The organism is Streptomyces sp. NPDC033136, from assembly GCF_055578235.1.
Genome location: NZ_JBVIPD010000006.1, coordinates 1 through 43748 on the forward strand (window position 1 = coordinate 1; position 43748 = coordinate 43748).

36 protein-coding genes, 1 rRNA gene and 4 pseudogenes are annotated in these 43748 nt (G+C 72.3%); 32 read left to right on the top strand and 9 right to left on the bottom strand.

Annotated features, from left to right (window positions below):
• The first annotated feature begins 178 nt into the window (after positions 1–178).
• The 3 genes and pseudogenes from rrf (at position 179) to ACZ5TL_RS12845 (ending at position 2438) form a co-directional block, all read left to right on the top strand.
• A 5S ribosomal RNA gene (gene rrf / locus ACZ5TL_RS12835) occupies positions 179–295 on the top strand.
• A gap of 124 nt (positions 296–419) precedes the next feature.
• Positions 420–1373, top strand: a pseudogene (locus ACZ5TL_RS12840) (hypothetical protein); the annotation flags it as partial.
• 294 nt (positions 1374–1667) lie between these two features.
• Positions 1668–2438, top strand: a complete 771-nt coding sequence (locus tag ACZ5TL_RS12845) for a tetratricopeptide repeat protein (protein WP_468590019.1) — start codon at positions 1668–1670, stop codon at positions 2436–2438.
• A 125-nt stretch (positions 2439–2563) separates the two neighbouring features.
• Here ACZ5TL_RS12845 and ACZ5TL_RS12850 read toward each other — a convergent pair whose 3' ends face one another.
• Positions 2564–3856, bottom strand: a complete 1293-nt coding sequence (locus ACZ5TL_RS12850) for a DUF1015 domain-containing protein (RefSeq protein WP_468589561.1) — start codon at positions 3854–3856, stop codon at positions 2564–2566.
• A gap of 73 nt (positions 3857–3929) precedes the next feature.
• Between ACZ5TL_RS12850 and ACZ5TL_RS12855 the strand changes: the two genes are divergently transcribed.
• The 4 genes from ACZ5TL_RS12855 (at position 3930) to ACZ5TL_RS12870 (ending at position 8084) form a co-directional block, all read left to right on the top strand.
• Positions 3930–4958 carry an HAD hydrolase-like protein gene (locus ACZ5TL_RS12855; protein ID WP_468589563.1) on the top strand — a complete coding sequence of 343 codons (1029 nt, stop codon included), beginning with the start codon at positions 3930–3932 and terminating at the stop codon, positions 4956–4958.
• Between the two features lie 122 nt (positions 4959–5080).
• Positions 5081–6124, top strand: coding sequence for a FecCD family ABC transporter permease (locus ACZ5TL_RS12860; protein ID WP_468589565.1), 1044 nt, complete (start codon positions 5081–5083; stop codon positions 6122–6124).
• Complete coding sequence (locus ACZ5TL_RS12865) at positions 6121–7161, top strand: FecCD family ABC transporter permease (protein WP_468589566.1); 1041 nt, start codon at positions 6121–6123, stop codon at positions 7159–7161. Before ACZ5TL_RS12860 ends, ACZ5TL_RS12865 begins: the two co-directional genes overlap by 4 nt.
• A complete protein-coding gene (locus tag ACZ5TL_RS12870) occupies positions 7158–8084 on the top strand; it encodes an ABC transporter ATP-binding protein (protein ID WP_468589568.1) in 927 nt (308 codons plus the stop codon). Before ACZ5TL_RS12865 ends, ACZ5TL_RS12870 begins: the two co-directional genes overlap by 4 nt.
• Here ACZ5TL_RS12870 and ACZ5TL_RS12875 read toward each other — a convergent pair.
• Positions 8068–8415 (bottom strand): sterol-binding protein, encoded by a 348-nt coding sequence (locus tag ACZ5TL_RS12875; protein ID WP_468589569.1) that lies wholly within the window; start codon positions 8413–8415, stop codon positions 8068–8070. The genes ACZ5TL_RS12870 and ACZ5TL_RS12875 overlap by 17 nt on opposite strands.
• 42 nt (positions 8416–8457) lie before the next feature.
• Here ACZ5TL_RS12875 and ACZ5TL_RS12880 point away from each other — a divergent pair, with 42 nt between their 5' ends.
• The 5 genes from ACZ5TL_RS12880 (at position 8458) to ACZ5TL_RS12900 (ending at position 13870) form a co-directional block, all read left to right on the top strand.
• Entirely contained in the window at positions 8458–8733 is a 276-nt protein-coding gene (locus ACZ5TL_RS12880; RefSeq protein WP_468589571.1) for a hypothetical protein, read from the top strand.
• A 7-nt stretch (positions 8734–8740) separates the two neighbouring features.
• Positions 8741–9556: a TlyA family RNA methyltransferase gene (locus tag ACZ5TL_RS12885; RefSeq protein WP_468589572.1), complete on the top strand. Its 816-nt coding sequence runs from the start codon at positions 8741–8743 to the stop codon at positions 9554–9556.
• The gene (locus ACZ5TL_RS12890; protein ID WP_468589573.1) at positions 9553–10458 is read left to right on the top strand and encodes an NAD kinase; all 906 of its coding nucleotides are present in this window, start codon (positions 9553–9555) and stop codon (positions 10456–10458) included. Before ACZ5TL_RS12885 ends, ACZ5TL_RS12890 begins: the two co-directional genes overlap by 4 nt.
• A gap of 332 nt (positions 10459–10790) precedes the next feature.
• A complete protein-coding gene (gene recN / locus ACZ5TL_RS12895; RefSeq protein ID WP_468590020.1) occupies positions 10791–12509 on the top strand; it encodes a DNA repair protein RecN in 1719 nt (572 codons plus the stop codon).
• A gap of 218 nt (positions 12510–12727) precedes the next feature.
• A complete protein-coding gene (locus ACZ5TL_RS12900; protein WP_468589574.1) occupies positions 12728–13870 on the top strand; it encodes a glycosyltransferase family 4 protein in 1143 nt (380 codons plus the stop codon).
• A 6-nt stretch (positions 13871–13876) separates the two neighbouring features.
• On the opposite strand, the gene ACZ5TL_RS12905 is transcribed toward ACZ5TL_RS12900, so the two are convergent.
• Positions 13877–15550 carry a PucR family transcriptional regulator gene (locus ACZ5TL_RS12905; protein WP_468589575.1) on the bottom strand — a complete coding sequence of 558 codons (1674 nt, stop codon included), beginning with the start codon at positions 15548–15550 and terminating at the stop codon, positions 13877–13879.
• A 125-nt stretch (positions 15551–15675) separates the two neighbouring features.
• Here ACZ5TL_RS12905 and ACZ5TL_RS12910 point away from each other — a divergent pair, with 125 nt between their 5' ends.
• Positions 15676–16632 carry an LLM class F420-dependent oxidoreductase gene (locus ACZ5TL_RS12910; RefSeq protein WP_468589576.1) on the top strand — a complete coding sequence of 319 codons (957 nt, stop codon included), beginning with the start codon at positions 15676–15678 and terminating at the stop codon, positions 16630–16632.
• 37 nt (positions 16633–16669) lie between these two features.
• Here ACZ5TL_RS12910 and ACZ5TL_RS12915 read toward each other — a convergent pair whose 3' ends face one another.
• Complete coding sequence (locus ACZ5TL_RS12915; RefSeq protein ID WP_468590022.1) at positions 16670–18472, bottom strand: glycoside hydrolase family 15 protein; 1803 nt, start codon at positions 18470–18472, stop codon at positions 16670–16672.
• 542 nt (positions 18473–19014) lie between these two features.
• Between ACZ5TL_RS12915 and ACZ5TL_RS12920 the strand changes: the two genes are divergently transcribed.
• From ACZ5TL_RS12920 to ACZ5TL_RS12970, 11 genes are all read left to right on the top strand, one after another.
• The gene (locus ACZ5TL_RS12920; RefSeq protein WP_468590023.1) at positions 19015–20673 is read left to right on the top strand and encodes a CTP synthase; all 1659 of its coding nucleotides are present in this window, start codon (positions 19015–19017) and stop codon (positions 20671–20673) included.
• A 94-nt stretch (positions 20674–20767) separates the two neighbouring features.
• Positions 20768–21394: an NUDIX domain-containing protein gene (locus ACZ5TL_RS12925; RefSeq protein WP_468589577.1), complete on the top strand. Its 627-nt coding sequence runs from the start codon at positions 20768–20770 to the stop codon at positions 21392–21394.
• 604 nt (positions 21395–21998) lie between these two features.
• Positions 21999–24038 (top strand): tetratricopeptide repeat protein, encoded by a 2040-nt coding sequence (locus ACZ5TL_RS12930; RefSeq protein ID WP_468589578.1) that lies wholly within the window; start codon positions 21999–22001, stop codon positions 24036–24038.
• Positions 24039–24186: 148 nt separating this feature from the next.
• Positions 24187–25311, top strand: a complete 1125-nt coding sequence (gene ald / locus ACZ5TL_RS12935; protein ID WP_468589579.1) for an alanine dehydrogenase — start codon at positions 24187–24189, stop codon at positions 25309–25311.
• 425 nt (positions 25312–25736) lie between these two features.
• The gene (locus ACZ5TL_RS12940; RefSeq protein WP_468589581.1) at positions 25737–26864 is read left to right on the top strand and encodes a ParA family protein; all 1128 of its coding nucleotides are present in this window, start codon (positions 25737–25739) and stop codon (positions 26862–26864) included.
• Positions 26849–27439 carry a hypothetical protein gene (locus ACZ5TL_RS12945; RefSeq protein ID WP_468589582.1) on the top strand — a complete coding sequence of 197 codons (591 nt, stop codon included), beginning with the start codon at positions 26849–26851 and terminating at the stop codon, positions 27437–27439. The genes ACZ5TL_RS12940 and ACZ5TL_RS12945 overlap by 16 nt, the downstream gene beginning before the upstream one ends.
• 18 nt (positions 27440–27457) lie before the next feature.
• Positions 27458–28615: a segregation and condensation protein A gene (locus ACZ5TL_RS12950; RefSeq protein WP_468589583.1), complete on the top strand. Its 1158-nt coding sequence runs from the start codon at positions 27458–27460 to the stop codon at positions 28613–28615.
• A complete protein-coding gene (gene scpB / locus ACZ5TL_RS12955; protein WP_468589584.1) occupies positions 28612–29301 on the top strand; it encodes an SMC-Scp complex subunit ScpB in 690 nt (229 codons plus the stop codon). The genes ACZ5TL_RS12950 and scpB overlap by 4 nt, the downstream gene beginning before the upstream one ends.
• Positions 29301–30362, top strand: coding sequence for a pseudouridine synthase (locus ACZ5TL_RS12960; protein WP_468589586.1), 1062 nt, complete (start codon positions 29301–29303; stop codon positions 30360–30362). The genes scpB and ACZ5TL_RS12960 overlap by 1 nt, the downstream gene beginning before the upstream one ends.
• Positions 30363–30441: 79 nt before the next feature.
• The gene (locus tag ACZ5TL_RS12965; protein WP_468589588.1) at positions 30442–31161 is read left to right on the top strand and encodes an NUDIX hydrolase; all 720 of its coding nucleotides are present in this window, start codon (positions 30442–30444) and stop codon (positions 31159–31161) included.
• Positions 31158–32177 (top strand): ADP-ribosylglycohydrolase family protein, encoded by a 1020-nt coding sequence (locus ACZ5TL_RS12970; RefSeq protein WP_468589589.1) that lies wholly within the window; start codon positions 31158–31160, stop codon positions 32175–32177. Before ACZ5TL_RS12965 ends, ACZ5TL_RS12970 begins: the two co-directional genes overlap by 4 nt.
• A gap of 24 nt (positions 32178–32201) precedes the next feature.
• On the opposite strand, the gene ACZ5TL_RS12975 is transcribed toward ACZ5TL_RS12970, so the two are convergent.
• Positions 32202–32615, bottom strand: a complete 414-nt coding sequence (locus ACZ5TL_RS12975) for a Rieske (2Fe-2S) protein (protein ID WP_468589591.1) — start codon at positions 32613–32615, stop codon at positions 32202–32204.
• A gap of 179 nt (positions 32616–32794) precedes the next feature.
• Here ACZ5TL_RS12975 and aroH point away from each other — a divergent pair, with 179 nt between their 5' ends.
• The 5 genes from aroH (at position 32795) to der (ending at position 37413) form a co-directional block, all read left to right on the top strand.
• Positions 32795–33163 carry a chorismate mutase gene (aroH, locus tag ACZ5TL_RS12980; RefSeq protein ID WP_468589592.1) on the top strand — a complete coding sequence of 123 codons (369 nt, stop codon included), beginning with the start codon at positions 32795–32797 and terminating at the stop codon, positions 33161–33163.
• Positions 33160–34245 (top strand): prephenate dehydrogenase, encoded by a 1086-nt coding sequence (locus ACZ5TL_RS12985; RefSeq protein ID WP_468589593.1) that lies wholly within the window; start codon positions 33160–33162, stop codon positions 34243–34245. The genes aroH and ACZ5TL_RS12985 overlap by 4 nt, the downstream gene beginning before the upstream one ends.
• Positions 34246–34532: 287 nt before the next feature.
• A complete protein-coding gene (cmk, locus tag ACZ5TL_RS12990; protein WP_468589595.1) occupies positions 34533–35195 on the top strand; it encodes a (d)CMP kinase in 663 nt (220 codons plus the stop codon).
• Positions 35192–35839, top strand: coding sequence for a lysophospholipid acyltransferase family protein (locus ACZ5TL_RS12995; RefSeq protein ID WP_468589596.1), 648 nt, complete (start codon positions 35192–35194; stop codon positions 35837–35839). The genes cmk and ACZ5TL_RS12995 overlap by 4 nt, the downstream gene beginning before the upstream one ends.
• Before the next feature lie 80 nt (positions 35840–35919).
• Positions 35920–37413 (top strand): ribosome biogenesis GTPase Der, encoded by a 1494-nt coding sequence (gene der / locus ACZ5TL_RS13000; RefSeq protein ID WP_468589597.1) that lies wholly within the window; start codon positions 35920–35922, stop codon positions 37411–37413.
• A 62-nt stretch (positions 37414–37475) separates the two neighbouring features.
• On the opposite strand, the gene ACZ5TL_RS13005 is transcribed toward der, so the two are convergent.
• Both ACZ5TL_RS13005 and ACZ5TL_RS13010 read right to left on the bottom strand, forming a co-directional pair.
• Complete coding sequence (locus ACZ5TL_RS13005) at positions 37476–37865, bottom strand: hypothetical protein (RefSeq protein ID WP_468589598.1); 390 nt, start codon at positions 37863–37865, stop codon at positions 37476–37478.
• A gap of 86 nt (positions 37866–37951) precedes the next feature.
• Positions 37952–38761, bottom strand: a complete 810-nt coding sequence (locus ACZ5TL_RS13010) for a hypothetical protein (protein WP_468589600.1) — start codon at positions 38759–38761, stop codon at positions 37952–37954.
• Between the two features lie 544 nt (positions 38762–39305).
• Between ACZ5TL_RS13010 and ACZ5TL_RS13015 the strand changes: the two genes are divergently transcribed.
• Complete coding sequence (locus tag ACZ5TL_RS13015; protein ID WP_468589601.1) at positions 39306–39974, top strand: LysM peptidoglycan-binding domain-containing protein; 669 nt, start codon at positions 39306–39308, stop codon at positions 39972–39974.
• Positions 39975–40046: 72 nt separating this feature from the next.
• On the opposite strand, the pseudogene ACZ5TL_RS13020 reads toward ACZ5TL_RS13015, so the two are convergent.
• Positions 40047–40519 (bottom strand): annotated as a pseudogene (locus ACZ5TL_RS13020) (ATP-binding cassette domain-containing protein); the annotation flags it as partial.
• Here ACZ5TL_RS13020 and ACZ5TL_RS13025 point away from each other — a divergent pair.
• Positions 40510–40914, top strand: a pseudogene (locus ACZ5TL_RS13025) (ABC transporter substrate-binding protein); the annotation flags it as partial. The pseudogenes ACZ5TL_RS13020 and ACZ5TL_RS13025 overlap by 10 nt on opposite strands.
• A 38-nt stretch (positions 40915–40952) precedes the next feature.
• A complete protein-coding gene (locus tag ACZ5TL_RS13030) occupies positions 40953–41993 on the top strand; it encodes a helix-turn-helix transcriptional regulator (protein ID WP_468589602.1) in 1041 nt (346 codons plus the stop codon).
• On the opposite strand, the pseudogene ctaD reads toward ACZ5TL_RS13030, so the two are convergent.
• Positions 41992–43563 (bottom strand): annotated as a pseudogene (gene ctaD / locus ACZ5TL_RS13035) (aa3-type cytochrome oxidase subunit I); the annotation flags it as partial. The gene ACZ5TL_RS13030 and the pseudogene ctaD overlap by 2 nt on opposite strands.
• Positions 43564–43748 lie beyond the last annotated feature (185 nt).

Below are 43748 nucleotides of genomic sequence, written 5' to 3' on the forward strand. Positions count from 1 at the left end.
GTTGATAGGCCGGATATGGAAGCACGGTAACGTGTGGAGTTGACCGGTACTAATAGGCCGAGGGCTTGTCCTCAGTTGCTCGCGTCCACTGTGTTAGTTCTGAGACAACGAACAGTTGTCGGCTTTGAGCAGAACAGACAATTAAAGAGTGTGCTTGTTCGCTCGAAACCATTAGGGTTTCGGTGGTTATAGCGTAGGGGAAACGCCCGGTTACATTTCGAACCCGGAAGCTAAGCCTTACAGCGCCGATGGTACTGCAGGGGGGACCCTGTGGGAGAGTAGGACGCCGCCGAACAATCTTTGGAAGGACCCTTGGTCCCAGCGTTCAGCTGGGGCCAAGGGTCCTTTTTGTTTTTGCAGTGCGCGCTGGGCACCCGGCTGCGCGAGAATGACTTGCGGTACCGAAGACAGGAGTCACCATGTCCACCAACTCTCCCGACGACCGACCGGAGCGCGACCAGCGGCGACGGGAGGGGGACCGGAGCGACCGCGGCGGCCGCGGCGACCGTGGTGGCCAGCGCGGGGACCGTGGAGACCGTGGGGGCTTCCGCCGCGACAACGACCGTGGTGGCTTTGGGCGTCGTGAAGGCGACCGTGGCGAGCGAAGCGACCGAGGGGACCGCACTGACCGCGGGGAGCGGGGCGGCTTCCGTAGGGACGACAACCGTGGTGGCTCTTACGGCCGGCGCGACGACCGCGACCGTGGACCGCGCCGTGACGACCGTGGTGGTGACCGCCCCTCTTTCCGCCGTGATGACCGCGGGGAACGGCGCGACGACCGTGGTGGTGACCGCCCCTCTTTCCGCCGTGACGACCGTGGGGAGCGGCGCGACGACCGTGGTGGTGACCGCCCCTCTTTCCGCCGTGACGACCGTGGTGGTGACCGTCCCCCCTTCCGCCGCGACGACCGCGGGGAACGTCGCGACGACCGTGGCGGTTTCCGTCGTGATGACAACCGTCGTGATGACCCGCGCGACACCCGTCGTGATGACAACCGCGGTGGTGGCTACGGCCGACGCGACGATCGACGGGGCGATGCCCGCCGAGGAGACGACCGCGGACCGCGCGGTGGTTTCCGACGGGAAGACCGTCGGGACGACAGGCCCCATGACCGGCGCGATGACCGGCGCGACGGGGACCGCGGGGGGTACCCCCGCCGCGACGACCGTGGGGACCGCCGCGACAACCGGGACCGTGGCTTCAGCAGCGACGACCGTGGTCGGGGCTACCGCGGCGACGACCGCGACCGAGGCCCTCGTAACGACGACCGCGACCGAGGTTTCCGGCGTGACGACCGGCGTGATGACCGCGGTGGTTTCCGGGGCCGTGACGACCGGCGCGGGGACGACCGCGGCGACCGCGGCGGTTTCCGGCGTGATGACGCCGGCCGTGGCGGGCGTCCCGGCTTCCGTCGCGAGGACGGCCCGCGCAGCGACCGTGGTGAGTTCCGGCGTGACGACAGCCGCGACAACCGTGACAGCCGCGACAACCGCGGCGAGCGTGGCGGCTTCCGTGGCCGTGACGACCGTGGCGGGCGTGGTCCGCGGCGCGATGATCGCGGTGGACGTCCCGGAGGCTTCCGGGGGCGTGACGACCGCCGTGACGACCGGCGTGGTGCCGGCCGCTTCCGTGAGGAGCGGGAGCGCGACAGGGAGCCGATCAAGCGGCTGCCGATCCCCGAGGACGTCACGGGTGACGAGATCGACAAGGACGTTCGGCAGGAGCTGCAGAGCCTGCCGAAGACGCTCGCGGAGGACGTCGCCAGGAACCTGGTGATGGTCGCGCGGCTTCTCGACGAGGACCCCGAGGGCGCGTACGCCTACTCCAGGGTGGCGCTGCGGCTGGCGTCCCGGGTCGCCGCCGTCCGTGAGGCCGCCGGGTTCGCCGCGTACGCGACCCAGAAGTACGGCGAGGCGCTGGCCGAGTTCCGGGCCGCCAAGCGGATGACCGGGAACATCGATCTGTGGCCCGTCATGGCCGACTGCGAGCGTGGGCTCGGCCGGCCGGAGAAGGCGCTGGACATGGCCGGGGCACCCGAGGTGCACAAGCTCGACAAGGCCGGGCAGGTCGAGATGCGGCTGGTCGCGGCCGGTGCGCGGCGGGACATGGGGCAGCTGGACGCGGCCATCGTGACGCTGCAGAGCCCGGAGCTGGCCGCCAACTCGGTGCAGCCGTGGACCGCGCGACTGCGGTACGCGTACGCCGACGCGCTGCTCGCCGCCGGGCGGGAGAACGAGGCGCGGGAGTGGTTCGCGAAGGCCGTCGAGGCCGACCGGGACGGCAGCACCGACGCCTCGGACCGACTCGCCGAGCTGGACGGCGTGGAGTTCGTGGACGCTTTCGTCGAGGACGGGAGTAACGAGAGTTCCGAGGGTGCGGAGCCCTCGCCGGAGGCGGGCGAGGACGACAACGACGGACCGTCGCACGACAAGGACTGACGTCCGCAGAGAAGCAGAGAAAGAGAACAAGGACTGACGTCCACGGAGGAAGCGAAGGGGCGGGATCCCGGCTGTGAGGCCCGGGACCCCGCCCCTTCGCTGTTTCCGGGCGGACGGCGGTCCTGTCAGAGGTCGAGTGCGCGCAGGACCAGGCCGGAGGCCGGCTTCGGGCCGAACGATGTCGACTTGCGGGGCATCGTCACTCCCTGGCGGGCCAGGTCGCGGACGACCTCCTCGCGGACGGGGTGCATCAGGACGGCCGTACCACCATCGCGTTCCGCCTTCTCGACCGTGGTGGCCGTGTCGTGGATGTAGGCGATGTGCGCGGGGGAGTCCTCGGGGATGCGCCAGACGTGGTCGAGGAGCGTGGCGTGCAGGACCGTCGCGTCGAGGGTGCGCCAGGCCGTGGGACGGTCGGCCGGGACCGTCCGGGCCAGGAGGTCCGGGTCCGGACGGTCGGCGAGATGGAAGGAACCGTCGCCGGCCAGCAGGAACGCGTTGCCCGTGCGGGCCGCGTCCGCCAGCGCGTCCAGGGCCCCGGGCAGCGGGACGTCGAGGCGGCGGACGCGGAAGTGGCCGTCCAGGGCGGCCAGGGCGTCGCCGACCGGGAGGTCGTGCAGGAGGCGGTGGATGGCGCGGACCCTCAGGGGGTAGCGGGCCGTGTCGACCAGGAGGACCAGGCCGTGGTCCCAGGGGCTGGGAGACGGGTGCTCCGTGCGGAGACGGCAATAGGTCGCCCAGCGGTGGTGGCCGTCGGCGATGAGAGCCTGGTGGCGGGCCAGGTCGGTCTGGATCGCGGCCAGGTCGGCAGGGGCGGTGACGGACCACAGGCGGTGGCTGAAGCCGTCCTCCGTGGTGGTCGCGAGCAGGGGCGGCCGGTCGGCGGTGCGCTCGATCAGGTCCGCGGTGGCGGCCGTGGTGCCGTTGCCGCGGTAGGTGAGCAGGAGTGGTTCGAGGTTGGCCGCGGTGGCGCGCATCAGGGCCGCGCGGTCGGCGACGACGTGCGGCATGACGTCCTCGTGCGGCAGCACCACCTGCTCGTCCGGTTCCGACACGCGCAGGGCACCGATGATGCCGCGTTGCAGCATGCCGTCGCCGTCCCGCTGCTCGTAGACGTACAGGCCGGGTTCCGGGTCGGTGGTCAGGACACCCTCGGACAGCCAGCGCCGCAGGGTCTCGGCGGCCTGTTCGTTGCGTGTGCTGGGTGTGGCGGCCTGAGGGAGGATCAGGCGGACGATGTTGTACGGGTCGGAGGACTCGAGGTGGTGCAGGCCGTCGGGGCGCACCACGACGTCGTACGGCGGAGATGTCACGGCGGCAAGGCTGCCGACCCGGTCGGGGTCGTAACGAAGGCCTCGGAACGGGGTGAGTTCCAGGCCTCGGTGCGCCGTTGCCTCCGAGTGACCTGCTGTGTTCATCCCGGCATCGTACGGGTGTCGGTGGCATGGGGGATGATCGGGGGAAAGGCCGTCGAACGAGGAGCGATGCGGGATGAGCCGGAGCGTCAGGACGAGGCCCGAGGGCAGTGGGCAGGCCCTGAGCGAGGCGTACGACACGGCGCTGCTCGACCTGGACGGTGTCGTGTACGCGGGTGGCAGCGCGATCGTGTACGCGGTCGAGTCGCTGGCGGCGGCCCGGGAGGGCGGGATGCGTCTGGCGTACGTGACCAACAACGCGCTGCGGACTCCCGAGACGGTGGCCGGGCATCTGACGGAGCTGGGGATACCGACGGGTGCGGAGGACGTCATCACGTCGGCGCAGGCGGTCGCGCGGCTGATCAGCGAGCAGGTGCCGCAGGGCGCCCGGGTGCTGGTCATCGGCGGCGAGGGACTGCGGGTCGCGCTGCGTGAGCGGGGACTGGAGCCCGTCGAGTCGGCGGACGACGAGCCGGTGGCGGTGGCGCAGGGGTACGGCGGACCCGATCTGCCGTGGGGCCGGTTCGCCGAGGCCTCCTACGCGGTGGCCCGGGGCGTGCCGTGGTTCGCGTCCAACACCGACCTGACGATTCCGAGCGGGCGCGGGATCGCGCCGGGCAACGGAGCCGCGGTGGAGGTCGTGCGGATCGCCACGGGAGCCGAGCCGCAGGTCGCGGGCAAGCCGCTGCCGCCGATGCACCGGGAGACGATCCTGCGGACCGGGGCGAAGCGGCCGCTGGTCGTGGGGGACCGGCTGGACACCGACATCGAGGGGGCGTTCAACGGGGACGTCGACTCGCTGCTGGTCCTGACCGGGGTCACCGACGGCCGGCAACTGCTGGCCGCGCCGCCGCAGCACCGGCCGACGTACGTGGACGCCGACCTGCGGGGGATGCTCGGCGGTCAGCCGGAGGTCGCCGAGGCCGGCGACGGGTTCCGGTGCGGCGGCTGGGCGGCGGCGGCCGGTGCGGAGCGGCTGGAGCTGGAGGGGGAGGGCGAGGCTCTGGACGGGCTGCGCGCGTTGTGCGCCGCGGCCTGGACGGCCGCCGCAGATGGTGTGTGCGAGCTGGACGCCGGGAAGGCGCTGGCGCGGCTGGGTATCTGAGCGCCTGTCAGTGTCCGTGGCGTCGTGGTGCAGTGGGGCACGGTGGGGCACGGTTGGGCACCCGAGCGCGGCGGCGGGCATCCGCATCCCGCCTCAATGCGAGGGTAGGCTAACCTAACTGCGTGTTGGTCGACAGTCCCCCCGAACAGCGCGCGGAGACCGCCCCCGCGCCCCCGGCCCGACGGACCGTACGCGCCTTCGGGCTGCTGCTGTCCGTCGCGATCCTGGTGCTCGTGGCCCTGGCGAGTATCGCGATCGGAGCGAAAGAGCTGTCCCTCGGGCAGGTCTGGCACGGCTTGTTCGAGGAGTCGGGGACCTACGGCGACGTCGTGGTCGCGGAGCGGGTGTCGCGGACGCTGCTCGGGGTGCTCGCCGGTGCCGCCCTGGGGCTCGCCGGGGCGGTCCTGCAGGCCCTCACGCGCAACCCGCTGGCCGATCCCGGCCTGCTCGGCATCAACGCGGGCGCCTCCGCCGCGGTCGTCACGGCCATCACGTACTTCGGGGTCACGTCGCTCACCGGCTACGTCTGGTTCGCGTTCTTCGGCGCGGCCGTGGTCGGGGCGCTGGTCTGGTTCCTCGGCGGCGGCCGGGGCGCGACACCGGTACGGCTCGCGCTCGCCGGTACGGCGATCAGCGCCGCGCTCTACGGCTACCTACAGGCCGTGATGATCATGGACGAGGCGGCCCTCGGCAAGATGCGGTTCTGGACGGTCGGTTCGCTGGCTTCGGCGACCGACTCGACCATCGAGCAGGTTCTGCCGTTCCTCCTGACCGGCACGGTCCTGGCACTCGCCCTGGCCCGGCCGCTCAACGCCATGGCCATGGGCGACGACACCGCCAGGGCGCTCGGTGCCGACCTGAACCGGACGCGGGCGCTGTCCATGCTGGCCGCGACGGTGCTGTGCGGGGCCGCGACCGCCGCCTGCGGGCCGATCGTCTTCGTCGGGCTGATGGTGCCGCACGTGGTGCGCTCCTTCACCGGGCCCGACCTGCGCTGGATCCTGCCGTACGCGGCGATCCTGTCGCCCGTGCTGCTGCTGGGCGCCGACGTCATCGGCCGGATCGTGGCCAGGCCCTCGGAGCTGCAGGTGGGCATCGTCACCGCGATCCTCGGCGGTCCGGTGTTCATCTTTCTCGTACGACGGCGGAGGACGACGCAGCTGTGAAGACCACCAACCGTGCGGTGCGGACCGCGGGCGGGCTCTCGATACGCCTGGACGTGCGGGCCTTCACCGTCGTGCTCCTGCTGCTGGCCGCGGCGCTCGCGGCGAGTGTCGTGCTCATCGGCACCGGCGACTTCCCGATCCCGGCCTCCGACGTGCTGCGGACGCTGCTCGGCGAGGGCAGCCCAGGCCAGGAGTTCATCGTCAACGAGCTCCGGCTGCCGCGGGTCCTGGTCGGACTGCTGGTCGGTGCCTCGCTCGGGCTCGGCGGCGCGCTGTTCCAGACCATCTCCCGAAACCCGCTGGGCAGTCCGGATGTGCTCGGTCTCGGCCAAGGGGCGACGGCCGGAGCGCTCGTGGTCATCGTGCTGACCTCCGGAAGCCCCAACCAGGTCGCCGCGGGGGCGCTCGTGGGCGGCCTGGTGACAGGGCTCGCCATCTACGTGCTCGCCTGGAAGCGGGGCGTGCACGGCTACCGGCTGGTCCTGGTCGGTATCGGTGTCTCCGCGATCGTCACGGCGGTCAACGGCTATCTGCTCACCAAGTCGGACATCGTGGACGCGGCCCGCGCGGTCGTGTGGATGACGGGCTCGCTCGACGGCCGTGACTGGGACCAGGTGTGGCCGCTGCTCGCGCTGGCCGCCGTACTCGTGCCGCTCGTCCTGGCCAACGCGCGCGGGCTGCGGATGATGGAGATGGGCGACGACGTCTCCTACGCCCTCGGGGTCCGGGTGGAGCGCGTACGGCTGCTGCTGATGGTGGCGGCCGTGCTGCTCACCGCCTCCGCCACCGCCGCGGCCGGTCCCGTCAGCTTCGTCGCGCTCACCGCGCCGCAGCTGGCCCGGCGCCTGACCCGGTCGCCCGGGCCGAACCTGCTGCCCTCCCTGTGCATGGGCGCCACCCTGCTGGTCGTCGCCGACTGGGTCTCGCAGCGGGCGTTCGGCGCCGAGCAGCTGCCCGTGGGCGTGGTCACCGGTGTACTCGGCGGTGTCTATCTGCTGTGGCTGCTGGTCAGTGAGCGCAGGGCGGGCCGGATATGAGTACCGGCCGCGGCGCGGGGACGCGCGCCGACAGCACCGCCAGCAGCGGACTGAACTACCAAAGGAACCCCGTGAACCGCCTGTCCGCCGAGAACGTCACCCTCGCCTACGACCAGCGGGTCATCGCCGAGCAGTTGTCGGTCGAGATACCCGACCACTCGTTCACGGTGATCGTCGGCCCCAACGCGTGCGGCAAGTCGACGCTCCTGCGGGCGCTGTCGCGGATGCTCAAGCCGAGCGAGGGCCGGGTGCTGCTGGACGGGCAGGTCATCCAGTCGATGCCCGCCAAGAAGGTCGCGCGGACCCTCGGTCTGCTGCCCCAGTCGTCCATCGCACCCGACGGCATCACCGTCGCCGACCTGGTCGGCCGCGGCCGCTACCCGCACCAGGGCATCCTGCGCCAGTGGTCCGCCGAGGACGAGCGGGTCGTCCAGGAGTCCATGCGGCAGACCGGCGTCGCCGAACTCGGCGACCGCTACGTCGACGAACTCTCGGGAGGCCAGCGCCAGCGCGTGTGGATCGCCATGGCGCTCGCCCAGCAGACACCGCTGCTGCTGCTCGACGAGCCGACGACGTTCCTGGACATCCAGCATCAGATCGACGTCCTGGACCTGTGCGCGGAGCTGCACGAGGAGCAGGGCCGCACGCTCGTCGCCGTGCTGCACGACCTGAACCACGCCGCCCGCTACGCCACTCACCTCATCGCCCTGCGCGAGGGCCGGGCCGTCGCCGAGGGCGCGCCGAAGGACATCGTCACGGCCGGGCTGGTCGAGGAGGTCTTCGGGCTGCGCTGCCAGGTCATCGACGACCCGGAGACGGGCACACCACTGGTCGTGCCGGCGGCGCGGAAGGCACGCGCCGGGGCGGGCGGGGCAGGGAGCGGGGCAGAGACCGGGAAGGTGTCCGCTACAAAAGCTTCCTGAGCTGGAGCAGGTCGCGCACGCCCGCGGACAGCCTCACCCGGCCCGAGCCCCAGGCCTTGGCGAAGTTCAGCTCGCCGCCGACCAGCGCCACCAGGTCGTCACCGGTCATGGCGAGTCTGATCTCGGCCTTGACGGGCGGCGGTCCGGGCACGGTGTCCCGCACCTCGATCCGCCCGCCGCGCATCCGGCCGGCGAAGGTGACGTCCAGGTCCGTGATGTGGCAGCTCACCGAACGGTCCAGGGCCGCGGCGTCGCGGACGTCCCCTTCGGCGCGCTGCATGTTGTCCGAGAGTTTGTCGAGTGCGCTGCGGCACTCCTCGATCGTGGCCATCGCGGTCGACGGTACCGCAGCGGTTCGCGGTAGCGTCGGGGCATGGACGACGCAGTTCCCGAGACTCCGGTGGTGGCGCAGGAGGAACCCGGGCACGACCCCGCCGCCCCCGCCCCTATGCACGTGCCCCGCACCCCCACCGGCGACGCCGGTGTGGACGCGGTCCTGGACCGGCTCGGCGACGCGGACCACCTCGCCACGGACGGACACATCGAGGTGTACGAGGATGTACACCGGGGGCTGCGCGACGCGCTCACCGCGCTCGACGCCCGCCCGGGACCTCCGGCGCCCCCGTCGCCGCACGGACCTAGGAGCTGAACCGAACGTGGCAGGAGTCGCACGCCGCCGTCTCGACGCGGAGCTGGTCCGCCGGAAGCTCGCGCGCTCGCGTGAGCATGCCGGCCAGCTGATCGCCGCCGGGCGGGTGTCCGTCGGCAAGACCGTCGCGACCAAGCCCGCCACGCAGGTGGAGACCGCGGCCGCGATCGTGGTGGCCCCGGACGGTGACGACCCCGACTACGTGTCCCGCGGCGGCCACAAGCTCGCGGGCGCGCTCGAGGTGTTCGTGCCGCGGGGGCTGCCCGTCGAGGGGCGCAGGGCGCTGGACGCCGGCGCCTCCACCGGCGGTTTCACCGACGTCCTGCTGCGCGCGGGCGCCGCTCACGTCGTCGCCGTGGACGTCGGATACGGCCAACTCGCGTGGTCGCTCCGAAACGATGAACGCGTCACCGTCAAGGACCGTACGAACGTACGCGAGTTGACGCTTGAAGCGATCGGTGGGGAGCCTGTGGATCTTGTCGTGGGGGATCTGTCCTTCATCCCGCTCGGGCTGGTCCTGCCCGCCTTGGCGCGGTGCGTGAAACCGGACGCCGATCTGGTGATGATGGTCAAGCCGCAGTTCGAGGTGGGGAAGGAGCGGCTGGGCAGCGGGGGCGTCGTACGCAGCGCCCAACTGCGGGCCGAAGCGGTCCGGGGGGTGGCCGGGAAGGCCTGGGGGCTGGGGCTCGGGGTGAAGGGCGTGACGGCCAGTCCGCTGCCCGGGCCGTCGGGGAATGTCGAATACTTCTTGTGGCTGCGGGCCGGAGCAGCGGAACTGGACCCGGCCGACGTCGACCGAGCAGTGGCGGAGGGGCCCCGTTGACCGAGAACCGAGCTCGTACTGTTTTCCTGCTCGCCCACACGGGGCGCCCCGCCGCCGTGCGCAGTGCCGAGCTCGTGGTGAAGGGGCTGCTGCGCTCCGGGCTGGGCGTGCGCGTCCTGGAGGCCGAGGCGCGCGACCTGCCGCTGCCGTCGGAGGTGGAGCTGGTCAAGGAGGCCACCCCGCAGTGCCTCGACGGGTGTGAGCTGCTCATCGTGCTGGGCGGCGACGGCACGCTGCTGCGCGGCGCCGAGTTCGCGCGGGCGTCGGGCGTGCCGATGCTCGGCGTCAACCTCGGGCGCGTCGGGTTCCTCGCGGAGGCCGAGCGGGACGACCTCGACAAGGTGGTCGACCGGGTGGTGACCAAGGCGTACGAGGTCGAGGAGCGGATGACCGTCGACGTTGTGGTGCACCGCAACGGGGACATCGTGCACACGGACTGGGCGCTGAACGAGGCGGCCGTGCAGAAGGTGTCCGCGGAGCGGATGCTGGAGGTCGTCCTGGAGATCGACGGGCGGCCGGTGACGGGCTTCGGCTGCGACGGGATCGTGTGTGCGACGCCGACCGGGTCGACCGCGTACGCGTTCTCGGCAGGCGGACCGGTGGTGTGGCCGGAGGTGGAGGCGCTGCTGATGGTGCCGATCTCCGCGCACGCGTTGTTCGCCAAGCCGTTGGTGACATCGCCGGATTCCGTGTTGGCTGTGGAGGTTCTGCCCCACATTCCGCCGGGTGTGCTGTGGTGTGACGGGCGGCGGACCGTGGAGTTGCCGCCCGGCGCCCGGGTGGAGGTGCGGCGGGGGGCTGTGCCGGTGCGGCTGGCCCGGCTGCACCATGCGTCCTTCACGGACCGGTTGGTGGCCAAGTTCGCGCTGCCCGTCTCCGGGTGGCGGGGGGCTCCGCACTAGTGCCGCGACAGGCAACGTTCGCCACGTCGCGACGCCCGGCACGCTCCCCCACTGCCCGAAAGGCGTGGGAGGTGCCCCCACTCGCCGCACCGGCCGAAAGCCCAAGTACATCCAGTACGAGGACTTCCGGCCGGCACGCCGAGAGCACGCTCCCCCACCCTCGAACCGCGCTTCGCACGGCTCGGGCGGGAGGCACCCCCACGACGCCGCTCCTTGACGGGCAAACGTTGCCTGCCGCGGCACTAGCCGCGGTCCACTCGCGTGGGTGACAAGGGCAGGCCAGTCGCCATCCCCGGCCCGGACCTCGTAAGGTCGTGTCCGTGTTGGAGGAGATGCGGATACGGTCGCTCGGCGTGATCGACGACGCCGTGGTCGAGCTGTCGCCCGGGTTCACCGCGGTCACCGGTGAGACGGGCGCGGGCAAGACCATGGTGGTCACCAGCCTGGGGTTGCTGCTCGGCGGGCGGGCCGACCCTGCGCTCGTGCGGATCGGGGCCGGGAAGGCGGTCGTGGAGGGGCGGATCGCCGTTCCCGGCGACGGCACGGCCGCCGTACGCGCCGAGGAGGCCGGCGCCGAGCTCGACGACGGGGCCCTGCTGATCAGCCGTACCGTTTCGGCCGAGGGGCGCTCGCGGGCACACCTGGGCGGGCGCAGCGTGCCCGTGGGCGTGCTGGCCGAGCTCGCCGACGAACTGGTGGCCGTGCACGGGCAGACCGACCAGCAGGGGCTGCTCAAGCTGTCCCGGCAGAGGCAGGCGCTCGACCGGTACGCGGGCGACGCGGTCGCCGTGCCGCTGGCCAAGTACGGCGAGGCGTACCAGCGGCTGCGGGCCGTCTCCGCCGAGCTGGACGAGATCACCACCCTCGCGCGTGAACGGGCCCAGGAGGCCGACATGCTGCGGTACGGGCTCGACGAGATCGCCGCCGTCGAGCCCCGGGCCGGCGAGGACGTGGAGCTGGCCGAGGAAGCCGAGCGGCTCGGGCACGCCGAGGCCCTGGCGTCCGCCGCCGCGGCCGGGCACGCCGCGCTCGCGGGCAATCCGGAGGACCCCGAGGGCGTCGACGCCGGGACGCTCGTCGCGGGCGCCCAGCGGGCTCTGGACGCCGTACGGTCCCACGATCCGGCGCTGGCCGCGCTCGCCGACCGCATCGGGGAGATCGGGATCCTGCTGCGCGACGCGGCCGGGGACCTCGCGGGGTACGCCGACGACCTGGACGCCGATCCGCTGCGGCTGGCGGCCGTCGAGGAGCGGCGGGCCGCGCTCACGGGGCTGACCCGGAAGTACGGCGAGGACATCGCCGCGGTGCTGGTCTGGGCCGAGCGGGGTGCCGCCCGGCTGACCGAACTCGACGGCGACGACGAGCGGCTCGGGGAACTGACCGCCGAGCGGGACGGGCTGCGGGCCGAACTGGGCGGGCTGGCGCAGGCCCTGACGGACGCCCGGACGGAGGCCGCCGAGCGGTTCGCCGCCGCCGTGACCGCCGAGCTGGCCTCGCTCGCCATGCCGCACGCGCGCGTGTCCTTCGACATCCGGCAGACCGAGGACCCGGAGGGCGTCGAGGTCGACGGACGTCCCGTCGCCTACGGGCCCGCGGGGGCCGACGAGGTCGAGCTGTTGCTGGCCCCGCACCCGGGCGCGCCGCCCCGGCCGATCGCCAAGGGCGCGTCGGGCGGTGAGCTGTCCCGCGTGATGCTGGCCGTGGAGGTCGTGTTCGCGGGGACGGACCCGGTGCCGACGTACCTCTTCGACGAGGTCGACGCCGGTGTCGGCGGCAAGGCGGCCGTCGAGATCGGCCGGCGGCTGGCACGGCTGGCGAAGAGCGCGCAGGTCGTGGTGGTGACGCACCTGCCCCAGGTCGCCGCCTTCGCCGACCGGCAGTTGCTGGTCGAGAAGACCGACGACGGTTCCGTGACCCGCTCCGGCGTCAAGGTCCTGGACGGCGAGGACCGGGTGCGGGAGCTGTCCCGCATGCTCGCCGGCCAGGAGGACTCGGAGACGGCCCGGGCGCACGCGGAGGAACTGCTGGCGACGGCTCGGGCGGACGGATAGCCGGAGCGGCGGGCCGGCGGTCGAGCAGGGCTGGGCGGGTCACCCAACTTCACTCGTGTGGGTGACCCGGTCCGGCGCGTTCCCTCGTGGCCGCGCCCCTCGGTCGCGCCGACGGGGTTCCGGCGTTCCCGGAACCCCCGTATGTCCTGGCATGCTTGGCGGAGTATGCGCGGGAAACCGCGCCGTGACCGCCCGACCCGAACCAGGAGCCTGGCCACGTGACCCCCGTGAGCAGTCACTCACCGCCTGGCCAGTCGCCGCTGCGCACCGTGCAGGTGCTGGGCGGAGGCAACGCCGCCAGCAGTGCGCATGTGCGCTCGCTGGCCGCCGGGCTCGTGGCGAGGGGCGTGAGAGTCACGGTGTGCGCCCCCTTCGAGGCGGATCGCTCCTATGACTTCCGTGGTGTCGGCGCCGACCACGTGCACGTGCCGCGCAGCAGCGACCCGGTGTCGGTGGCGGCCCTGCGGGCGGCCTGCGCCAACGCCGATCTGGTGCACGCGCACGGGCTGCACGCCTCCTTCCGTACCGTGCTCGCCCTCAGCGGGCGGCGCGTGCGCACTCCGCTGGTCGTGACGTGGCACGACCGGGCGCATGCCGAGGGCGCGCGTGCCCACATGCTGCGGATGCTGGAGCGCAGGGTCGCTAAGGCGGCCACGGTGGTGCTCGGGACGACTTCGGCGCTCGTGGACCGGGCGCGGCGCACGGGCGCGCGCGACGCGCGGCTCGCGGCCGTCGCGCTGCCCGGCCCCCGCAGGCGCATCGAGCCCGACGACCCCGACCGGCTGCGGTCCAAGGTGCGCGCCGAACTCGGGGCCATCGGGCGGCCGTTGCTGATGGCCGTGGGCTCCCTGGAGCGGCACCGCGGGTACGACGTGCTGCTTGACGCCGCGCGTGTCTGGCGCCGCCTCGATCCCGTCCCCCTGGTCGTGATCGCGGGGGAGGGACCGCTGCGCGCCGAGTTCCAGGCGCGGATCGAGGAGGAGGGGCTGCCGGTCCGGCTCATCGGGCGGCGCGACGACATCACCGACCTGCTCGCCGCCGCCGACCTCGTCCTGCTGCCCAGCCGCTGGGAAGCGCGCTCCGTTCTCGCCCAGGAAGCGCTGCACGCGCGGGTGCCGCTCGTCGCGACCGGTGTCGGCGGCATCCCCGAACTCGTCGGCGACGCGGCCGAACTCGTCCCGTACGGGGACGCGAAGGCCCTCGCCGATTCCGTCGTGCGCCTCCTCGGCGACCCCGCGCGCCGGGAACTGCTCAGCGACCGGGGCGCCCGGCAGGCGGCCACCTGGCCCACCGAGGACGAGACGGTCGCCCAAGTGCTCAGCGTGTACGACGAGTTGACCCAGCCCCTGCCCCTCTGCTGAGGGTCCTCACGGCACGTGCCTGCGGGCCCGCAGCGCCAGGCTCAGGGCCAGGACCGTCTGGGGGTCGTCGAGGTCCGTGCCCAGCAACTCTCCGATCCGGGCCAGGCGGTTGTACAGCGTCTGCCGGTTGAGGTGGAGCTCCCGGGCCGTCTCCGCCTTGCGTCCCGCGTGCGCGAGGTAGGTCGTCAGGGTGGGCAGCAGGGGCGGCCGGGAGCGGCGGTCGTGGTCCAGGAGCGGGCCGAGGGCCCGGTCGACGAATGCGGCCAGGTCCGGATGGTCGCGCAGCCGCCACAGCAGCAGGTCGATGTCGAGGCGGCGGGCGTCGTACCAGGGCCGGTCCGGCAGACCCTGGGCCGCGGTGGCCGTCTCGGCGGCGTGCCGCAGTCCCGACGCCGCCGCCGTCCAGCCGCCGGCCGTCCCCACGACCACCACGGGCGGCCGCCCGCCCGGCCGCAGCATCCCGGCCCGGCCCACCCCGGCCCGCAACGCCGCCGCGACCCGGTCCGCGACCGTCTCCCGCTCCGAGCGCAGCCCGAGCAGCACCAGCACCCGCCCCTCCACCGGCCGCACCCCGAGCAGCACCGGCACACCCACCGACGCCAGTTCCTCGGACACCGCCCGGGCCAGCACGGCCCAGCCTCCCCCACTCCCGGCTCCGCTCGAGCGGGCGGTGCCCCCGTCAGGGGACAGGGCGTCCCCGAGCCGCATGACCACCGGCAGCAGCGGCCCCTCGCCCGGCCGGAAGCCCAGGACGCGCGCCTGCGCCGGGGCGTCCTGCGCCGTGACCCGGCCCTCGGCGAGGTCCGTGAGGAAGTCGCCGCGTCCGCGCGCCGCCAGCTCCTCCTCCTGCCGCGCCTGCATCAGCACCACGGCCAGGATGCCCGCGGTCCGGTCGGCCGCCATGCGGTGCAGGGGCGCCAGGGGAGTCCGTACGGGCAGCAGGACCAGACGCGCCCGGACACCCCCGCTGCCGGGCCCGCCGCCGGGTACGTCCACGAGGACCGAGCCCGCGAGCGGCGGCTCGTCCTTGTGCTGGCCGCGCAGCCCCTCCCACACCTGGAGCGGGTCCGCGCCCTCGGGGCCGGCTCCCGCGGCGTACAGCAACTGCCCGTCCGCCGTCTCCAGGAACACCGGGTTGGTGGCGAAGTCGGCGAGGATGCCCAGCACTTGGGGCACCCCACCGCCGCCCAGCACGGCCCGCGTGCACCGCCGGTGCACCTCATCGGCCCGCTGGAGCAGCGCGTAGTGGCCGTTGACGATCTCGGTGTGGACCTCCTCCGTGACCGTGACGAACGGCACCTCGCGGTGCAGCTGGACGAGCGGCAGCCCGGCCGCGCGTGCCGTGTCGACGAGGGCGGCGGGCAGCCGGGTGAAGCGCGGGCCGAGCTCCACGACCAGGGCCGCGATGCCGCGCTCGGCCAGGGTGCGCACGAACGCCCGCTGTTCGGCCGGGCGGGTGCCGAGGCCGTAGCCGGTGGTCAGAAGGAGTTCGCCGCCCTTGAGCAGGGAGGCGATGTGCGGCACCTCGCCGGCGTGTACCCAGCGCACGGTGTGCCCGAGCCGCTCGGCGCCCGCCAGCACCTCGGGCAGCCCGCTGCGCAGCCCCGGCAGCTCCAGCGCCCGCTGCACCGTGATCCCGGCGCCCTGGGTGTCGTACGCGCTGTCCGTCCCGCTGTCCATGTGCGGACGCTACCCGCGCGGGTGCCCAGCGGACATCTCCGGAGGGGCACGGGGCGGTCCCCCGCGGATCCCGGAGCGGATGTCCCTCTCGATTACGGCGTGACCGACCGGGTACGGGCGCGGTCATGGACATCAGCGTGGTCGCGGTGGGGCGGGAGGACGACAGTCCGGTCGGGGAGCCGTTGCGGGTCGCGGTGCTCGCCGACCGGCTCGGGTACCGGGAGGTGTGGGCGGGCGAGGGACCGACGTGGGACTCGTTCGTCCTGGCGGCGGCGATCGGCGCGGCCACCGAGCATGCCGCGCTGACCGCCGGGCCCGTGCCGGTGTCGGTGCGCGACCCGCTCACCATCGCCCGGGGCGCCGCCTCCGCCGCGGCCGTCACCGGCCGGCCTGTCGGCGTGGCCCTGGGCACCTCCAGCAAGCGGGTCGTCGAGGGAGTGCACGGCAGGCCGCGCACCCGGCCCGCCGCGGCCCTGGAGGAGTCGGCCGCGGCCGTGCGGGCGCTGATGGACGGCGCGCCGGGCGAGCCGATCGTGCCCGGCAGCGGCTTCCTGAGGCGGCTGCCGCCGCCCGGCGGTCCGCTCACCGTCGCGGCGTTCGGGGAGCGCGCGGTCGCCGCGGCCGTCGGGCACGCCGACCGGATGCTCCTCGACCTCCTCTCGCCCGGGCAGGTCCGTATGCTGCGGGCGCGGATGCGGGCGGCCGCCGAGCGGGCGGGGCGTACGCCGCCGCGGCTGGCCGCCTGGCTGCCCGCCGCCGTCGACCCGGAGCCGGAGTCGCTCCGGCAGGTGCTGCGCAGCGTCGTCGGCTACCTCGCCGTGCCGGGCTACAGCGACATGTTCGTCGACGCCGGTTTCGCCGAGGTCGTCGAGCTGGCCGCCAAGGGCGCGGACCCTGACACCCTGCTGCGGGCCCTGCCTCCGGAGGCCGCGGGCACGGTCGCCCTCGTTGGAGACGCCGGCACGGTGCGCGCCCGCGTCGACGCCTACGCCGAAGCGGGACTCGACGAGATCGCCCTGGTCCCGGCCACGGCGGGCGATCCGGCGGGGGAGCGCACGCTCACGGCCCTCAGGCCGCGGTGAACGCCCCCGCGGGCCGCCCGGCGCCGAACGGATCCGTTCAGCCGCCGTAGGCGCCCGAAGCCGTCAGTCGCAGCGCCGTGTCGATGAGCGGCACGTGGCTGAAGGCCTGCGGGAAGTTGCCCACCTGGCGCTGCAGACGCGGGTCCCACTCCTCGGCCAGCAGTCCGAGGTCGTTGCGCAGGGACAGCAGCTTCTCGAACAGCTTGCGGGCCTCGTCCACGCGGCCGATCATCGCCAGGTCGTCGGCCATCCAGAACGAACAGGCCAGGAACGCGCCCTCGTCACCGGGCAGCCCGTCGACGCCCTCGTCGCCGCCCGAGGTCGGGTAGCGCAGGATGAAGCCGTCCGGCGTGGACAGTTCCCGCTGGATCGCCTCGATGGTGCCGATGACGCGCTTGTCGTCCGGCGGCAGGAAGCCCATCTGCGGGATCAGCAGCAGCGACGCGTCCAGCTCCTTCGAGCCGTACGACTGCGTGAAGGTGTTGCGCTCCTTGTCGTAGCCCTTGTCGCACACGTCCCGGTGGATGTCGTCGCGCAGCTCGCGCCAGCGCTCCAGCGGGCCGTCCGCGTCGCCGGACTCGATCAGCTTGATCGTGCGGTCGACGGCGACCCAGGCCATCACCTTGGAGTGCACGAAGTGGCGACGCGGGCCGCGCACCTCCCAGATGCCCTCGTCCGGCTCCTGCCAGTGGTCCTCCAGGTAGCGGATCAGCTTCAGCTGGAGCAGCGAGGCGTAGTCGTTGCGCGCGAGGCCCGTCATGTGGGCCAAGTGCAGGGCCTCGGTGACCTCGCCGTACACGTCCAGCTGGAGCTGGTGCGCCGCGCCGTTGCCGACCCGGACCGGGGCGGAGGTCTCGTAGCCCGGCAGCCAGTCCAGCTCCGCCTCGCCGAGCTCGCGCTCGCCGGCGATGCCGTACATGATCTGCAGGTTCTCCGGGTCGCCCGCCACCGCCCGCAGCAGCCATTCGCGCCAGGCGCGGGCCTCTTCGCGGTAGCCGGTGCGCAGCAGCGAGGACAGTGTGATCGCCGCGTCGCGCAGCCACGTGTAGCGGTAGTCCCAGTTGCGCACGCCGCCGATGTCCTCCGGCAGGGAGGTGGTCGGCGCGGCGACGATGCCGCCGGTCGGGGCGTACGTCAGCGCCTTCAGCGTGATCAGCGACCGGATCACGGCCTCGCGGTACGGGCCGTGGTACGTGCAGTGGTCGACCCACTCGCGCCAGAAGTCCTCCGTCGCCTCCAGCGACTGCTCCGGCTCCGGCAGCGGCGGCGGCTCCTTGTGCGAGGGCTCCCAGGAGATCGTGAACGCGATCCGGTCACCCGGCGCCACCGTGAAGTCCGCGTACGTGGTCAGCGACTTGCCGTACGTCTCCGCGGATGTGTCGAACCACACGGAGTCGGGGCCCGCGACGGCCACCGTGCGCCCCTCGTGCTTGTGCACCCACGGCACCACCCGCCCGTAGGAGAACCGCATCCTCAGCGCCGAGCGCATCGGCACCCGCCCCGAGACGCCCTCCACGATCCGGATCAGCTGCGGGGCGCCGTCACGCGGCGGCATGAAATCCGTCACCCGGACCGTGCCCCGCTGGGTGTCCCACTCGGACTCCAGGATCAGCGAGTCGCCCCGGTAGGTGCGCCGGGCGGCGGTGGGCGGTTCCTGGTCGGAGGCATGGGCGGGGCCGAGCCGCCAGAAGCCGTGTTCCTCGGTGCCCAGCAGGCCGGCGAAGATGGCGTGCGAGTCGAAGCGGGGCAGGCACAGCCAGTCGACCGTCCCGTCCCGGCAGACCAGGGCAGCGGTCTGCATGTCTCCGATGAGTGCGTAGTCTTCGATGCGCCCGGCCACGTGCAACTCCAGTCGAACGGCCACGTCACCCCACGAGGGGGCTGTCGCTAGTGCGGTCAAGGGGGGTTTCAGCAGGTCTTGCAATGCGTCGTTGAGCGATGAAGCAAAACAGGTCACTCAGCCGTGATGCAAAGCGCCAATTGTTGCTCAACGAACTGACGAGCTCACGTTGTTCCGGTGTTTACGGGCGGTGGGTGGTGCCGTTGGGCCGGACGGGCTCGGCAGCGAGTGTCCGAGCAGGATACGACGCACGCGGATGATCCGGGTGCCGGTCCGGGCAAGGCGAGTACGCCGAACGAGTGAGCAAGGGGTGAGGGACCGGTGAGGGCGATCGCCTCCGTGTCGGGATGTGTGCGGAGCGTGGCCGGAAGCCATCGCCCCGAGGCGCTGATACGCTGGTAGCCCGTGGACCGGTGGGCCCCTTCCCCGGAGGGGAATCTTCGACAGGGAACCCCCGAACCGCAGCGACGGCGCCCCCGGAACCTCCGGCAGGCAGCCGCCCCGCACCCCCAGACCGCGACCACGGGAGCCCCGTCTTGGCCATGCCGCCCGCCGCTTTTCGTAACTCGACGACCAAGCACATCTTCGTCACCGGGGGTGTCGTCTCCTCGCTCGGCAAGGGCCTGACGGCCTCCAGCCTCGGCATGCTGCTCAAGGCCCGCGGTCTGCGCGTCGTGATGCAGAAGCTCGACCCGTACCTGAACGTCGACCCGGGCACGATGAACCCCTTCCAGCACGGTGAGGTGTTCGTCACCAACGACGGGGCCGAGACCGACCTGGACATCGGCCACTACGAGCGCTTCCTCGACCGCGACCTCGACGGCTCCGCCAACGTCACCACCGGCCAGGTGTACAACACCGTGATCGCCAAGGAGCGGCGCGGGGAGTACCTGGGCGACACCGTGCAGGTCATCCCGCACATCACGAACGAGATCAAGCACCGCATCCGCCGCATGGCGACGGACGAGGTCGACGTCGTGATCACCGAGGTCGGCGGCACGGTCGGCGACATCGAGTCGCTGCCGTTCCTGGAGACCGTCCGCCAGGTCCGTCACGAGGTCGGCCGTGACAACGTCTTCGTCGTCCACATCTCGCTCCTGCCGTACATCGGTCCCTCGGGTGAGCTGAAGACGAAGCCCACCCAGCACTCGGTCGCGGCCCTGCGCAACATCGGTATCCAGCCGGACGCGATCGTGCTGCGCTGCGACCGCGAGGTGCCCACCGCGATCAAGCGGAAGATCTCGCTGATGTGCGACGTCGACGAGGCCGCCGTCGTCGCCTGCCCCGACGCCCGCTCGATCTACGACATCCCCAAGACCGTGCACGGCGAGGGCCTGGACGCCTACGTCGTCCGCAAGCTGGACCTGCCGTTCCGCGACGTCGACTGGACGACCTGGGACGACCTGCTCGACCGGGTCCACAACCCCGACCACGAGATCATCCTCGCGCTGGTCGGCAAGTACATCGACCTGCCCGACGCCTACCTGTCGGTCACCGAGGCGCTGCGCGCCGGCGGCTTCGCCAACCGGGCCCGCGTGAAGATCAAGTGGGTCACCTCCGACGACTGCAAGACCCCGGCGGGCGCGGCCCAGCAGCTCGGCGACGTCGACGGCGTCTGTATCCCCGGCGGCTTCGGCGACCGCGGTGTGCTCGGCAAGGTCGGCGCGATCAAGTACGCCCGCGAGAACAAGATCCCGCTGCTCGGCCTCTGCCTCGGCCTGCAGTGCATCGTGATCGAGGCCGCGCGCCACATGGCCGATATCTCGGACGCCAACTCCACCGAGTTCGACCCCGCCACCTCCCACCCGGTCATCTCCACCATGGCCGAGCAGCTCGACATCGTCGCCGGTGAGGGTGACATGGGCGGCACCATGCGGCTCGGCATGTACCCGGCGAAGCTCGCCGAGGGCTCGATCGTGCGCGAGGTGTACGACGGCAAGGAGTACGTCGAGGAGCGGCACCGTCACCGCTACGAGGTGAACAACGCCTACCGCGCCGAGCTGGAGAAGCGGGCGGGCATCCTGTTCTCCGGCACCTCGCCGGACGGCAAGCTCGTCGAGTACGTCGAGTACCCGCGCGACGTCCACCCGTACCTGGTCGCCACGCAGGCACACCCGGAGCTGCGCTCGCGCCCGACGCGTCCGCACCCGCTGTTCGCCGGACTCGTCAAGGCCGCGGTCGAGCGGAAGACTTCGAAGTAACAGACCAGTTGTACGGTGGCCGGGGTGCATCCCTTCAATGGGTGTGCACCCCGGTTTTGTTTCGGCAGGTCGTGCGGCACGTGGAAGGACAGGCATGACGATCAAGGACACCCCGCAGGAGTGGGAGATCCGGGCGACTCAGACCCCCTTCGTGGGCAACAAGACCTCCGTCCGCACCGACGACGTGGTCATGCCCGACGGCACCGTGGTCGGCCGTGACTACCAGGTCCACCCCGGTTCCGTGGCCGTCCTCGCCCTCGACGAGTCCGACCGCGTCCTGGTCCTGCGCCAGTACCGCCACCCCGTGCGCCACAAGCTGTGGGAGATCCCGGCCGGACTGCTCGACGTCCCCGGCGAGAACCCGCTGCACGCCGCGCAGCGTGAGCTGTACGAGGAGGCGCACGTCAAGGCCGAGGACTGGCGGGTGCTGACCGACGTCTACACCACGCCCGGCGGCTGTGACGAGGCCGTGCGGATCTTCCTCGCGCGCGAGCTGTCCGAGGCCGAGGGCGAACGCTTCGCGGTCGAGGAGGAAGAAGCTGACATGGAACTCGACCGGGTGCCGGTCGAGGACCTCGTCCGGGGCGTGCTGGCAGGTGAGCTGCACAACAACTGCCTCGTCGTGGGCGTCCTCTCCCTGGTCGCCGCGCGCGCCGGGGACGGCCTGGACGCACTGCGCCCGGCACTGGCGCCCTGGCCGGCGCGTCCGTTCGAGGCCTGAGCCCTCCGGGGGCGGGCCGGGTCGGGGCGTTTGCCCCAGGGGCGGGCGGCGAAGCGGTGCGCGTGAGCGGACCCCTCTGCCTGGGGTGCCCCGTCCTTGTTCCGGCCCGGTCGGGGCAGGGCGGCCGGGCTGGTCTTGCCCGCTGGTCCGGTTGTATCGCCGGGTTTGCGTTCGTTCGAGGGGTTCTGCCTCGTCCGCGGGACCTGGGGCATCGGTGGGCTGTCCTGTCCGGGGCGTGGGGCGTCGGTGCACTGTCTGGTCGGCCGGTTCCGGACCGTCGGCGGCCCGTCGCGTCGGCTGGTCCCGGACCGTCGGCGGCCCGTCTCGTCCGCGGAGCGTGGACGGATGTCCGTGGTCCCTTGCCTGTCCGGCGGGCGGGGATCCGGCCGCGGATCGGCTCCGGCCGCCGGACAGGCCCGGTCGCCCCGTTGGGGGCCCGTCCGGAGTCCTCGCGGTGTGAAGATCGGCTGATCCGATCGGGGGAAGTGGCCGCCCCGCCCGCTGTGCACCACCCGGAACGTTGCAGAGCGTGAACTAGGCTCTTAGGCATGCCCGAACCGGAGTCCCGGCGGGCTTGCGGTGCGGTGGGACGGGAGTGTGGCCCGTGACGGATCAGGTCGTGGAAACAGGCGACGTGCGGCTGACCGGGCGCCCTGCCGGGGCGAACGAGTTCCTGGGCCGCACACGGGAGTTGAAGGAACTGCGCGCCGACATCGAGCGCGCCGGACTGGACACCCTGGCCGGCCGCAAGGCGCCCCGCGCGCGGGTGCTGCTCATCGCCGGCCGACCCGGCTCGGGCCGCACCGCACTCGCCGAGGAACTCGTACGACAGGTCGCGGACCGCTACCCCGACGGGGTGCTGCGCGCCCGCCTGACCGACCCCGACGGCACGCCCGTACCGGTCGGGCGCGCCGCCCGGGACCTGCTCGCCGCACTGGACGAGGAAGCCCCGGCCGGAGCCTGCGAGGACGACCTCACCGACGCGCTGCGCACCGCCCTGGCCGACCGCCGCACGCTGCTCCTGCTGGACGACGCGGCCGACGCCGAGCAGGTCGACACCCTGCTGCCGGACGCCCCGGACTGTCTGGTCGTCGCGGTCTCCGAGGGCCCGCTGACCGGCATCTCGGACGTCCGCCCCTGCACCCTGGGCGGCCTGGACGCCAAGTCCGGGGTGGAACTGCTGACCCGGCACACCGGCTCGGTCCGCATCACTGTCGACCCCCGGGCCGCCGAGGGCCTCGCCGAGGAGTGCCAGGGCCAGCCCGCCGCACTGATGCTGGCTGGCGGCTGGCTCGCGGCCCGGCCCAACGCGGCCGTCTCCGACCTCGCCAAGCAACTGCGCTCCGAGGACACCGAGGGCACCGCCCTGACCCGGGTCTTCCGGCTTGCCTACGCCGCCCTGCCCGCGGGCGCCGCCCGGATGCTGCGCCTGCTCGCTCTCGCCCCGGCCGGACTGGTCGACCCGCAGACCGCCTCCGCGCTCGTCGGCTGCTCCGTCGGCAGCGCCCGCACCACCCTGGACGACTTCGTCGCCCTCGGCTTCCTGCACGTGGTGGACTCCCCGCTGCCGCAGTACGAGGTGCCCGGCTACCTCCACCCCCAGCTGCGGATCCTCGCCGCGCGCCACGAGCGTCCGGCCGAGCTCCAGCTGGCCCGCGCCCGCATGCTGGAGCGGACCGTGCGGCTGCTCCAAGCCTGCAGGGCGATCACCGAGACCGACAGCCCCCAGGCACGCCAGAAGCTCCTCGACATGCCGCGTGCCCTGCGCTTTCCCACCCCGCGGGCGGCTGCCGACTGGCTGCGGCTGACCCGGCCCGCCCTGCTGGCCTCGGCCCGGCTCGCGGTCGCCGACGGCGAGCTGGACACCCTGGCCCGGCGGCTGATGTCCCAGCTGGTGCGGGCGATGGCGGCCCACATCGGTACCCAGGCCGCCGCGCCCGACCTGTACGACATCCACAGCCTGGTCCTCGGCGTGGCCGAGCGCCGGGACCTGCCCCGCGAGCAGGCCGCCGCGCTGCTCAACCTCGGCGACCTCGACGCCCGCACCGGCCGTACGGCCGACGCCCTGATGCGATACCGGGCCGCGCTGGACGCCGGACGCGAGGTGAACGACCCGTACGCGACCGGCCGCGCGATGGAATCCGTAGGCGGCGCGCACCTGGAGCTCGGTGACTTCGACCGGGCCGCCGACTGGTTCGGCCGGGCCCTGGTCGAGCGGCTGGCCCGGGGCGAGCGGGCCGAGGCCGCCCGGCTGTACGGCCGTATCGCCGCCGCCCACACCTTCGCGGGCCGCTACGGCGAGGCGCTGCGGAACTGGCGCGCGGCGATCGCCGGGCACCGCAGATGCGGCGACGTGGCCGCCCAGGCGCGGGCCCTGAGCGAGCTCGCGCGGGTCCAGGAGTACGCGGGCCGGCCCGAGGAGTCGCTGCGCACCTGCCGGGAGGCCGTGGAGTGGGCACGACGTGCGGAGGACACGCGCCTGCAGGCGGCCCTGCACCTGAGGGTCGCCGACACCCTCGAACACCTCGGCGACCCCGCGTCGGCCGGGCTGCACCGGGGCGCCGCCGAGCGAATCCTCGGCGAGTCAAACCTTCAAAACGAACCCGACGCCTGCGAAATCCGTACCGCATCAGCTGAAGATTGATGCAATGAAAGGCTAGACAGCGGGAACACCTTCATTAGACTGGCTCTGCCGCACATTCTCCTGCGGTCTATCCCGGTGTGCCCGCGTGTGCCGGGGTATGTCTAAGAAGTACCCCCATACCCTCTGAACACCCTCTGAGCCAAGGACCGTGATCGACGTGAAGGTCGGCATCCCCCGCGAGGTCAAGAACAACGAGTTCCGGGTGGCCATCACCCCCGCCGGCGTGCACGAGCTGGTGCGTCATGGACACCAGGTCGTCATCGAGCGCGGCGCCGGCGTCGGCTCCTCGATCATGGACGAGGAGTACGTGGGCGCCGGCGCGCAGATCCTGGAGACCGCCGACGAGGTGTGGGCCGCCGCCGACCTGCTGCTGAAGGTCAAGGAGCCCATTTCCGAGGAATACCACCGCCTCCGCAAGGACCAGACGCTCTTCACCTACCTGCACCTGGCCGCCTCCAAGGAGTGCACGGACGCGCTGCTGGAGTCCGGCACCACGGCCATTGCCTACGAGACGGTCGAGCTGCCCAGCCGCGCGCTGCCGCTGCTCGCCCCGATGTCCGAGGTCGCGGGCCGGCTGGCCCCGCAGGTCGGCGCCTACCACCTGATGCGCGCCAACGGCGGCCGGGGTGTGCTGCCCGGCGGTGTCCCGGGTGTGCTGGCCGGCCGGGCCGTCGTCATCGGCGGCGGGGTCTCCGGCTGGAACGCCGCGCAGATCGCCATCGGCATGGGCTTCCACGTCACCCTGCTCGACAAGGACATCAACAAGCTCCGCGAGGCGGACAGGATCTTCGGCACGAAGATCCAGACGGTGGTCTCGAACGCCTTCGAGCTGGAGAAGGCCTGCCTGGAGGCCGACCTCGTCATCGGCGCGGTCCTGATCCCCGGTGCCAAGGCCCCGAAGCTGGTCACCAACGAGCTCGTCTCGCGGATGAAGCCCGGAAGTGTCCTTGTCGACATCGCGATCGACCAGGGCGGCTGCTTCGAGGACTCCCGCCCGACGACCCACGCCGAGCCGGCCTTCCGGGTCCACGACTCGGTCTTCTACTGCGTCGCCAACATGCCCGGCGCGGTGCCCAACACCTCCACCTACGCGCTGACCAACGCCACGCTGCCGTACATCGTCGAACTGGCCGACCACGGCTGGGTCGGCGCCCTGCGCCGCGACGCCGCGCTGGCCAAGGGTCTCAACACGCATGACGGCAAGGTCGTTTACCGCGAGGTCGCCGAGGCGCACGGCGTGGAGCACGTGGAGCTGTCCTCGCTGCTCGGTTGAGCCGCCGACCGGCACCCGACGGCCGGTAAGTCGGCTAAGTCACCCACCGGCAAAGGCGATACGTCAACACGGGTCGTCAACGCCTCGCACCAGGCCGGACCTTGCCCGACAAGGTCCGGCCGGATGTGTGTATGGTCACTTCGCGATTCTCGAGCAACTCGCCTCGAACGTAACCCTTCAACCGATTCGCACACCGGTGAAACCTGCCGTGCGACGGCCGTACGCCCTTGACAGCGGGATGTTTCATTGCCGACACATCGGGCCGGGTCCGGCGGATTGTGTTGCTGCGGATGCCCGACACGCCATAGAGTCGCCAACCGTCGGCATGGTGCCACGCTGACCTGTCTAGAAGTTTCCTGGTCACCAAGGAGGTAAGACGACTTGTGAATGAGTCGACATTTACTCCCGGGGGTGGTCAACCAGGAATGCCTGCACGGGACCAGGGTCCCGCGGGGTTCGAGGCTGTCGGCTCCGTCGCTGTGCGCACCTTCGCAGCCCACCAGAGTCAGCAGGCGACTCACACAGCACACCAGAAGATGGATGGCCATCACGTGAACGCCATGGCCGGCGACGGAAGTGGCGCGCCCCACAACCACTTCGCCGACTACGACGAACTGCCCGAGGGGCACTTCTACGACCCCGACGCGGAGTACGAGCCCGACCCCGAGTACGCGGCCACTCTCGCGCCCGACGCGGCCAGACAGCGCCGCGAGCGCGTCGGCCCGACGGGGCGCCCGCTGCCGTACTTCCCGATCCCGGGCCCGCTGACCGACCACGGACCCGCGAAGATCATCGCGATGTGCAACCAGAAGGGCGGCGTCGGCAAGACCACGTCGACCATCAACCTGGGTGCCGCGCTCGCGGAGTACGGACGCCGTGTCCTGCTCGTGGACTTCGACCCGCAGGGCGCGCTGTCGGTCGGACTCGGCGTCAACCCCATGGAACTCGACCTCACCGTCTACAACCTGCTCATGGAGCGGGGGATGGCGGCCGACGAGGTGCTGCTGAAGACGGCGGTCCCCAACATGGACCTGCTCCCCAGCAACATCGACCTGTCGGCGGCCGAGGTCCAGCTGGTCTCCGAGGTCGCCCGCGAGTCGACGCTGCAGCGCGCGCTGAAGCCGCTGCTGGACGACTACGACTTCATCGTCATCGACTGCCAGCCCTCGCTCGGCCTGCTCACGGTGAACGCCCTGACGGCCGCGCACAAGGTGATCGTGCCGCTGGAGTGCGAGTTCTTCGCGCTGCGCGGTGTGGCCCTGCTGACGGAGACCATCGAGAAGGTCCAGGAACGGCTCAACCCCGACCTGGAGCTCGACGGGATCCTCGCCACCATGTACGACTCGCGCACGGTGCACAGCCGTGAGGTGCTCGCGCGCGTCGTCGAGGCGTTCGACGACCACGTCTACCACACGGTCATCGGGCGCACGGTCCGGTTCCCGGAGACCACGGTCGCCGGTGAGCCGATCACCACGTACGCGTCCAACTCCGTCGGTGCCGCCGCCTACCGCCAGCTCGCCAGGGAGGTGCTCGCCCGGTGTCACGCCGAGTGAGTCTGCCGGGGGCCGACGAACTCTTCCGTACGACAGGGGGGATGGCGCTGCAGTCGTCCACGCCCAGGCGTCCGGCCAACGGCGACGCCAGGGTGCCCGCTCCGGCGGGGGAGAGCGACGCCGTGGCGGCCGGCGCGGAGGACGCGCCGCAGTCGGTGCCCGCGCAGGGCGGTGACGGCGAGGGCGCGGAGCATGTCGCGGCGGACTCGGAGTCGGCCGAGGCCGGGGAGTCCCGCAGCCGCTCCGGTGCCGCCCGCCGGCAGGCGGCGCAGGAAGGTTCTGCCACGGGGAGTGCGGGTGGTGCGGCAGGTGCGGGCGCGGCGGCACCACGCAAGCGCGGGCGGGCCGCCTCACGCCGTCCCAGCGGCCGTGAGCGGCACGACGAGAAGATCACGGTGTACGTGTCGGCCGAGGAGCTCATGGACCTGGAGCACGCCCGTCTCGTCCTCCGCGGCGAGCACGGCCTGGCCGTCGACCGCGGGCGCATCGTCCGCGAGGCGGTCGCGGTGGTCCTCGCCGACCTGGAGACCCGCGGAGACGCCAGCATCCTCGTACGACGGCTGCGCGGGCGGTAGCGGTAGCCTGCGGGGGCCATGACCTCGAACGCCTCCCCACCACCCCCCGGCGGCCCGGCCGGCCGTCGGCGTGCGCTGGGGAGAGGCCCGGGGGCTCCGGAGGTGGCTCCGCCGGTCGAACCGGCGGCGACGGTGGATCCCGCTGTGCCGCCCACGGACGCGGTGGGGCCGGTTGTGCCGCCCACGGGCCCCGTGCAGCCCGCTGTGCCGCCTACGAGAGAGTCGGAGCCGGTTGTGGCGCCCGTGGGGACGGAACCCGCGGTTGCGGACGTCCGGCCGGCGGAGCCGGTCGAGGCCCTGGCCCTCGCGGGCACAGGGGCGGGCGTAGCGCTCACGGAGGTGGAGCCCGGGGTCCCGGCGGCTGACGACGGCGTCTTCAAGGTCCGGCTCGCCAACTTCGAAGGTCCCTTCGATCTGCTGCTTCAGCTGATCTCCCGGCACAAGCTGGACGTCACCGAGGTCGCGCTGTCGAAGGTGACCGATGAGTTCATGGCGTACATCCGTGCCCTGGGGCCGGACTGGGACCTGGACGAGACGACCGAGTTCCTGGTCGTCGCCGCCACCCTGCTCGACCTGAAGGCCGCGCGGCTGCTGCCCGCCGCCGAGGTGGAGGACGAGGGCGATCTCGCGCTGCTCGAAGCGCGGGACCTGTTGTTCGCCCGGCTGCTGCAGTACCGCGCGTACAAGCAGATCGCCGACATCTTCAGCGCACGGCTCGACGACGAGGCCCGGCGCTACCCCCGTACCGTCGGGCTCGAAGCGCACCATGCCGAGCTGCTGCCCGACGTCGTCATCAGCATCGGGGCCGAGGGCTTCGCCAGGCTCGCCGTGAAGGCGATGCAGCCCAGGCCCAAGCCGCAGGTCTACGTCGACCACATCCACGCCCCGCTGGTCAGTGTGCAGGAGCAGGCGCAGATCGTCGTGGCCCGGCTCAGAGAGCTGGGCGAGGCCGGCTTCCGGGCGCTGGTGGAGGACACCGACGACATCCTGACCGTCGTGGCGCGGTTCCTCGCGCTGCTGGAGCTGTACCGCGAGAAGGCCGTGGAGCTGGAGCAGGAGGCCGCGCTCGGGGAACTGCTCGTGCGGTGGACCGGCGGGGACGGGGACGAGACACCGACCGTCACCGACGAGTTCGACCGGCCGCCCGAGCCGCCGAAGGAGGAGAAGAAGGCGTGAGCGAGCAAACGACCGAGCTGCCGGCCGGGCAGCGGACCGTCGCCGGCCTCGATCTCAAACCCGCCCTGGAGGCCGTCCTCATGGTCGTGGACGAGCCCGCGACCGAGGAGCACCTCGCGAAGATACTGGAGCGGCCGAAGCGCCAGATCGCGGACGCGCTGCGCGAACTGGCCGACGAGTACACCGTCCAGGGCCGCGGTTTCGAGCTGCGGTACGTCGCGGGCGGCTGGCGCTTCTACACCCGGGCCGCCTACGCGCCCGCCGTCGAGCGCTTCGTGCTGGACGGCCAGCAGGCCCGTCTCACCCAGGCCGCCCTGGAGACCCTGGCCGTCGTCGCCTACCGGCAGCCGGTGAGCCGCAGCCGGGTCTCGGCCGTACGCGGAGTGAACTGCGACGGCGTCATGCGCACCCTCCTCCAGCGCGGTCTGACAGAGGAGGCGGGCACGGAACCCGAAACAGGTGCGATCCTGTACAGGACGACGAACTACTTCCTGGAGCGGATGGGCCTGCGCGGTCTGGACGAGCTCCCGGAGCTCGCGCCCTTCCTCCCGGAGGCGGAGGCGATCGAGGCCGAGACCCAGGAGGGCGTACCGTCGTTCGACCCGGACGCGCCTGACGACGACGTGCCGGGCAGCCGCCCGGCCACCCCGGGTACCGACGACGAAGACGACCAGACGGAACTTTGATGCGAAGCAGCGGCAGCGGCAAGAGCGGCGGGCGCGGTAACCACCGCGGCGCCGGCAACAACAGGGACCAGAAGCAGGGGCAGGGCCGCCCCCGCAAGCCCCGCCCCGAGGAGCGCCGCTACGACGTGGGCCCCGGGGCGACCAAGGACGGCCCCAAGGCCGGGCGCGGCGGCGCGGCCCGCGGCGGCGCCAAGGGCGGGCCCAAGCAGCCCCAGAAGCAGGGGCGTACGGACCCGGCGCGCCCCCGCGAGTACGAGGCGCAGATCGAGGAGCGCAACCGCGACCGGTACGCCGGGAAGAAGGACGTCAAGCTCCCCAAGACCTTTCCCGGTGCCGAGCAGGAGGGCGAGCGGCTGCAGAAGGTCCTCGCCCGGGCCGGCTTCGGCTCCCGGCGCGCCTGCGAGGAGCTGATCGAGGAGGCGCGCGTCGAGGTCAACGGCGAGATCGTCATGGAGCAGGGGCGGCGCGTCGACCCGGAGAAGGACGAGATCAAGGTCGACGGTCTGACCGTCGCCACGCAGCGCTACCAGTTCTTCGCGCTGAACAAGCCCGCCGGTGTCGTCTCGACCATGGAGGACCCGGAGGGCCGGCAGTGCCTCGGTGACTACGTCACCAACCGCGAGACCCGGCTCTTCCACGTCGGCCGGCTCGACACCGAGACCGAGGGCGTCATCCTGCTCACCAACCACGGTGAGCTGGCGCATCGGCTGACCCACCCGAAGTACGGCGTGAAGAAGACCTACCTCGCGCACATCGTCGGCCCCATCCCGCGCGACCTGGGCAAGAAGCTCAAGGACGGCATCCAGCTGGAGGACGGCTACGCGCGCGCCGACCACTTCCGGGTCGTCGAGCAGACCGGCAAGAACTACCTCGTCGAGGTCACCCTCCACGAGGGCCGCAAGCACATCGTGCGCCGGATGCTGGCGGAGGCCGGCTTCCCGGTCGACAAGCTGGTGCGGGTCGCCTTCGGGCCGATCACCCTGGGCGACCAGAAGTCGGGCTGGCTGCGGCGGCTGTCCAACACGGAGGTCGGGATGCTGATGCAGGAGGTCGACCTCTGAGGATCGTGGGTCCTGAGGGCTTGTGATCGACCTGCACCCCCTTTTATAGTCGTGATGACTATTAAAGGGGGTGTTCGTCATGGACGGCTACGACAAGTACGCCCACGAGCCCTTCGCCGTCACCGTCGACCTCGCCGTGTTCACCCTCCGGGAGGGCGCGCTGCACGTGCTGCTCGTCGAGCGCGGGCAGGAGCCGTACGCCGGGCACCGGGCGCTGCCCGGCGGGTTCGTGCAGCCGGACGAGTCCGCGGAGACGGCCGCCCGGCGTGAACTCGCCGAGGAGACCGGCCTGTCGGACGTATCGGGGTTGCATCTGGAGCAGCTGCGGACGTACAGCGAACCTGACCGCGACCCCCGGATGCGGGTCGTGTCGGTCGCCTTCGCCGCGCTGCTGCCCGACGCGCCCGAGGCGCACGGCGGCAGCGACGCGGCCCGGGCCGACTGGGTGTCCTACGGCACGGCGGGGCCGCTCGCCTTCGACCACGACCGCATCCTGGCCGACGCCCACGAGCGGGTCGGCGCCAAGCTCGAGTACACCCGCCTCGCCACCGCCTTCTGCCCGCCGGAGTTCACCCTCGGTGAGCTCCAGCAGGTCTACGAGACCGTGTGGGGCACCGCGCTCGACCGGCCCAACTTCCGGCGCAAGGTGCTCGCCACGCCCGGCTTCGTCGACCCCGTCCCGGGCGCCGCACGGCTGACCGGCGGCCGGGGCAAACCCGCCGCGCTGTACCGCGCCGGAAACGCCACCACCCTCCACCCGCCGCTCCTCCGGCCGACCCGGGAAGGACGCCCCGCATGACCATGCTCGTCCACAAGCAGGCCGCCACCGGTGCGCTCACCGGGCTCGCCCTCGGGGACGCGCTCGGTTTCCCGGCCGAGTTCAGTGACGTCCCCTCGATCCTCGCCGAGTTCGGTCCGTGGCGGGAGATGGAGCTGCCGCGGCGTGCCCGCGTCTCGGACGACACACAGATGACGCTGGCACTGGGGCGTGCGGTGCGGACGGCGATGGACCGGGGGCTGCTCACCCCGTTGCGGCTGGCCCGGCCCCTGCGTGAGGAGTTCGTGGACTGGTACCAGTCGCCGGAGAACAACCGGGCCCCCGGCCGCACCTGCCTCCAGGCCTGCTCACTGCTGAAGGACGAGGCACGTCCCTGGCAGGACGCCAGCCGGATCGACTCCAAGGGCTGCGGCGCCAACATGCGCGTCGCCCCCCTGGGCCTGGTGCCCGGCCTGAGTGACGAACAGCGCGCGGGTGCCGCCCAGTTGCAGTCGGCGCTGACGCACGGGCATCCGACGGCTCTGGCGGCCTCCGACCTCACCGCGCACGCCGTACGCCTCCTCGCGCAGGGCGCCGAGCCGACCGGGCTGGTCGGGCTGCTCCGCTCGTACGCCCTGGAGAACCGCAGCCACTACCACGAGCGCTGGCTCGGCGACCTGTGGCGCCGGGCCCAGGACCCGAGCCCCGGGCAGTTCATCGCGCGGGGCTGGGACGAGTGCCTGGAGGTCCTCGACCGCCTCCAGCACGCCGTGCGCACGGTCTCGCCGGAGACCGACCCGTGCCTGGCCACCGGCGAGGGCTGGATCGCCGAGGAGGCCCTGGCGACCGGCCTGCTGTGCTTCCTGCTCTTCGTCGACGAGCCGGTGACGGCCCTGCGCCGTGCCGCCTGCACCGCCGGCGACTCGGACTCGATCGCCTGCCTGACCGGTGCCTTCGCCGGCGCGTACCTGGGCGCGGAGGCCTGGCCGAACGAGTGGGCGGACCGGGTGGAGTACCGGGGGGACCTGCTCACGCTCGGGGCGCTCTGGGACGCGTGACGCCGCCCGGCCGGTCGCGGGCCCTCACGCCAGGCGGACCGAGTCTCCCTCCACCGTGATCTGCTCGGACGGCAGCGGGCGGGTCGCGGGTCCGTGGGCCACCGCCCCGTCGGCGATGCGGAACTTGCTGCCGTGGCACGGGCAGTTGATCGTGCCGCCGGAGACGGACGCCACCGTGCAGCGCTGGTGGGTGCAGATCGCGGAGAAGGCCTTGAACTGGCCCTGCTCCGGCTGGGTCACCACGACCCGCTCGTCCTTGAAGATCTTGCCGCCCCCGACCGGGATCTCGTCGGTGGAGCCCAGCTGCCGGCCGGCGGGGGCGCTCGTCGACGCGGAGCCGTTGTCGTCGCCGCCTCCGCCGCAGGCCGCGACGAACGCCACCGCGCCCGTCACCCCCGTCGCGAGGAGAACCGTGCGGCGCGTGGTCTCGTGGGTCATGTCGTCACTCCGGAAGTGCCGAAAAGGTGAGGAATCAGGCTTTGCTGAATGATGACTCGAAAATACCCAAGAAACCCCAATGTGGGCGTCTCGCCGGGCGGGCGCCGCGCACCCCGTCCGCGCGGGCTGACTAGGCTGGTCGGCGTAGAGCGACACGTACGTCAGCAAGGAGCATCGCCGTGGCGGTACGAGCGGTCCGGGGCGCCGTCCAACTCGAACGGGACGAGGCCGGGCACATGGACGAGCAGGTCGGAGCCCTGCTCACGGCCATCCTGGAGCGCAACCACCTGACACCCGACGACCTGATCAGTATCTGGTTCACGGCCACGCCCGACCTGCACAGCGACTTCCCGGCAGCCGCCGCCCGCAAGCTGGGCACCGGCTTCGCGGACGTGCCGCTGATCTGCGCCCAGGAACTGGACATCGAAGGCGCCATGCCGCGCGTCGTCCGGGTCCTCGCGCACATCGAGTCCGACCGGCCCCGCGCCGACATCGCCCACGTCTACCTCGGCGCCGCGGCCGCCCTGCGCAAGGACATCGCCCAGTGAGGACCGCACTCGTCATCGGGACCGGCCTCATCGGCACGTCCGCCGCCCTCGCCCTGTCCCAGCGGGGCGTCACCGTGCACCTGGCCGACCCGGACCCGGAGCAGGCCCGGACGGCGGGCGCGCTCGGCGCCGGCACGGACGAGGCGCCGGACGGGCCCGTGGACCTCGTGATCGTCGCCGCCCCGCCCGCGCACGTGGCCGACGTCCTCGCCGACGCCATGCGGCGCGGTGCGGGACGCGGCTACCTCGACGTCGCCAGCGTCAAGGGCGGGCCGCGCCGCGAGCTGGAGGCACGCGGCCTCGACCTGTCGGCGTACATCGGCTCGCACCCCATGTCGGGCCGGGAGAAGTCCGGCCCGCTGGCCGCGACCGCGGACCTCTTCGAAGGCCGCCCCTGGGTGCTGACGCCGACCCGGGACACCGACACCGAGGTGCTGAACCTCGCCCTGGAGCTGGTCTCGCACTGCCGGGCCGTGCCGGTCGTGATGGACGCCGACGCCCACGACCGGGCCGTCGCCCTCGTCTCCCACATGCCGCACCTGGTCTCCAGCCTGGTCGCCGCCCGCCTGGAGCACGCCGAGGAGGCCGCCGTACGGCTGTGCGGGCAGGGCATCCGGGACGTGACGCGGATCGCCGCGTCCGACCCCGCGATGTGGATCGACATCCTCTCCGCGAACCCCGCCCCGGTCGCCGACCTGCTCACGGACGTCGCCGCGGACCTGGAGGAGACGGTGCGGGCCCTGCGCGCCCTGCAGTCGTCCGACGACCACAAGCGCCGTGCGGGCGCCGGCGGGATCGAGGACGTGCTGCGGCGCGGCAACGCCGGACAGATCCGCGTCCCCGGCAAGCACGGGTCCGCTCCGCGGGTCTACGAGGTCGTGGCCGTGCTCATCGACGACCAGCCGGGGCAGCTGGCCCGGATCTTCGCGGACGCCGGGATGGCCGGGGTCAACATCGAGGACGTGCGGATCGAGCACGCCACGGGGCAGCAGGCCGGTCTGGTGCAGTTGATGGTGGAGCCGAAGGCCGCGCCGGTGCTGTCCGCCGCGCTGCGGGAGCGGGGCTGGGCGATCCGCCAGTAGCCCGTGTGGTGCTGCCGGTGCCCGTGCCGGGGGCTGCCGCCCCCGGGCCCCGCTTCGGACTGAACGGTCCCGTCCGCCGGCGCCGGACGGGCCGGATGAGACCGGGCGGTGTCGTCAGCCGCGCGCCGGGCGGGGGCGTCGGACGGGCCGGGGGCGGCCGAGCGCCGTGCGAACCGACGCGCGGCCGGACGAGTGACCCGCGGCCGGTAACCTTGTGCGGGGCAGTCGCGCCCTCACCCCCGCCAGCCCGGTTCAGGAAGGTCCCCACAGTGGAAAGCGCCAGGCCAGTGATTGTCGCCATCGACGGCCCGTCCGGCACGGGCAAGTCGAGCACCTCGAAGGCCGTGGCGGCGCAGCTCGGGCTGAGCTACCTGGACACCGGCGCCCAGTACCGGGCGATCACCTGGTGGATGGTCAGCAACGGCATCGACATCGACGACCCGTCCGCCGTCGCCGCCGCCGCGGGCAAGCCCGAGATCGTCTCCGGCACCGACCCGCAGGGGCCGGCCATCACGGTCGACGGCCTCGACGTGGCCGGCCCGATCCGTACCCAGGAGGTCACCTCCAAGGTCAGTGCGGTCAGCGCTGTGCCCGAGGTGCGGGCCCGGATCACCGAACTGCAGCGCTCGATCGCGGCCGCCGCGAAGAACGGCATCGTGGTCGAGGGCCGGGACATCGGCACGACCGTGCTGCCGGACGCCGACCTGAAGATCTTCCTCACCGCCTCCCCGGAGGCGCGTGCCGCCCGCCGCAGCGGTGAGCTGAAGGGCGCCGACGTGCACTCCACCCGCGAGGCCCTGATCAAACGGGACGCCGCCGACTCCAGCCGCAAGACCTCGCCGCTCGCCAAGGCGGACGACGCCGTCGAGGTGGACACCACCGAGCTCTCGCTGGCCCAGGTCATCGAGTGCGTCGTCACCCTCGTCGAGGAGAAGCGGGCCGGGAAGTGACCGAACTGCCTTCGGCACGGAGCGCCGACGTCGGGCGGCGCATCGGCGTCGGCCTGATGTACGGGCTGTGGAAGCCTCGCGTGCTCGGCGCCTGGCGGGTGCCGACGCACGGCCCGGTGATTTTCGCGGTCAACCACTCCCACAACATCGACGGCCCGATGGTCATGGGCGTGGCGCCCCGGCCGACGCACTTCCTGATCAAGAAGGAGGCGTTCATCGGCCCGCTCGACCCCTTCCTGACCGGCATCGGCCAGCTGAAGGTGGACCGCGACACCACCGACCGCACGGCGATCACCCGCGCGCTCGGTGTGCTGGCAGGCGGCGGCGTGCTCGGCATCTTCCCGGAGGGCACCCGGGGCGAGGGCGACTTCGCCTCGCTGCGCGCCGGGCTCGCGTACTTCGCGGTGCGCAGCGGCGCCCCGATCGTGCCGGTCGCCGTGCTGGGAAGTTCCGACCGGCCCGGACGGTTGATAAAGACGCTGCCTCCGCTGCGCTCGCGCGTCGACGTCGTCTTCGGCGAGCCCTTCGAGGCGGGCGACGGCAGCGGCCGCCGTACGCGCAAGGCGCTGGACGAGGCGACCGGGCGCATCCAGAAGCAGCTGGCCGCCCACCTGGAAAACGCCAGGCGCCTCACCAAGCGCTAGGCGACACTGAGTAGTGGATCAGCCCGCATCCGAGCGGGTACTCCACCGACCACCACGATGAACGACGAGGTACGGACTTCATGAACGACCACATCCAGCCCGACGGCTCGGACGCGTACGAGGGCGCGCACGAGCACGACCACGGGGCGCTCGGCGACGCCGAGTACGCGGAGTTCATGGAGCTCGCCGCGGAGGAGGGTTTCGACGTCGAGGACGTCGAGGGCGCCATCGAGGCGGCGGGCCACGGCCCGCTGCCCGTGCTCGCCGTCGTCGGCCGCCCCAATGTCGGCAAGTCGACCCTGGTGAACCGCATCATCGGGCGCCGCGAGGCCGTCGTCGAGGACAAGCCGGGCGTCACCCGCGACCGTGTGACCTACGAGGCCGAGTGGGCGGGCCGCCGCTTCAAGGTCGTCGACACCGGCGGCTGGGAGCAGGACGTCCTCGGTATCGACGCCTCCGTGGCCGCCCAGGCCGAGTACGCCATCGAGGCCGCCGACGCCGTCGTCTTCGTCGTCGACGCCAAGGTCGGCGCGACCGACACCGACGAGGCCGTGGTGCGGCTGCTGCGCAAGGCGGGCAAGCCCGTGGTGCTGTGCGCCAACAAGGTCGACGGCCCGAGCGGCGAGGCCGATGCGGCGTACCTGTGGTCGCTGGGCCTGGGGGAGCCGTACCCGGTCTCCGCGTTGCACGGCCGGGGCACCGGCGACATGCTCGACCAGGTCCTGGAGGTGCTGCCGGAGGCGCCGCGCGAGACGTTCGGCGGGGGCGGCATCGGCGGCCCGCGCCGCATCGCCCTGATCGGCCGCCCGAACGTCGGCAAGTCCTCGCTGCTGAACAAGGTGGCGGGCGAGGAGCGCGTCGTCGTCAACGAGCTGGCGGGCACCACCCGCGACCCGGTCGACGAGCTGATCGAGCTCGGCGGCGTCACCTGGAAGTTCGTCGACACGGCGGGCATCCGCAAGCGCGTCCACCTCCAGCAGGGCGCCGACTACTACGCCTCGCTGCGCACCGCCGCCGCCGTCGAGAAGGCGGAGGTCGCGGTCATCCTGATCGACGGCTCCGAATCCATCTCGGTGCAGGACCAGCGGATCGTCACCATGGCCGTCGAGGCGGGCCGCGCGATCGTCCTCGCCTACAACAAGTGGGACACCCTCGACGAGGAGCGCCGTTACTACCTGGAGCGCGAGATCGATACCGAGCTGGGCCAGGTGGCGTGGGCGCCGAGGGTGAACGTCTCGGCGCGCACCGGGCGTCACATGGAGAAGCTGGTCCCGGCGATCGAGACGGCGCTGGCGGGCTGGGAGACCCGGGTCCCCACGGGCCGGCTGAACGCCTTCCTCGGCGAACTGGTCGCTGCCCACCCGCACCCGGTGCGGGGTGGCAAGCAGCCGCGCATCCTGTTCGGCACGCAGGCGGGCACCAGGCCGCCGCGGTTCGTGCTGTTCGCCTCCGGCTTCATCGAGGCGGGCTACCGGCGCTTCATCGAGCGCCGCCTGCGCGAGGAGTTCGGTTTTGAGGGGACGCCGATCCACATCTCGGTGCGGGTGCGCGAGAAGCGCGGCAAGAAGAAGTAGCGCAGCAGACAGTGGAGGGGCGGCCCCGACCGGGACCGCCCCTCCACTGTCTGCGTGCTCGCTCAGCCGCCGCCGCGGCGTCCCGGCGGCAGCGCGGCCGGCACGTAGTGCATCCCCGTGCCGGGCGAGCCGATGCTTCCGACACGCTGCCACTGCGGCTGCTGCCCGGCGGCGTGCCGGGCGCTCTGCGCCCCCGCGCTGTACGCACTGTACGAGCTGCTGTGCGAACTGCTGTACGTGCCCGTACTGTGCGGGATGCTCCCGAACGCGGTGAAGCCCAGTTTCTCCTCGCCGCTGCGGTCGCCGGGCAGCGCGCGGAAGGACCTGACGTACTCGGCGTAGAGCGCGTCGTAGATCGGCGTGGCCGATGGGCCGCCCTGGGTGTCCTGAGCCGACCGCGCGGAAGGGATCGACGAGAAGGACTGGCGGCGGGGAACCTCGTATGCGTGCACGTATGTCCAAACGACCCCGCGGGTCAAGGGATGCGGCCCCGGTTACGGCTTTCGCGGGGGTGCTGCCCGCCCGGGTGACACGCGGCTCAGGTACCCGCCAGCGGCAGCGCCGCGCCGACCAGCCGCCCGTTCGCCGCCGCCTTGTCCAGTGCGTCCCGCAGGAGGTCCTCGCGCGGCTGGCGGCCGATCGTGCCGACGGGCGCGGCGAGCATCAGCACCTGCTGGTGCTTGTTGGCGGCCGCGCGCCAGCCCTCGGTGACCTGGAGCGGCTGGTGTGCCTGCCACCAGGCCACCGGCCGGCCGCCGTTGCTCCCCGGCTGGAGCACCGCGTGCAGCTGGCCCACGGCGAGCAGCACCGACCAGCCGTGCAGCACCGGCGGTACGGCGGACAGCTCGGACAGCGGCATGAAGCCCTGCTCGATGAGCAGCGGCAGGAAGTCGTCGCCGGCGCCGGTCGTGCCGGGCCGGGCGATGGGCGCGGTCGGTTCCACCACCAGGGCCGGGTGCAACTCCCCGCCGATCAGGACCAGTCCGCTGGTCACGCCGAGCACCGCCTGCTCGGGCACCACCTTGTCGGGCTCCAGGGCGCCGGTGTCGCCGATGCCCCCCGTGCCGTCGGTGCCGCCGGTGATGGACTTCACGGCGCCCCGCAGCTGCTCCTCGGTGACCTGGACGACCTGCGAGGGCAGGCAGCCCGCGTGGGCGAAGGCGAGGACGGCGGTCTCGTCCCCGATGAACAGGACGGTGCTGGTGCTCTCCTGTGCGGAGTCGCCCGGAGTGCGGCAGGACGTGCAGTCGTAACTGCCCGGGGCGGTCTCTCCGGCGAGCAGGCGGTCGGCTTCTTCGTCGCCGATCTCGGCGCGTACCTCGTCGCTGACGTCGAGCATGCGCGGCACGGGTGGCTCCCTCGGGGATGCGTTGCGTGGCGAGGCCGGGTGGCTCCCGGCCCGTGGTCCGGGTGGGCCCCGGCTCATGAAGGAGACAACGGGTGATCTGTGGCGGGAGTCACGCCCTGGAGCGAACGGAATCGAACCATCCAGCGCACAGGGTCACGCTCGGTCCGGAATCGCGCACTCACGGTCAACTGGCCGCTCTGCGACGGCCGTTGGATGGGTGAGGTGGGTCACAGATCGCCAGGCATGGTGGTCGACAAATCAGGAAATCCGCGAATGAAGTGGGTGTCCGGAAATAGCCGTTACCCGAGGTATTGGCGAACTGGCCTGCCCCGACGGGGAACTGGTTGATGCCGGACCGTCACCCTCCTTAGATTCCTCCGCCGTGTGCATCGAGCACCGCTCGGGTACGTCCGCCGGCCGCCCGGTTCTCCGGAACCGGGCGCAGCACCACACCGGCGGACGGGGCGAGCGCGGCCCACGTGCCCCTTGGCACGGGAGCGGCGTTCCGCCTCGGGGGACCCCGAGTGCGTCGAGAGGGAACTACATGTCCGAATGTGCCTACAGCGCTCGCGACAACGCTCGGAAGAACCAGGTTCGTACGACGGCGGTCCTCACCGGGGCGGCACTGCTCGCGCCTCTCGGACTGCTGGCCGCGACCGGAAACGCCGCGGCGGCCGACAGTGGAGTGTGGGACCGCATCGCCCAGTGCGAGAGCGGCGGCAACTGGCACATCAACACAGGCAACGGCTACTACGGCGGACTCCAGTTCGCCGCCTCCACCTGGCGCGCCTATGGCGGCACGGCCTACGCGGCCACCGCCGACCGGGCGACCAGGTCCCAGCAGATCGCCGTCGCCACCAAGGTCCAGCGCGCCCAGGGATGGGGCGCCTGGCCGACCTGCTCGGCACGCGCCGGGGCGAGCGGCAGCGCACCCGCCGCCGGCCCCGTCACCTCCCCCGAGTCCGCCCCGTCGAAGCCGTCGAAGCCGTCGAAGCCGCTGAAGTCATCGAAGCCCTCGAAGGCGCCGGCGCGTGCCGCGGAACACGCGGACCGCGGCTCGTCCCGCGGCGACTACACCGTCCGCGAGGGCGACACCCTGAGCGGCGTCGCCGCCCGGTACGGGACCACGTGGCAGCGCCTGTACGCCGCCAACAAGGCCGCCATCGGCGGTGATCCCGACGTGATCGTGCCCGGCCTGCGCCTCGACGTCTGAGCCGCTGCTCCCCCTCGCCGGGACACGGGCCCCGTCCGGTCGGACGACCGGGCGGGGTCCCGGCGTGCCGGGTCAGCGGGGGAGCTCGCCCGTCTCGCCGGCGAACACGACCGTCCCCCGGCGCAGTTCGTAGACGATCGCGGGCCGGTCCCGCAGGGCGGGCGGCAGCCGCTGCTCGGCGATCACCACGCACGCGTCGAGCGTGCTCAGCAGCTCGTACGTGCGGGCCGCGACCGAGGGCGACATGCCCTGGGCGGGCTCGTTGGCGAGCACTGCGCGCGTGCCGGCAGGGCCCGGGAGACGGCGAGCATGCGCTGCTCCCCGCCGGAGAGAGTGCCGGCGCGCCGGTCCAGCAGGGGACGCAGCTGCGGGTAGGCGTCGAGGGCCGAGCCGTGGCCGTGGCCGTGGCCGGCGAGGTCGAGGTTCTCGCGCACGGTGAGCGAGCCGAACACGGCCTGCCGCTCCGGAACCAGGCACAGCCCGCGCCGGGCACGGACGTACGCCGGCACGCGGGTCACGTCCGCGCCGTCCCACACCACCGCGCCGCAACGCCCTCTGGGCCACCGGCTCCAGCCGCAACTTCGACGACACCGGCCACCCGGCCGTACGGGAGTTCCGCGAGGCGACGAAGGAGCTGAAGACGCACTCCCAGTGGCAGCTGGAGGGCTGGGCCGCCGCCCGCTGGTTCACGGACGCCGCGCGGTCCTGCGCGGGGACGGGCATCACGCGCGCGTGCGTCGACGCCGCCGTGCACCGCAGCGAGTGCTACACAGCCGGCGGCCTGCTGCTCCCCGTCGAGTTCACGCGGTCGGCCGAACCGCCGAAGACCAGGGGGACCTGCCTGTCGGTGGCCCGCTGGCAGGACGGGAAGGGCTGGGTCGGCCAGGGGGACATGAACCGCACCTGCTTCGACGTACCGCAACTGGCCTACGAGCCTTGAGGACAGTGGCTGTCCGCAAGGCCTGGCAGACTCGCCCCATGTTGGAGACCTCGGCCCGCCTGCTGCGTCTGCTGTCCCTGCTCCAGGCCCACCGCGAGTGGTCCGGCGCCGACCTGGCCGGCCGGCTCGGAGTGAGCGCCCGCACCCTGCGCCGGGACGTGGACCGGCTGCGCGAGCTGGGCTACCCGGTCAACGCCAGCCCCGGCACGGGCGGCGGCTACCAGCTGGGCGCCGGGGCCGAACTGCCGCCGCTGCTCCTGGACGACGACGAGGCCGTCGCCGTCGCCGTCGGACTGCGCACGGCCGCCGGGCAGGGCATCGACGGCATCGGCGAGACCTCGGTACGGGCCCTCGCCAAGCTGGAGCAGGTGCTGCCCGACCGGCTGCGCCGCCGGGTGGGCGCCCTCAACGCCTACACCGTGCCGATGCTGCGCGGCCCGGTGCCCTCCGCCGTCGACCCGGTCGTGCTCACCGAACTCGCTCACCTGTGCCGGGACGCCGAACGGCTGCGCTTCGAGTACCAGGGCCACGACGGCACCACCTCCCGCCGCAGCGTCGAACCGTACCGGCTGGTCTGCACCGAGCGCCGCTGGTACCTGGTCGCCTGGGACCTCGACCGTGAGGACTGGCGCACGTTCCGCGCGGACCGCATCACGCCCAGGCCGCCGCACGGCCCGCGCTTCGTGCCGCGCGAGCCGCCCGCCGAGGACCTGGCCGCCTACGTCTCCCGGGGCGTGTCCACGCGCGCGTACGCCACCCATGCCGTCGTGCGGCTCCTGGTGCCCCTGGAGGAGGCGGCCGCACGCATCTCGCCCTCCGCCGGGGTGCTGGAGGCCGAGAGCCCGGACACCTGCCTGCTGCGCTGCGGCGCCGGCAGCCTCGACGTGATGGTCATCCACGTGGTGATGCTGGGCTTCGAGTTCGAGGTGCTGGAGCCCGAGGGGCTGATCGAGGCGATCAGGAGGACTCGCGACCGGCTTGATGCGGCCTTGGCTCGGGCTGCGCAGTCACCTCCGCGTACTGCGGGTGGTGCAGGTCGAACGCCGGCGACTCCGAGCGGATCCGGGGCAGCGTCGTGAAGTTGTGCCGGGGCGGCGGGCAGGAGGTCGCCCACTCCAGGGAACGGCCGTAGCCCCACGGGTCGTCGACCTCGACCCTCTCGCCGTACCTGGCGGTCTTCCACACGTTGTAGAGGAACGGCAGCGTCGACAGGCCGAGCAGGAACGCGCCGATCGTCGACACGGTGTTGAGCGCTGTGAACCCGTCCGCCGCGAGGTAGTCGGCGTACCGGCGGGGCATGCCCTCGGCGCCCAGCCAGTGCTGCACCAGGAACGTGGTGTGGAAGCCGGTGAAGAGCGTCCAGAACTGGATCTTGCCGAGCCGCTCGTCGAGCATCTTCCCGGTGAACTTCGGCCACCAGAAGAAGAAGCCGGCGAAGATCGCGAAGACGACCGTGCCGAAGACGACGTAGTGGAAGTGCGCGACCACGAAGTACGAGTCCGTCACGTGGAAGTCCAGCGGCGGCGACGCCAGGATCACCCCGGTCAGCCCGCCGAACAGGAACGTCACCAGGAAGCCCGTCGCCCACAGCATCGGCGTCTCGAAGGAGAGCGAGCCCTTGAGCATGGTGCCGGTCCAGTTGAAGAACTTCACGCCGGTCGGCACCGCGATCAGGAAGCTCATGAAGGAGAAGAACGGCAGCAGTACCGCGCCCGTCGCGAACATGTGGTGCGCCCACACCACCATCGACAGGCCGGTGATCGCCATCGTCGCGCCGACCAGCGTCAGGTAGCCGAACAGCGGCTTGCGGCTGAAGACCGGGATGATCTCCGTGATGATGCCGAAGAACGGCAGCGCGATGATGTACACCTCGGGATGGCCGAAGAACCAGAACAGGTGCTGCCACAGGATCGCCCCGCCGTTGGCCGCGTCGAAGACCTGGGAGCCGAACCGCCGGTCCGCCTCCAGCACCAGCAGTGCCGCCGCGAGCACCGGGAACGCCATCAGGATCAGGATCGACGTGAACAGCGTGTTCCAGGTGAAAAGCGGCATCCGGAACATCGTCATGCCGGGGGCGCGCATCCCGATGATGGTGGTGATGAAGTTGACCGCGCCGAGGATCGTGCCGAAGCCGGACAGCGCGAGGCCCATGATCCACAGATCGGCCCCGACGCCCGGTGTGCGCTCCGCGCTGTTGAGCGGCGCGTAGGCGAACCAGCCGAAGTCGGCCGGTCCGGTGGGTACCAGCAGTGAGCCGAGCACGATCAGCCCGCCGAACAGGAACAGCCAGTACGAGAGCATGTTCAGTCGCGGGAAGGCGACGTCGGGCGCGCCGATCTGCAGCGGCATCAGCTCGTTCGCGAAGCCCGCGAAGGTCGGCGTCGCGAACAACAGCAGCATGATCGTGCCGTGCAGCGTGAAGGCCTGGTTGAACTGCTCGTTGTTGATGATCTGGAGTCCGGGGCGGGCCAGCTCGGCGCGCATCAGCAGCGCCATCACTCCGGCGACCAGGAAGAACACGAACGACGTGATCAGGTAGAGGTGGCCGATCTTCTTGTGGTCCGTAGTCGTGAGCCAGTCGGCCACCACCCGCCCGTGCCGCGTCCTCGGCGCGTGCGGCGCCGTCGCCTGTACGGTCTGCGTCCCCATCGCTCGCTCGCCCCTTCGCTCCTCGCGTGCCGGGCCCGCCGCAGCCCGCGCCTCACGTGTCCCCGCGAGCTCACGCGATGGTGCTCGCGTCACCGTGCGCTCCCACAGGGGGAGTACCGGCCCCTCCGGGCCCGCACCCCGCAATTCCGGTGCGGCACCGGTGCCGCACCGGAATTGCGGGGTGC

Excerpts from the sequence above, each read along its gene's own strand:
- ACZ5TL_RS12960 (WP_468589586.1), top strand. The coding sequence starts at position 29,301 with ATGCGAAGCAGCGGCAGCGGCAAGAGCGGCGGGCGCGGTAACCACCGC.
- ACZ5TL_RS12850 (WP_468589561.1), bottom strand. The coding sequence starts at position 3,856 with ATGAACACAGCAGGTCACTCGGAGGCAACGGCGCACCGAGGCCTGGAA.
- ACZ5TL_RS12940 (WP_468589581.1), top strand. The coding sequence starts at position 25,737 with ATGCCTGCACGGGACCAGGGTCCCGCGGGGTTCGAGGCTGTCGGCTCC.
- ACZ5TL_RS12905 (WP_468589575.1), bottom strand. The coding sequence starts at position 15,550 with ATGGACAGCGGGACGGACAGCGCGTACGACACCCAGGGCGCCGGGATC.
- recN (WP_468590020.1), top strand. The coding sequence starts at position 10,791 with ATGCGGATACGGTCGCTCGGCGTGATCGACGACGCCGTGGTCGAGCTG.
- ACZ5TL_RS12880 (WP_468589571.1), top strand. The coding sequence starts at position 8,458 with ATGGACGACGCAGTTCCCGAGACTCCGGTGGTGGCGCAGGAGGAACCC.
- ACZ5TL_RS12870 (WP_468589568.1), top strand. The coding sequence starts at position 7,158 with ATGAGTACCGGCCGCGGCGCGGGGACGCGCGCCGACAGCACCGCCAGC.
- ACZ5TL_RS12975 (WP_468589591.1), bottom strand. The coding sequence starts at position 32,615 with ATGACCCACGAGACCACGCGCCGCACGGTTCTCCTCGCGACGGGGGTG.
- ACZ5TL_RS12950 (WP_468589583.1), top strand. The coding sequence starts at position 27,458 with ATGACCTCGAACGCCTCCCCACCACCCCCCGGCGGCCCGGCCGGCCGT.
- ACZ5TL_RS12920 (WP_468590023.1), top strand. The coding sequence starts at position 19,015 with ATGCCGCCCGCCGCTTTTCGTAACTCGACGACCAAGCACATCTTCGTC.
- der (WP_468589597.1), top strand. The coding sequence starts at position 35,920 with ATGAACGACCACATCCAGCCCGACGGCTCGGACGCGTACGAGGGCGCG.
- ACZ5TL_RS12855 (WP_468589563.1), top strand. The coding sequence starts at position 3,930 with ATGAGCCGGAGCGTCAGGACGAGGCCCGAGGGCAGTGGGCAGGCCCTG.
- ACZ5TL_RS12875 (WP_468589569.1), bottom strand. The coding sequence starts at position 8,415 with ATGGCCACGATCGAGGAGTGCCGCAGCGCACTCGACAAACTCTCGGAC.
- ACZ5TL_RS12965 (WP_468589588.1), top strand. The coding sequence starts at position 30,442 with ATGGACGGCTACGACAAGTACGCCCACGAGCCCTTCGCCGTCACCGTC.
- ACZ5TL_RS13015 (WP_468589601.1), top strand. The coding sequence starts at position 39,306 with ATGTCCGAATGTGCCTACAGCGCTCGCGACAACGCTCGGAAGAACCAG.
- ACZ5TL_RS12970 (WP_468589589.1), top strand. The coding sequence starts at position 31,158 with ATGACCATGCTCGTCCACAAGCAGGCCGCCACCGGTGCGCTCACCGGG.
- ACZ5TL_RS13030 (WP_468589602.1), top strand. The coding sequence starts at position 40,953 with ATGTTGGAGACCTCGGCCCGCCTGCTGCGTCTGCTGTCCCTGCTCCAG.
- ACZ5TL_RS12910 (WP_468589576.1), top strand. The coding sequence starts at position 15,676 with ATGGACATCAGCGTGGTCGCGGTGGGGCGGGAGGACGACAGTCCGGTC.
- ACZ5TL_RS12925 (WP_468589577.1), top strand. The coding sequence starts at position 20,768 with ATGACGATCAAGGACACCCCGCAGGAGTGGGAGATCCGGGCGACTCAG.